Annotated in this window: 41 protein-coding genes and 3 pseudogenes (1 of these 44 cut by a window edge); 19 read left to right on the top strand and 25 right to left on the bottom strand. The window is 67.4% G+C overall.

Annotation, left to right across the window (positions count from 1 at the left end; translation table 11 throughout):
- Positions 1–218: 218 nt before the first annotated feature.
- Positions 219–1,181 (top strand): L-histidine N(alpha)-methyltransferase, encoded by a 963-nt coding sequence (egtD, locus tag OP497_RS10010; RefSeq protein WP_280548069.1) that lies wholly within the window; start codon positions 219–221, stop codon positions 1,179–1,181.
- A gap of 30 nt (positions 1,182–1,211) precedes the next feature.
- Here the strand turns inward: egtD and OP497_RS10005 are convergent, their stop codons facing one another.
- The 4 genes from OP497_RS10005 to OP497_RS09990 form a co-directional block, all read right to left on the bottom strand.
- Positions 1,212–4,313, bottom strand: coding sequence for a molybdopterin dinucleotide binding domain-containing protein (locus tag OP497_RS10005; RefSeq protein ID WP_280548068.1), 3,102 nt, complete (start codon positions 4,311–4,313; stop codon positions 1,212–1,214).
- Positions 4,306–5,499 carry an NrfD/PsrC family molybdoenzyme membrane anchor subunit gene (gene nrfD, locus OP497_RS10000; protein ID WP_280548067.1) on the bottom strand — a complete coding sequence of 398 codons (1,194 nt, stop codon included), beginning with the start codon at positions 5,497–5,499 and terminating at the stop codon, positions 4,306–4,308. The genes OP497_RS10005 and nrfD overlap by 8 nt, the downstream gene beginning before the upstream one ends.
- Complete coding sequence (dsrO, locus tag OP497_RS09995) at positions 5,483–6,259, bottom strand: sulfate reduction electron transfer complex DsrMKJOP subunit DsrO (protein ID WP_280548065.1); 777 nt, start codon at positions 6,257–6,259, stop codon at positions 5,483–5,485. Before dsrO ends, nrfD begins: the two co-directional genes overlap by 17 nt.
- A gap of 262 nt (positions 6,260–6,521) precedes the next feature.
- Complete coding sequence (locus OP497_RS09990; protein ID WP_280548064.1) at positions 6,522–6,800, bottom strand: XRE family transcriptional regulator; 279 nt, start codon at positions 6,798–6,800, stop codon at positions 6,522–6,524.
- 219 nt (positions 6,801–7,019) lie between these two features.
- On the opposite strand from OP497_RS09990, the gene lhgO reads away from it, so the two are divergent.
- From lhgO to OP497_RS09960, 6 genes are all read left to right on the top strand, one after another.
- Positions 7,020–8,216: an L-2-hydroxyglutarate oxidase gene (gene lhgO, locus OP497_RS09985; RefSeq protein ID WP_280548063.1), complete on the top strand. Its 1,197-nt coding sequence runs from the start codon at positions 7,020–7,022 to the stop codon at positions 8,214–8,216.
- Between the two features lie 162 nt (positions 8,217–8,378).
- Positions 8,379–9,338, top strand: a complete 960-nt coding sequence (locus OP497_RS09980; RefSeq protein WP_280548062.1) for a TAXI family TRAP transporter solute-binding subunit — start codon at positions 8,379–8,381, stop codon at positions 9,336–9,338.
- A 6-nt stretch (positions 9,339–9,344) separates the two neighbouring features.
- Positions 9,345–9,887 (top strand): DUF1850 domain-containing protein, encoded by a 543-nt coding sequence (locus tag OP497_RS09975; RefSeq protein WP_280548061.1) that lies wholly within the window; start codon positions 9,345–9,347, stop codon positions 9,885–9,887.
- Positions 9,888–9,909: 22 nt separating this feature from the next.
- Complete coding sequence (locus tag OP497_RS09970; RefSeq protein WP_280548060.1) at positions 9,910–11,925, top strand: TRAP transporter fused permease subunit; 2,016 nt, start codon at positions 9,910–9,912, stop codon at positions 11,923–11,925.
- A gap of 87 nt (positions 11,926–12,012) precedes the next feature.
- Positions 12,013–12,537 carry a 5-(carboxyamino)imidazole ribonucleotide mutase gene (purE, locus tag OP497_RS09965; RefSeq protein ID WP_280548059.1) on the top strand — a complete coding sequence of 175 codons (525 nt, stop codon included), beginning with the start codon at positions 12,013–12,015 and terminating at the stop codon, positions 12,535–12,537.
- Between the two features lie 11 nt (positions 12,538–12,548).
- Positions 12,549–13,676, top strand: a complete 1,128-nt coding sequence (locus OP497_RS09960; protein WP_280548058.1) for a 5-(carboxyamino)imidazole ribonucleotide synthase — start codon at positions 12,549–12,551, stop codon at positions 13,674–13,676.
- 98 nt (positions 13,677–13,774) lie between these two features.
- On the opposite strand, the gene OP497_RS09955 is transcribed toward OP497_RS09960, so the two are convergent.
- Entirely contained in the window at positions 13,775–14,326 is a 552-nt protein-coding gene (locus OP497_RS09955) for a hypothetical protein (RefSeq protein WP_280548057.1), read from the bottom strand.
- Positions 14,323–15,723, bottom strand: a complete 1,401-nt coding sequence (locus OP497_RS09950) for an ethylbenzene dehydrogenase-related protein (protein ID WP_280548056.1) — start codon at positions 15,721–15,723, stop codon at positions 14,323–14,325. Before OP497_RS09950 ends, OP497_RS09955 begins: the two co-directional genes overlap by 4 nt.
- Before the next feature lie 245 nt (positions 15,724–15,968).
- Between OP497_RS09950 and OP497_RS09945 the strand changes: the two genes are divergently transcribed.
- From OP497_RS09945 to OP497_RS09930, 4 genes and pseudogenes are all read left to right on the top strand, one after another.
- A complete protein-coding gene (locus OP497_RS09945) occupies positions 15,969–16,400 on the top strand; it encodes a cation:proton antiporter (protein ID WP_280548055.1) in 432 nt (143 codons plus the stop codon).
- A 7-nt stretch (positions 16,401–16,407) separates the two neighbouring features.
- Positions 16,408–17,251 (top strand): annotated as a pseudogene (locus tag OP497_RS09940) (IS5 family transposase).
- A gap of 52 nt (positions 17,252–17,303) precedes the next feature.
- Entirely contained in the window at positions 17,304–18,509 is a 1,206-nt protein-coding gene (locus OP497_RS09935; RefSeq protein ID WP_280548054.1) for a cation:proton antiporter, read from the top strand.
- Between the two features lie 121 nt (positions 18,510–18,630).
- Positions 18,631–19,071, top strand: coding sequence for a CBS domain-containing protein (locus OP497_RS09930; protein WP_280548053.1), 441 nt, complete (start codon positions 18,631–18,633; stop codon positions 19,069–19,071).
- A 3-nt stretch (positions 19,072–19,074) separates the two neighbouring features.
- Here the strand turns inward: OP497_RS09930 and OP497_RS09925 are convergent, their stop codons facing one another.
- The gene (locus OP497_RS09925) at positions 19,075–19,200 is read right to left on the bottom strand and encodes a RimK/LysX family protein (RefSeq protein WP_348533112.1); all 126 of its coding nucleotides are present in this window, start codon (positions 19,198–19,200) and stop codon (positions 19,075–19,077) included.
- 23 nt (positions 19,201–19,223) lie between these two features.
- Here OP497_RS09925 and OP497_RS09920 point away from each other — a divergent pair.
- The 3 genes and pseudogenes from OP497_RS09920 to OP497_RS09910 form a co-directional block, all read left to right on the top strand.
- Positions 19,224–19,511, top strand: a pseudogene (locus OP497_RS09920) (transposase); the annotation flags it as partial.
- Positions 19,512–19,545: 34 nt separating this feature from the next.
- Positions 19,546–20,028, top strand: a complete 483-nt coding sequence (locus tag OP497_RS09915) for a cation:proton antiporter (protein WP_280548052.1) — start codon at positions 19,546–19,548, stop codon at positions 20,026–20,028.
- 88 nt (positions 20,029–20,116) lie between these two features.
- Entirely contained in the window at positions 20,117–20,857 is a 741-nt protein-coding gene (locus OP497_RS09910; RefSeq protein WP_280548051.1) for a gamma-glutamyl-gamma-aminobutyrate hydrolase family protein, read from the top strand.
- 94 nt (positions 20,858–20,951) lie between these two features.
- Here the strand turns inward: OP497_RS09910 and OP497_RS09905 are convergent, their stop codons facing one another.
- The 6 genes from OP497_RS09905 to OP497_RS09880 all read right to left on the bottom strand — a co-directional run bounded on the left by OP497_RS09905 (position 20,952) and on the right by OP497_RS09880 (position 26,137).
- Entirely contained in the window at positions 20,952–21,719 is a 768-nt protein-coding gene (locus OP497_RS09905) for a transporter substrate-binding domain-containing protein (RefSeq protein WP_280548050.1), read from the bottom strand.
- A gap of 147 nt (positions 21,720–21,866) precedes the next feature.
- Complete coding sequence (locus OP497_RS09900; protein WP_280548049.1) at positions 21,867–22,598, bottom strand: ABC transporter permease; 732 nt, start codon at positions 22,596–22,598, stop codon at positions 21,867–21,869.
- Positions 22,598–23,302 (bottom strand): ABC transporter permease, encoded by a 705-nt coding sequence (locus OP497_RS09895; RefSeq protein WP_280548048.1) that lies wholly within the window; start codon positions 23,300–23,302, stop codon positions 22,598–22,600. Before OP497_RS09895 ends, OP497_RS09900 begins: the two co-directional genes overlap by 1 nt.
- Before the next feature lie 24 nt (positions 23,303–23,326).
- Positions 23,327–24,097 (bottom strand): ATP-binding cassette domain-containing protein, encoded by a 771-nt coding sequence (locus tag OP497_RS09890; protein ID WP_280548047.1) that lies wholly within the window; start codon positions 24,095–24,097, stop codon positions 23,327–23,329.
- A gap of 236 nt (positions 24,098–24,333) precedes the next feature.
- Positions 24,334–25,320 (bottom strand): succinylglutamate desuccinylase, encoded by a 987-nt coding sequence (locus OP497_RS09885; RefSeq protein WP_280548046.1) that lies wholly within the window; start codon positions 25,318–25,320, stop codon positions 24,334–24,336.
- Complete coding sequence (locus OP497_RS09880; protein ID WP_280548045.1) at positions 25,310–26,137, bottom strand: DUF1338 domain-containing protein; 828 nt, start codon at positions 26,135–26,137, stop codon at positions 25,310–25,312. Before OP497_RS09880 ends, OP497_RS09885 begins: the two co-directional genes overlap by 11 nt.
- Between OP497_RS09880 and OP497_RS09875 the strand changes: the two genes are divergently transcribed.
- Positions 26,124–26,372 (top strand): hypothetical protein, encoded by a 249-nt coding sequence (locus OP497_RS09875; RefSeq protein WP_280548044.1) that lies wholly within the window; start codon positions 26,124–26,126, stop codon positions 26,370–26,372. The genes OP497_RS09880 and OP497_RS09875 overlap by 14 nt on opposite strands.
- 109 nt (positions 26,373–26,481) lie before the next feature.
- A complete protein-coding gene (gene wrbA, locus OP497_RS09870; RefSeq protein ID WP_280548043.1) occupies positions 26,482–27,078 on the top strand; it encodes an NAD(P)H:quinone oxidoreductase in 597 nt (198 codons plus the stop codon).
- Positions 27,079–27,172: 94 nt separating this feature from the next.
- Here wrbA and OP497_RS09865 read toward each other — a convergent pair whose 3' ends face one another.
- Positions 27,173–28,246 carry a tartrate dehydrogenase gene (locus tag OP497_RS09865; protein ID WP_280548042.1) on the bottom strand — a complete coding sequence of 358 codons (1,074 nt, stop codon included), beginning with the start codon at positions 28,244–28,246 and terminating at the stop codon, positions 27,173–27,175.
- A 108-nt stretch (positions 28,247–28,354) separates the two neighbouring features.
- On the opposite strand from OP497_RS09865, the gene OP497_RS09860 reads away from it, so the two are divergent.
- Positions 28,355–29,305 (top strand): LysR family transcriptional regulator, encoded by a 951-nt coding sequence (locus tag OP497_RS09860; protein WP_280548041.1) that lies wholly within the window; start codon positions 28,355–28,357, stop codon positions 29,303–29,305.
- Positions 29,302–30,630, top strand: coding sequence for a glycosyltransferase (locus tag OP497_RS09855; protein ID WP_280548040.1), 1,329 nt, complete (start codon positions 29,302–29,304; stop codon positions 30,628–30,630). The genes OP497_RS09860 and OP497_RS09855 overlap by 4 nt, the downstream gene beginning before the upstream one ends.
- 6 nt (positions 30,631–30,636) lie before the next feature.
- Here the strand turns inward: OP497_RS09855 and OP497_RS09850 are convergent, their stop codons facing one another.
- Together OP497_RS09850 and OP497_RS09845 are read right to left on the bottom strand one after the other, a co-directional pair.
- Entirely contained in the window at positions 30,637–31,317 is a 681-nt protein-coding gene (locus OP497_RS09850) for a TVP38/TMEM64 family protein (RefSeq protein ID WP_280548039.1), read from the bottom strand.
- 83 nt (positions 31,318–31,400) lie between these two features.
- Complete coding sequence (locus OP497_RS09845; RefSeq protein ID WP_280548038.1) at positions 31,401–32,594, bottom strand: TauD/TfdA family dioxygenase; 1,194 nt, start codon at positions 32,592–32,594, stop codon at positions 31,401–31,403.
- Positions 32,595–32,709: 115 nt separating this feature from the next.
- On the opposite strand from OP497_RS09845, the gene OP497_RS09840 reads away from it, so the two are divergent.
- Positions 32,710–33,585, top strand: a complete 876-nt coding sequence (locus OP497_RS09840; RefSeq protein ID WP_280548037.1) for a LysR substrate-binding domain-containing protein — start codon at positions 32,710–32,712, stop codon at positions 33,583–33,585.
- 86 nt (positions 33,586–33,671) lie between these two features.
- Here OP497_RS09840 and OP497_RS09835 read toward each other — a convergent pair whose 3' ends face one another.
- From OP497_RS09835 to OP497_RS09795, 9 genes and pseudogenes are all read right to left on the bottom strand, one after another.
- On the bottom strand, positions 33,672–35,264 hold the full coding sequence (locus OP497_RS09835) for a glycosyltransferase family 39 protein (RefSeq protein WP_280548036.1): 1,593 nt from the start codon (positions 35,262–35,264) through the stop codon (positions 33,672–33,674).
- Positions 35,265–35,272: 8 nt separating this feature from the next.
- The gene (locus OP497_RS09830; protein WP_280548035.1) at positions 35,273–37,027 is read right to left on the bottom strand and encodes a glycosyltransferase family 39 protein; all 1,755 of its coding nucleotides are present in this window, start codon (positions 37,025–37,027) and stop codon (positions 35,273–35,275) included.
- Entirely contained in the window at positions 37,024–37,305 is a 282-nt protein-coding gene (locus tag OP497_RS09825; protein WP_280548033.1) for a lipid-A-disaccharide synthase N-terminal domain-containing protein, read from the bottom strand. Before OP497_RS09825 ends, OP497_RS09830 begins: the two co-directional genes overlap by 4 nt.
- On the bottom strand, positions 37,302–38,063 hold the full coding sequence (locus OP497_RS09820) for a glycosyltransferase family 2 protein (protein ID WP_280548032.1): 762 nt from the start codon (positions 38,061–38,063) through the stop codon (positions 37,302–37,304). Before OP497_RS09820 ends, OP497_RS09825 begins: the two co-directional genes overlap by 4 nt.
- Positions 38,064–38,259: 196 nt before the next feature.
- A complete protein-coding gene (locus OP497_RS09815; RefSeq protein ID WP_280548031.1) occupies positions 38,260–40,293 on the bottom strand; it encodes a bifunctional DedA family/phosphatase PAP2 family protein in 2,034 nt (677 codons plus the stop codon).
- Between the two features lie 50 nt (positions 40,294–40,343).
- On the bottom strand, positions 40,344–41,150 hold the full coding sequence (locus OP497_RS09810; protein WP_280548030.1) for a M90 family metallopeptidase: 807 nt from the start codon (positions 41,148–41,150) through the stop codon (positions 40,344–40,346).
- Positions 41,151–41,153: 3 nt separating this feature from the next.
- On the bottom strand, positions 41,154–42,740 hold the full coding sequence (locus OP497_RS09805; RefSeq protein WP_280548029.1) for a bifunctional GNAT family N-acetyltransferase/carbon-nitrogen hydrolase family protein: 1,587 nt from the start codon (positions 42,738–42,740) through the stop codon (positions 41,154–41,156).
- Positions 42,741–42,908: 168 nt separating this feature from the next.
- Positions 42,909–43,001: pseudogene (locus OP497_RS09800) on the bottom strand (EamA family transporter); the annotation flags it as partial.
- 70 nt (positions 43,002–43,071) lie between these two features.
- A protein-coding gene (locus OP497_RS09795; RefSeq protein WP_280548027.1) for a heme-binding protein crosses the window boundary here: on the bottom strand, positions 43,072–43,256 show its 3' end. Its footprint extends 217 nt past the window's final position; only the last 185 of its 402 coding nucleotides appear in the window; its start codon lies off the right edge, out of view — the gene reads right to left on this strand; it ends in the stop codon at positions 43,072–43,074.

Below are 43,256 nucleotides of genomic sequence, written 5' to 3'. Positions count from 1 at the left end.
GCGAGAACCGGTCTTTCGGCCAACTTCATTCGATCTGATTCGTTAAATAGCGGGCTATTCGCCTCATCAGATCGATAAACTTGTCTCGAAATCCGTCTCTCTCGCTACGATTGGTCAAACCCGACAGGCTCCTAGAGGCAAATCGGTGACGCGACGCCATCCCGGCGGTCGCCGTGGTGCCGGCTTCTGCCAGAACCGTTCGCCAGCGAGGGGCCTCGATGTCCACAGCCGTACACTTCCATGACCAGCATGTCGAGGGCGCGGGGGGCACCTTTCGCGACGACGTGATCCAGGGGCTCGGCGCCACGCCCAAGGCCCTCTCGCCCAAGTACTTCTACGACGAGCGGGGCTCGCGGCTCTTCGAGGCCATCTGCGAGCAGCCGGAGTACTACCTGACGCGCACCGAGGAGGGCATCCTGGCCGGCGCCGCCGCGGAGATCGCGGCGCTGGTGGGCCCGGGCGCGCTGATGGTCGAGCTCGGCAGCGGCGCCAGCCGCAAGGTCCGGCTGCTGCTGGAGGCGATGCGCCCCCGCCGCTACCTGGGCATGGACATCTCCCGCGACTTCCTGCTGAAGAGCACCCGTCGCCTGGCGGCGGACTATCCGTGGCTGGAGGTGCATGCCGCCTGGGGGGATTTCTCGCGTCGCCTGGCGCTGCCGTCGGGCGTCGAGGGGCGACGGATGGTGGCCTTCTTCCCCGGCTCGAGCATCGGCAACTTCACGCCGGCCGAGGCCGAGGCCTTCCTCTCCCGGCTGCGTCGGGCCCTGCCGCCGGGCAGCGGGGTGCTGGTCGGCGTCGACCTGGTCAAGGAGCGAGGCCTACTGGAGGCGGCCTACAACGACGCTGCCGGCGTCACGGCGGCCTTCAACCTCAACCTGCTCGAGCGCATGCGCCGCGATCTGGGGGCCGCGGTCGAAGTGGATGCCTTCCAGCACCGGGCCTTCTTCAATGCGCCGGCATCGCGCATCGAGATGCACCTGGTCAGCCGGCAGCGCCAGGCCATCATCCTCGAGGGGCAGCGCTTCGTCTTCGAGGAAGGCGAGGCGCTGCATACCGAGAATTCCTGCAAGTACAGCGTGGCGGGCTTCCAGGCCCTGGCGGCGCGTGCCGGTTACCGGTCAGGCGCCGTCTGGTGCGATGACCAGGCGCTGTTCAGCGTGCACTACCTGGCGAACGACTAGCCGCTCGACGGGGCCGGACAGCGCGACCCGTCAGGCCTCCAGCCGGGTCACGCGGATCGGCAGGCCCTGGCGCACGGCGGCGCCGCTGATGGGCTCGAGCCAGGTGCCGGCCACCCGGCGGGTCGGGTCCCTGAAGCCCAGGTCATTGAGGCGGACCCCGGCGCGCAGCCATTCGAGGTCCGGCTGGGACTCGCCGTCTATCACGTGGGGGGTGGCCCCCAGGTCACGGTGGCCGTAGCCGTGCTCGATGCCCAGGGCCCCCGGCATCACCCCCTCGCCGACCAGCGCCAGGGCGACCACGCTGCCGCCGGGGCTCTCGATGCGGATGGTATCGCCGTGCTGGATGCCGAAGCGCTCGGCGTCCTGGCGATGCATCATCACCGGGTTGTAGGGCTTGATCATGCGCAGCCGCTCGAGGCCGATGGCGTAGGAGTTCATCAGGTTCGACTTGAACGAGAACGCCAGCAGCGGCCACTCCTCCTCGGTGAACACCTCGCGCATGGCGCGGCCATCGGCCAGCGGCGGCAGGCCGTGGCAGGGCACGCCGCGGTTGTGCTGACCGCTCTGGGTGTTGATGCTGGTACCCACCTGCTCATTGTAGATACACAGGGTGCGCTTCCAGGCGCTGGTCAGCTTATCGCCCTTGAAGTGGTCCTTGAAATCCTCGAATCGGCCGCCGCGGGCATAGAGGTAGGCCACCGGCCCGCGCTCTTCGGGCTTGAGGGTGCGCGAAAGCTTTGGCAGCAGCGGCGCCAGGCCGGCGTGGGCGATATCGCTCTCGTCGACGTCGGGCAACGGCTCGCCCTGCATGGCCACGTTGGCGGCGGCGCGCAGGAAGAAGTCCTCGGCGCGGTTCAGCGGGTGCAGCTTGCCCTCGGCGTCGGGGATCGCTCCCTCGCCGAAGCCGGGCAGCCCCAGGCGCTTGGCCGTGGCGATGAAGAAGCTCTCCATGGAGACCGGCTCGCCTTCCTCGGTCTTCTGCTGGCGCGGCTCAACCACCGGCCAGCAGGCGGTGGTCATCTTGCCCAGGGTGCCCTTCCAGGCGCTGGTGAAGCCCCACACCTCGTACATCACCGAGTCCGGTACGATGTAGTCGGCGTAGCGGTTGGTCTCGTTGAGGAAGCCGTCGATGGCCACATACAACCCCAGGCGCTTGGGATCCTTGAGCTTGTCGGCGATCAGCGCCTCCAGACCAGCCTGGCCGTAGATGGGGTTGGCCATGCAGCCGATCACCGCCTTGATCGGGTAGGGGTAGCCGTCCAGTGCCGAGGGCAGGTGCTCGGTGAGGGTGGGCGGCGCCAGGGAGCGCCACGGTGCCCGCGCCGGGTAGGGGTTCTCGCCGGCGGCCACCTTGCGCTGGTACTCGGAGGATTTCTCGTAGGGGAAGCGCGAGCGGGAGAGGAAGATCCCCTGGGGGCCGCGCTTGCCGGGGAAGTTCGCCAGGTCGTAGCGGGGGCCTTCGCCCACGCCGTTGAACTGGCCGCCGCCGGGGGCGCTGCCGCCCTTGCGGTTGTGGTTGCCGGCCAGCACGTTGAGCATCTGCACCGCAAAGGCGGCGTAGAAGCCGTTGCCGGACATCATGCCGCCGTGGCAGTTGACCACGGCGCGGCGGCCGTGGCTGGCGTAGCGCCGGGCCAGCTCGACGATGGGCTTCTCGGGGATACCGCAGTGCTCGGCATAGTCGGCCAGGCTGTGCTCGTGGGCCGCCTCGCGCAGCAGTGTCATGCTGCTTTTGACGCGCACCGTGTCGCCATCGGCAAGCTCCACCTCGCGGTCGACGAACAACTCGGCGACCATTACCGTGTCGCTCGCCACCAGCTCGCCGTCGGCGACCACCATGGGCAGGTCATTCTCGCTGTCGGCTTCGGCCTGGTCCAAGTCGCTGGCGCGCAGGAAGCGGCCACGGCGCGGGTGGCCTTCGCTGTCGATCACCAGGTGGGTGGCATTGGTGTGGGTGGTCTCGTCGGCGGCGTCCGCGGCGGGCTGGCCGGGCAGCGCCAGGAAGTCCTTCGCGTAACCCTCGTTGTCGAGCAGCCACTGGATCACGGCCATGGCGAAGGCGCTGTCGGTGCCCGGGCGGATCGGCACCCAGCGGTTGCGGTCGGTGGCGTGGGAGACCGAGGCGTTGAGGCCCGGGTCCACCACCACGTACTCCAGGGTGCCGGCGGCACGTGCCTGGGCGATCAGCCGCCCCTGGCGCTTGAAGGGGTTGCCGGCCTGGCTGGGTGCACAGCCGATGTACATGATGAAGCGCGCGTTCTGGATGTCCGGCTTGACGTGGGCGAACTTCTTCATGTCGTTCATCACCGCGCCGGAGCCCATGCGGAAGGCCAGTCCGCAGTAGGAGCCGTGGTGGCCGTAGTTGCGGGTGCCGAAGGCGTTGAAGGTGAAACGCTTGAGCAGCGCCGAGCGGCCGTAGTCGGTGGCCTCCATCACCATCAGCTGGTTGGCCTTGGGGCCGTACTCGGGGTTCTCCGGGTCGATGGGGGTGTCGACATCGTGGATGGCACGCAGCCCGTCCACCTGGCCCTCGCCGAACAGGTCGCCGCCCTCACAGATCTCCTCGATGACCTGCTCGAAGGGCACTTTCTGCCATTCACGGCCGCCGCGCCCACCGACCCGCTTGAGGCAGTGGGTGACGCGGAAGGGGCTATCGATCTGCGCCATCATGGCGTTGCCCCGGGCGCAGGCGGTGGAGCGGTTCTGCTGACCCTGGTCGCCATAGGCGCTCAGCCCGCGCAGGGCATCGGCCACCGGGGTACGCATGGGCAGGTGCTCGTCGGCGGAAAGCGGGTTGTACGGGTTGCCGGCGACGCGCAGCACCTGGTCGGTGTCGTTGTCGATACGCACCCGCACGCCGCACTTGGTGGTGCAGCCGTAGCAGACGGTGAAGGCGAGGCGCTGGTCCGGGTTGAGGGTCAGCTCGCCGCTCTGCGGGTCGACGGTGTATTCCGGCGCCAGTGAGTTGCCGTGGATGCGGTGCTCGGGTTTTTCGCCGGCGCTGCCGGTGACCCCCTTGCCCATCTTGAGCAGCGGGTCGGCGTAGCCGGCGGCGAAGGTGGCGGCACCGCCGGCGGCGACGGCACCTTTCATGAAGCGACGGCGTGAGGTATCGACAGGGAACTTAGCCATGGCCGGGGGCTCCTTCAGTGGTTTCCGCAGCGCTCTGGGCGTCGGGTTGTGCGGGGGGAATGTCGGCGGCACTGCCGCCCTGGCGGGCCTGGCGCCACGGCACGAAGAGATCGATCAGCAGGATGGCGGCGAGCCACAGGCCGAAGGTGCCGACGATGCCCAGGATGCCGGAGGAGCCAGCGGGAATGCCGTAGTGGTGGAAGCCGGCACTGTTGCGGGCGATGGTCTGCACGTCCATCAACACCACCCAGCGGAACATCCAGCCCACGTGCAGGGCCACCAGGCCCAGCACCCAGGCCCAGGTATAGAGTGCCGGGCGACGCGCGGCGGGGCGGGTGAGCAGGTAGAGCACGGCGCCGAACAGGGCCACGCCGGTGAGGCCACCCCACAAGGCGGTGCTGCGCCACTCGGCGCTGTCGCGCACCGACTCCATGGCCGCGGCCACCGAGCCGACGTTGGCGTTGATGCCGTCGAGGAACCAGCTGCCGGCGGCGATGCCGGCCACCAGGCAGGCGCCCAGCATCACCTTGAGCATCTGCCTGTTGATCGCAGTGCTGCGCTCGCCGGCCACGCGGTTGAGCACCAGGATCAGGCCGGTGGCGGCGATAAAGCCGGTGGCCACGAACATCGGCGGTAGCCACAGGGTGTGCCACAGTGGGCGGGCCTTGACGATGGCCACCTCGGCGCCGGTGTAGAGCATGATGCCGGTGGAGAGGGCCAGGGTGCCCAGGCCCACCAGCACCAGCAGGGCGCGCGGGGTAGGGGAGTTGCCCAGCGACAGCCAGCGGGCAATGAAGCCGGCGATGCCGGGCGCCTGACGATGGGCCTGCAGCGCCGGGCGCCAGGCCAGCCAGGCCAGCACGATTACGCCTACCACGTATAGCGGCAGGATCAGGCTGCCGATGGACATCCATGAGTGGCTGTTGGCGTAGGCGTAGAAGTGCCAGAAGCGCAGCGGCTGGTGCAGGTCGGCGAGCAGCGCCACCGGGGCCACCAGGGTGGTGGTCAGGCAGGCGAGCAGGGCCAGGCGTGCGGTAGGCAACCAGGCCTTCTTGCCGAACACCAGCGCCGGGGCGGCCAGCCACAGGGTGGCGTAGGAGAGGGCGATCAGGAAAAAGTACTGCACTGCCCAGGGGTACCAGGCGATGTCGTAGCGCGGGGCGAGCAGCTCAATGGCGGAATTCATAGCCCATCTCCTTGCCGTGGGGGTCGAGGACGTCCAGGGCCACCGGCGCGGCGTCGGGGCGAGTGACGAAGCGCTCGTCCATGCCGAGGTAGAAGACCTGGGGCCGGGTGTTCTTCTCGGGCTGCAGCACCATCAGATTATTGCGGTGCTCGGCGATCATGCGGCTGATCTGGCTCTCGGGGTCGCGCATGTCGCCGATGATCCGCGCGCCGCCCACGCAGCTCTCCACGCAGGCTGGCAGTAGGCCCGCCTCCAGGCGGTGGGCGCAGAAGGTGCACTTGTCGGCGGTCTGGGTGCGCTCGTTGATGAAGCGGGCATCGTAGGGGCAGGCGTTGACGCAGTAGGCGCAGCCCACGCAGCGGTCGCTGTCGACCACCACGATGCCGTCCTGGCGCTGGTAGGTGGCCTCCACCGGACAGACCGGCACGCAGGGCGGGTTCTCGCAGTGGTTGCAGAGCCTCGGCAGCATGAAGGTGGCGACCTCACCGGTCTCCTGGTGCTCCACCTCGTACTGGGCAACGGTGGTGCGAAAGCTGCCCAGCGGGGCGGCGTTCTCGATATGGCACGACACGGTGCAGGCCTGGCAGCCGATGCACTGGCGTAGGTCGATGAGCATGCCGTAGCGCTTGCTGGGATCGCCTTCACGGCGGGGTGGCTGCTGGTTGATGCCGGCGCTGGCGACGCTCGAGAGCGGCACCATCGCGGCGCCCGCGCTGAGGCGGGCCAGCTGGCCGAGAAGGGAACGGCGAATGGGGTCCATGGCGCCTCCGGTGGCCTGGGTGGGGCGGGGTTGCCGCCTGACGGGTCAAGGTTGATACCGGAAGGCTACCTGCGACCAAGGTCTAGGCATTTGATGTCGATCAAGGGATTGTTAGTAATCTCTTAATCCTGGCGTAATGTTAGTGCAAGTCATTGAGTTTAAAAGGTTTTAAGGATGCCTGGCGGGCAAGAAAAAACGCCCCGCCTGCAGGGCGGAGCGTTCGCTGTTCGTCATCGTGCCGGCCTCCCGCGGGAGGGAGTGATCAGGGCGGTGAATTGCTCGGGTCGATGGTGCGGTAGACCAGGCGCAGCTCGTCGATGGAGAGGTGCTCCAGCTTCCCCGAGAGGAGGTCGCTGATCTTCTGCATCGGCAGACCGGCGCGGCGGGCGATTTCCTTGCTGCCCAGGTCCGACACGGCGATCAGCCGCGTGATGATGCGCATGAGGCGTGACCGTTTTTCCAGGTCCCTGACATCGAGGTCAGGGCAGCTTCGCGGGGGGTCGGTGAGTTCCGCGTGGGCGGTGTGACGTGCCGTGCTCATGATGCTCCAGTGGGCGGTTTCGACAGCCACACTATGGGGGCTATCCGGCGTTTTTGCCAGTATCGATTCGGTGATTCTTTGGTGTTATTCGAGGCCTCATGCCAAGACTCTGCGCAACCCGCGCCAGGTCTGACGCGTCGTGACTCGATCGACGGGTTAGACTGACGAGGCCACGCCGTGACGACGGCATGGCCGTCTCATTGGAGGAGCGAGGACGGCATGTACGATTTCATCATCATCGGTGGCGGCATCCTGGGCATGTCCACCGCCATGCAGCTCAAGCAGGCCTATCCGGATCGCCGCATGCTGGTGGTGGAGAAGGAGGGCGAGGCGGCGTGCCACCAGACTGGCCACAACAGCGGCGTGATCCACGCCGGTGTCTATTACACGCCGGGCAGCCTCAAAGCGCGCTTCTGCCTGGCGGGCAACCGGGCCACCAAGGCTTTCTGCGAGGCCCACGCCATCCCCTATGACAGCTGCGGCAAGCTGCTGGTGGCCACCAATGACCTGGAGATGCAGCGCATGCAGGCGCTGTGGGAGCGCACCGAGGCCAATGGCCTGGAGCGCGAGTGGCTGGGGCCCGAGGCGCTCGCCGAGCGAGAACCCAACATCACCGGGCTCGGCGGCATCTTCGTGCCCTCCAGCGGCATCGTCGACTACGCCGCGGTGACCCGGGCCATGGCCGCCGAGTTCGAGCGGATGGGCGGCGAGATCCGCTTCGGGGCGGAGGTCACCGCCCTGGAGGAGCGACGCCAGGAGGTGGTAGTGACCACCGGCGCCGGCGAGTTCGCCGGGCGCTATCTCGTGACCTGCTCGGGGCTGATGGCCGACCGGGTGGTGCGCATGCTGGGCCAGGATCCCGGCTTCACCATCTGCCCCTTCCGCGGCGAGTACTATCGGCTGCCCGAGCAGCACAACGACATCGTCAACCACCTCATCTATCCGATTCCGGATCCCTCCATGCCCTTCCTGGGCGTGCACCTGACGCGGATGATCGACGGCTCGGTCACCGTGGGCCCCAATGCGGTGCTGGCCTTCAAGCGCGAGGGCTACCGCCGGCGTGACGTGTCGCTCGGCGACATGGCGCGGATGTTCAGCGACCCGGGCATCCTCCGGGTGCTGGGTCGCAACCTGAAACCGGGCCTCACCGAGATGAAGAACTCGCTGCACAAGCGCGGCTACCTCGAGCTGGTGCGCAAGTACTGCCCGAGCCTGGACCTGGAGGACCTGGGCCCCTATCCGGCCGGCGTGCGCGCCCAGGCGGTGTCCCGCGATGGCAAGCTGGTGGATGACTTCCTGTTCGTCAACACGCCGCGCACCGTCAACGTGGGCAATGCCCCGTCGCCGGCGGCCACCTCGGCTATTCCCATCGGTGCCCATATCGTCGACAAGGTGAAGGCGCTGGTCGAGGAGTGAGTCCAGGATTCGACCTTGGGTGAATTGCCGAAAATCTCGGGGAACGTAGAAATAGTAGCATTGGGTTCTCACGCTGCGCCCGTGCTAGCGTGAGGTGAGGCGCCATGGATGCCGGCGCCGAGACAATTCACAACAAACCTGTTCCAGGACTGGAGGATTGCCATGCGATTCCTGAAGTACGCCGCTGCCGCCACGCTGATGGCCACGGCCCCCCTGGCTGCCGCGCAGCAGCTCTCCGTCGCCACCGGCGGTACCGGCGGCACCTACTATCCCTACGGGGGTGGCCTGGCCGAGATGATCGGCAAGCACATCGAGGGCTACGACGCCGTGGCCGAGGTGACCGGCGCCTCGGTGGAGAACATGGGGCTGGTGTGGCGGGGGGATTCCGACCTCGCCCTGGCACTGGCCGACACCGTCTATCAGGCCTACAACGGCACCGGCGACTTCGAGGGACGCCAGCTGGAGAACATCCGTGCGCTGGCCTCCATCTACCCCAACGCCGTGCAGATCGTCACCCTGGCCGATTCCGGCATCGAGTCGCTCTCCGACCTCGAGGGCAAGACGGTCTCCGTGGGCGCCCCGGGCAGTGGTACCGAGGTCAACGCCCAGACCCTGCTCGAGGCCAACGGCATCACCTATGACGACTTCGACCCGCGGCGCCTGAATTTCAACGAGACCGCCGATGCCATCCGCGACGGCGACATCGACGCCGGCTTCTGGAGCGTAGGCCCGCCCACCAGCTCGATCATGAACCTGGCCACCACCCGCGACATCCGCCTGGTCGGCCTGACCGACGAGGAGGTCGCCAAGGCCAAGCAGGCCGAGCCCGTGTTCGCTGCCTACACGCTGAAGGCGGGCCTCTACGAGGGCATGGACGAGGCGGTACAGAGCATCGGCATCCCCAACGTGCTGGCGGTGAGCAGCGAGATGGACGAGGAGCTGGCCTACCAGATTACCAAGGTGCTCTTCGAGTACACCGACGAGCTGATCGCCATCCACCCGGCGGCCAACGACACCACCGTGGAGTTCAGCGTGGAGTCGACTCCGATCGCCTTCCATCCGGGTGCGCTGCGCTACTACGAGGAAGTGGGTGCCGAGATCGCCGATCATCAGCGTCCCTGACGCGCCATGCGCACATCACGCCTGATCGCGGGGCGGGCCTGGCTGCCCGCCCTGCTGCTTTGTGTGGGACTTGCGGCCGGCGATCCGGCGGCCGGCGATCCGGCGGACGGCGATCCGGCGGCCGGCAGCCCGGCGGTCGCGGCCGACCAGGCCCGGCTGGAGGTGCTGGACGCCGATGGCGAGCGCCTGGTGAGCCTGCCGATGCCCGAGGGGGAGGGCTGGTGCCTGGAGTGGAACCACTCGGTGGAGGGGTTCGCGGTGCTGGACTGCTATCGCCATCGGCAGGGTCGCATGGTCCTGACGCGCAGCCACCTGCCCGACTTCGCCGCGGGGCTGGACCATATCCCCGGGCGCGGCCGCCAGGTCTCCGACGGCGAGGGCGGCTACTGGATCGAGGCGATCGACGAGCCGGTGCCGGGCAACGCCTACCGATTGCGGGTAGGCGCCATGCGCGTGAATCACCGCCTGGTAGTGGACGGCGAGCGCATCAGCTTGAGTCGCCTGGCCGAGAACCAGCCGGTAACCGTCCGCCTCACACCCCCTGAATGAACCACGACCCTGGGATAATCACATGAGCGATTCGGGCACCTCCCCCATCATTCCCGGCAGCCAGGCGAACCATTCCCGCCCGGTGCTGTGGCTGATCACCCTGGTGGCGGTGGGGCTATCGCTGTTCCAGCTCTACTCCGCGGGCATCCAGCCGCTGGGCCTCTTCTATCAGCGCAGCATCCACCTGATGCTGATCATGATGATGGCCTTCCTGATGTTCCCGTTGCTGGGGCCGAAGCATGGTCGCGGGCCTATCAGCGGACTGGTCGACGCAGTCTTCCTCGGCGGGGCGCTGATCACCGGCGGCTACCTGGTGCTCTTTCTCGACGAGATCATCAACCGTGCCGGCTTCTGGAGCCAGGCCGATATCGTGGTCGGCTGCATCGCCACCGTCACCGTGCTCGAGGCAGCGCGCCGGGCGGTGGGCCTGGGCATGACCATCATCGGGATGGTCGCCATCCTCTACGCCTTCGCCGGCCCGCGCGGCGAGCTGCCGTGGCTCGGCCAGTTCCTGCCCGGCATCCTCGAGCACCGCGGCTACAACCTGGACCGCCTGGTGGGCCAGCTCTACCTGGGCCAGGAGGGCATCTTCGGCCTTCCGCTGGGCGTGGCGGCCACCTACATCTTCATCTTCGTGCTGTTCGGCGCCTTCCTGGAGATCACCGGCGCGGGCAAGTTCTTCATCGACCTGGCCTATGCCGCCACCGGTCGCCAGCGCGGCGGCCCGGCCAAGGCGGCGGTCATCGCCTCGGCGGGCATGGGCTCGATCTCCGGCAGCGCCATGGCCAACGTGGTGACCACCGGGGCGTTCACCATCCCGCTGATGAAGCGCCTGGGCTACAAGCCGGCTCAGGCCGGCGGCATCGAAGCGGCGGCCTCCACCGGCGGGCAGATCATGCCGCCGCTGATGGGTGCCGGGGCCTTCCTGATCGCCGAGTACACCCGGATGCCCTACCTCGAGGTGGTCAAGGTCAGCATCCTGCCGGCCATCATGTACTTCGCCACCGTCTATCTCTTCGTCCACATCATCGCCCTCAAGCAGGGCATGCAGGGCATACCGCGCTCGGAGCTGCCCCAGATGCGCGACGTCATGGGGGCCGGTTGGCACTTCCTGCTGCCACTGCTGGTGCTGGTGTGGCTGCTGGTGATGAACATGTCACCCATGCGGGTGGGCTACTACGCCATCCTCACCATGCTGGCCGTGGCGGTGGCGCGCTTCGCGGTGTGGTTCCTGTTCATCGCGCCACGCGAGGGCCAGAGGGTGACCGCGGAGACCCTGCGCGAGGCGCTGAAGGCCGGGCTGGTCAAGCTGGTCGGCGGCCTGGAGCTGGGCGCGCGCAATGCTGTGGCCGTCTCCATGGCCTGCGCCGTGGCCGGCGTGATCGTCGGCGTGGTGGGTCTGACGGGTCTGGGGCTCAAGTTCTCCTCGATGATGATGGCCTTCTCCGGCGGCAACCTGCTGCTGGCGCTGGTGATGGTGCTGCTGGCCAGTCTGGTGCTGGGCATGGGCCTGCCGGTCACGGCCAGCTACATCGTGCTGATCGTGCTGGTGGGGCCGGCGCTGACCACCGAATTCGGCGTGCCGCTGCTGATCGCCCACCTGGTGGTGTTCTGGTACTCCCAGGACTCCAACGTCACGCCGCCCATTGCGCTGGCCGGTTTCGCCGGCGCGGCAATCGCCGGTGCCAAGCCCATGGAGACCGGCTTTCAGGCCTGGAAGTTCGCCAAGGGCCTCTACCTGATCCCGCTGTTCATGGTCTACAACCCGGAGATCATCATGGGGGGGTCGGTGCCGGTGCTGGTATGGACTGCCTTCATCGGCTTCCTGGCCCTGGGGGCCTTCGCCACTTCCCTGGAAGGCTTCCTCTTCACCTGGATGTCCTGGCCGGTGCGCCTGGTACTGCTGCCGGCAATCGTCGCAGCCTTCTACCCCGGCCTGATGGTGGAAGTGGCCGGGGTGATGGTGATGGTGCTGGCGCTGGCCGGAAACTGGCTGGCCAGCCGCCGTGAGGCGGGGCTGTCCGAGCGGTCAAGATGACGGTGCAGGTCCGCAGCTTTAGAATGTGTGGCTTTCCTTTCCGCACTCTTTACCTACCGTACTGAGGCAGTTGCCGAGGAGCAGGCCATGCAGTCCGATACACAGGCGCCGAGGGTTGGCGTGATCATGGGGTCGACGTCCGACTGGCCGGTGATGGAGCATGCGGTGGCGATGCTCGAGCGGCTGGGCGTGTCCTGCGAGAGCCGGGTGGTTTCCGCCCACCGCACCCCCGACCTGCTCTTCGACTACGCCAAGGGCGCGGCCGAGCGGGGCCTGTCGGTGATCATCGCCGGCGCCGGCGGGGCGGCCCACCTGCCGGGCATGGTGGCCTCGCAGACCGCGCTGCCGGTGCTTGGCGTGCCGGTGGAGTCCAAGGCGCTCAAGGGCCTGGACTCGCTGCTCTCCATTGTGCAGATGCCCGGCGGTATCGCCGTGGGCACGCTCGCCATCGGCAAGGCCGGCGCCACCAACGCCGGTCTGCTGGCCGCGCAGATCGTCGGCCTGCAGGATGCAACCGTGCGCGCCGCCGTGGAGGCCTTCCGCGCCGAGCAGACCCAGACGGTGCTCGACCATCCTGATCCCCGGCCCGACCCCCGGCCCGATAGCGAATGAAGGAGCCCACCATGAATATCGGCGTCCTGGGTGCCGGCCAGCTCGGCCGCATGCTGGCCCTCGCCGGCTACCCGCTGGCCAACCGCTTTACCTTCCTCGACACCACCGGCCACCCCAGCGCGGGCATCGGCGAGGTGATGATCCTGAATTTGAATGAAGAGGGGGACCGCAAGCATCTCGACGCCTTCCTCGAGAAGGTCGATCTCGTCACCTACGAGTTCGAGCACCTGCCGGTCTCGCTGGTCCAGGCGATCGAGGAGGTCAGGCCGGTCTATCCCGGAAGCCGAGCGATCCGCGTCTGTCAGAACCGCGCCGAGGAGAAGGCGCTGTTCGATCGCCTGGGCATTCCTACCCCTGCCTATCGCCTGGTGGAGCATGCCGATGAGCTCGAGGCCGCGGCCCGCGAGCTGGGCTGCCCGGTGGTGGCCAAGTCGGTCACCGAGGGCTATGACGGCAAGGGCCAGGCGGTGCTCAAGGACCCCGGTGAGGCCCATGACGCCTGGCGCGCGATCAACCACCCGCGGCTGGTCGTGGAGGCCTTCGTCGACTTCGTGCGCGAGGTATCGATCATCGCCGTGCGCGGTCGTGACGGCGAGGTGGCCTTCTATCCCATGGCCGAGAACCAGCACGTGGAGGGCATCCTGCGCTACTCCATCGCGCCCCTGCCGGACCTGGACGCGGGGGTCGAGCAGATCGCCGACGGCTACATCCGTGCCCTGCTCGACGCGCTCGACTACGTGGGCGTGCTGACCCTGGAGCTCTTCCAGTGCGCCGATGGCAGCCTGCTGGCCAACGAGATGGCCCCCCGGGTGCACAACTCCGGCCACTGGTCGATCGACGGTGCGGTGACCAGCCAGTTCGAGAACCACCTGCGTGCCATCCAGGGGCTGCCACTGGGCGATACCTCGGCGCGCATGCCGACCTGCATGGTCAACGTGATCGGCCGCGAGGGCGATCCGGCCGAGATCCTGGCCTTGCCGGACGCCCACCTGCATCGCTACGACAAGAGCGAGCGAGCCGGCCGCAAGCTGGCCCACATCAACCTGCTCGCGCCGACCCACGAGGCACTGCTGGAACGGGTGCGCGCCTGTGCGGCCCTGCTGCCGGACGCCTCCGCGCCGCGCTTCAGCTTCGAGTAGACCGGGCTTGCCCGCCGCCCATGAAGAAGACCCCGCCGATGCGGGGCCTTCTTCATGGTGCCTGCATGGGACAAGAGGGCAGGCCGGGGGTGGCGGGCTCAGCTGGCCGTGCGGCGCCCCATGAGCCCCAGCACGGCACAGGCGATACCGATGAGCACCATCACGACGATCACCCAGGTCGGGACGAAGAAGGTGTGATAGACGTCCCAGCCGAACAGCTTCAGCAGTTCGGAGAACTGTGTCGTGGCCCCCACCAGGTGGCCGCCGATGGTGCCGGTCGTGGCAAAGATGGAGATGCCGATCAGCGCGAGGATCACCAGTACCCAGCGACTGGCGCCATCGAAGGCCGAGCTGCCCGCCCGCCAGACGAGTACGGTCAGCATGGTGAAGACACCCAGCGACCAGAGCGCCGTGAGGATATGATTGCGCACCAGGGGGCTTGCGGTGCTGGCTTCAAGTGGCCAGACCATGAGGCCGGTGGTGATGGCCACCAGGGCGGCCAGCAGGCTCAGTATGAGCACCGGCAGCAGGGCGACGCGGCTGATTTCAGCCATGCGGCCGGGCAGCAGGGCGCCGATCAGGATCATCAGGGTAGCGAGTGTCCAGAAGCCCAACGGGAAGTGGACGAGCATATGGTGAATGCCGCTCATGATGCTTCTCCCTTGCGGTCGGTGGAGGTGTTGCGGAAGACAGGGAACAGCGCGATGGTAACGCCGAGCATGGCGATCAGGCCGGCGAGCAGGGTCAGGCCCCACTGGCGAATGATGGCGTCTTTGAACTCCATCTCCACGCCGTAGATCGCCAGCTGTCGCTCGCTGTGCCGGGCCTTTACCGGGGTGCCTTCGGCGATGTGCTCCGCGCCGGCATGGGCCCGGCTGACCAGCAGCGGCCAGTTCACCTGCCCGGGGTAGAAGAGGGTGACTTCCTTCCAGTCATCCGACCAGTCTGGCGTCCTGCCCTGGAAGGGGGTAGCCGTGAGGTCGGCATCCCGCCCCAGGCCCAGCGAGACGGGCAGCGATACGTTGTGCCAGCGTCCCCCGGTGGCATTGCGGTGTACCGAAAAAGCCGCCGCGTAGAGGCCTTGGTCGCGCAGGATCTTGTCGTCCAGCGGATTACCGGTATCCAGACGGCGGGAAAGGGTCACGTCCCAGTAGCCATCGGCCCAGCGCCCTTCACCCTGGACGGTGATGTCGCCCCGGGAGCCTTCCGTCTGGCGGAGGAAACGGCGTGGGATGACGTCGCCGTTCTGCCAGTCGTGGTCGGGATCGAAGTCGGTCGCGGTGGCCTCCGCCAGAAAGTAGGGGCTGTCGAAGTCCACCCGGCCGGCCTCGATGTCCTCCCAGCGCAGGGCGGTCTGGCCCGTTTTTTCCGGGTCAAACATCCATTGCGGTTGACCCGCATCGCCGTCCCAGTTGGTGGTATAGGGGCTGCGTCCCGCGTCCCCGGAACGTTCCGCGCCGACCCACTGGTCGTCGGAAAGGTTCAAGGGGTTAGAGCGATGGCCGCGCCAGTGCCAGAGATCAAGGAAGTAGCCCGCCTCGCGCTGGGCCTCGAGGGTCTCCGGCGCCTGGCGGCTGGCCCAGTCGGTCAGGTCGATGCGCGTACCGGGCATCGATTTGGAGACCTCTTCCGGGGCCTCGTCGGTGAGGCCGGCGGCCCCGGCCCCGATGGTCATGTAGCCACCGTAACGCGCGAAGTTCGGTACGCTGCCGTCATCGAGCATCATTGCGACGCGATCCTCGTGGAGGCCATCGGGGTTGGAGCCAGGCATTCCGCTGCCCTTTCTCACCCAGTCGCCATCCTCGTAGACCAGCACGTCGTGGAGGATATGCGGACGCTCTGCGGGCCATCGGTAGCGGAAGAAGATGTGTGAGTCGTTATAGGCGGCCTGGACCTGCAGCGGCATGGTCAGCTCATCGGGAATCGCGATATTGCGCTCCGGGTCGTCCTCGATCACCCCGCTGCCATGGGTGACCCAGGCGAGGCCCAGTGCGACGGGCAGCCCCAGGACCAGCCAAGGGGTGGCGCCCTTGTCTTGACGTGCCATATAAACTCCTGAATCAGAGAGTAAGGTGATGTAACGAATATTCAGTATGGACCCTGGAGGGAGTCCTTGTGTGACATGGATCAAGTCGGGTGCGACAAGGCGCCACGGCCGATGGTTTCCGGGTAAGGTGGCCGGTCGACCAGGCGTTCGTGATGGCTCCATGATTCGGGGTCACTGGCTCGCATCTCCATGCTAGGCTGGCGGCTTGCTACCTGACTGCCTCATGACCAACGAGGAACGACAAGGTGACTCTCCCCGAGACACTCTCCTGGCTGCCAGTCGACCCCAGCGTTACCGCAGCCAGCCTGTTGCTGCTGGGCGTAATCCTCTCCATCAGCATCCTGGCCGACGTGGTGGCCAGCCGAACCCGCCTGCCGCGTATCTCGCTGCTGGTGCTGGTGGGTGTCGGGGTGGCGGTGGGTGCCGGTCTGCTGGCATTGGGGTTCCCGATAGTGGTGGCGGTATCACTGGCGGCCATCTCGGTGGCGACTGATCCTGCGGCCGTGCAGGAGACGGTGCGGGCCAGTGGTGATACCCGGTTGCGGGCTCGCCTGCTGCTGGGGATCGTCGCCATCGATGACGGCTGGGGTATCGTGGTCTTCGAGCTTGCCATGGCCATGCGAGGTTTTGTCCGAAAAGTCGGATCTGCTAAGGCCACCTATGCTTTAACAGCATAGGTGGCCTATGGCAGGACGCTACGAGATCTCTGACAACGGCTGGGTCCTCATTGAGGATATCGTGTCACCGCCGCAGACTACGGCGCGCCCCCGTCGTGATGACCGTCAGGTGTTGAACGGGATCTTCTGGATCCTATGCTCAGGGGCCAAGTGGCGCGATCTGCCTGAGCGTTATGGTCCTTGGAAGACGGTCTATGACCGATTCCGGCAATGGCGCGACGATGGTACTTTCGAAGCCATCCTGGCTCGGCTCCAACTGTGACTCCGCGAGGATGGTCTGATGGATCTTGATACGTGGATGATCGACTCGACCTCAATCCGGGCAACGCGAGCCGCTCGGGAGGCGGCAAAAAAAAGGGGCAGCAAGAACCCGTAGACCATGCCCTGGGACACAGCCGGGCTGGATTGACGACCAAGATTCACATGGTGTGCGATCGACATGGTTGGCCGCTGACCTTCACCTTGTCGCCGGGTCAGGAATCGGATTAGCGGCTCCTCATCCCGATCATGGAGCACGCCCTCCTGCCTGGTCACGGAAGCAGACGCTCAAGCGCTGTTGCTTCATCGTGGCGGACAAGGGCTATGACAGCGATCCGCTTCGCCGCTACTGCGACTGACACCGGATGAAGCCCATCATTGCCAGACGCAAAATGAAGCGCAAGACACGCCCTGGTGCACCGAGGGGCTTTGACAAACCTCGGTGGAAAATCATCCAGCGCTGTTTCGGGTGGATCAAAGAACTACGCCGGATCTGCACGCGGTACGATAAGTTGGCCAGCAGTTTCAGGGCCATGGTATGCCTGGCGTGCATAGACCGTTGCCTGCGAGCAGACTTTTCTGACAAAGCCTAGGATAGTCGATCCGGGACCGGGTTCCCGATCGGGTGCGTAGAAAGGAGGAGGCGTGGAAATACTGCTGATTGGGGTGTTGTTGCTCTCTGGGCTTGCCTTTGGGGCGCTTGGGAGCCATCTGTTCGGTGTGCCGCGTGTGGTGGGTTACATCTTGGTGGGCATGCTCTTTGCCCCCGGCCTCCTGGGTGGCCAACTGGGCATGCACGACACTCAGTGGACCCAGCCGCTGGTGTCGGTGGCCCTCGGGGTCATTGCCTATGTGATCGGCGGGGCGATCAGCCCCAGCCAGTTGCATCGTCTCGGCTGGAGCATCGTCGGGGCGACTCTGGGCGAAGTCTCTGGCGCCTTTCTGGTGGTGGTGGGGGCGGTCCTGCTGTTGGGTATGACGGTGGTCGACCTGCCGTTGTGGTCGTTCGCGCTCGTCCTCGGTGCGCTCGCCCCTGCCACGGCTCCTGCCGCCATCGTGGCGGTGGTACATCAGTACCGAGCGTGCGGGCCATTGACCAACACGCTGCTCGGCATGGTGGCCATCGACGATGCCCTCGGCATCCTCATTTTTGCGCTGGTGATGGCGATTGTCGGTAGCGGGTCGCTAGGTGGGGCGCTGGGCACGGCCTTCTGGGAGATCGGTGCCGCGTTGCTGGTGGGTTGGGGCAGCGGCTTTCTGATCGAACGCCTGTCGCGCTGCTTTCACGAACAGAGCATGTTGCTCCCACTATTGTTGGGCGGGATCCTACTGACAGTGGGGCTGGCCGCTTGGGCCGAGTTCTCGGCGCTGCTGGCGGCGATGGTGCTGGGCTTTTCGGTGCGCTGGTTTTGTGGCCCGCATGCCGAGCGATTGTTCGAGCCGATCGAGGATCTCGAGGAAACCGTCTTCGTGTTGTTCTTCACCTTTGCTGGTCTGCATTTTGCTCCCTCGGCCGTGATCGACTACTGGCCACTGATGTTGACCTACTTCGTTGCACGTGCCATGGGCCTGTTCGTCGGGGGCGGAAGCGGCGCACGACTAGCCGGGGCGCCGCGAGCTATCTGGTCGAACATCGGTTTCGGCCTGTTCCCTCAGGGCGGCGTGGCCATCGGTCTGGCACTACTCCTGTTGAATTATCCGACGTTCTCGCAGGCCGGCGAAATTATTGTCAACCTGATTGCAACTACCACCTTGCTGACTGAGTCCGTCGGAGCGATCTCGGTGCGATACGGTCTGCGTCGGGCTGGTGAATTTTGCCAGAACACGCCGAAGGGGAAGACTGCCCAGTGACATCGTCATCAACCGGATCGCCATAACGATGTCGCTGACTGAAGTGGTCGATACGATCTCGGTGCGCGACGGCTCGCGTCGAGTCGGGGATTCCGCCTGCATAGGCCGAAGGAGAAGCTAAATGAAGATTGCCGATTGGTTGGAGGGGCACACCGTAACCGGGGTGACCGTCGAACGTGATGCTTCGCTTGAGGAAGCGGCGCGCGCAATGCTGGGCGAGCCTGAATGTCGCGATATCTATGTCACCGATGCCGAGCGGCGAGTCGTCGGTCACCTCGGCTTCCGCCGGCTGGCGGGCGTTTTGCTCTCTGCTCACCGGCCGACGCAAAGCCGCCGCCAGTTGCTTGAGCGTGTGGCGCGCGGACCGGTCCGTGAGTTCATGGATCAACGCTTTATCTCGGCCCGACTTGACGAGTACGTCCACGATGTCCTTCATAAATACATGGAGCGGCGGATCGAGGATATCCCGGTGCTCGACGGAGACAGTCGGCTGGTGGGAATCATACGGCTGGTCGATCTGGTCCGTGCGGCGATCGAACCATCTGACCAGAGCTTTGATTGAGTGTCAGCCGCGCGGGCTTCCGGCCAAGTAGGAACCGGCCGGGTCGACCAGAAACCGGTCTTCCAACGCCTTTCGCCCCAGCAGCATGCGAAAGCGCATGGTGTCACGGCCGGTCAGGGTCAGCTCCATGGTCTGTTCCCCGCCGCTACCGGGGTCGCAAGGTGTTTACGCTCCAGACCTTGCCGACCACAGATTTGGAGGAGGATTGGGCGGCCGACGATCCCGGCAACGTGGCCGGCTTTTCGTTACATGCCGGGGTGGCAGTCAAGGCTAGTCAGCGCGACAAGCTGGAACGTCTGTGCCGCTACATCTGCTGCCGTCCGCCCGTATTAGGAAAGCGGCTGTTCCTGACACCACGCGGCGACATCGGTTACTCGCCGAAAAACCCCTACCGCGACGGCACCACGCACGTTATCTTCGATCCGCAGGATTTCATCGCGCCTGGCGCCGGGCGAGCCGACCCAGGTGGAAGCCTTGGCCCTGATCCTGTTGCTGGCCGGTATCTCGTCCTGGCTCGGGGTCTCGTCCCTGCTGGCGGCGATGATCACCGGTGCTCTGGTGGCCAATCTCTCCCGCCACCACACGCGTTCGTTCAATGAGATCGAGCTGATCGAGTGGCCTTTCCTGGTATTCTTCTTCGTGCTCTCGGGCGCCAGCATGGATCTCTACCGATTCGGCGATGCCCTCGGCCTGACCCTGGCCTACATTCTGCTGCGCCTGGCGGGGCGCTACCTGGGCGGCTTGCTCGGCGTCCGCCTCGCTCGGGAGCGCCAGGCCGAGCTGCCGGGGAACCTCGGCCTGGCGCTGACCCCCCAGGCCGGTGTCGCGATGGGCATGGCACTGCTCGCGGCCGAACGATTTCCCGAACACGGCCCGATGCTGCTCGCGGCGGTGGTGGCCTCGACCGTGGTCTTCGAGATCCTCGGGCCGCTGCTGGTCAAGCGGGTACTGCGCTGATAGACCCTGCCAGGCTCTGACGTGGCGGTGGGCATGACATGACGGTGGGCATCAAGAGTAAGGCGAGATGACGCGGAGAGGAAAGAGCATGGTGATCGGACTGCTGCAGTGTGATGACGTGGCGCCGGAGCTGCGTGGGACCCACGGCAACTATCCTGAAATGTTCGAAGCACTGTTCCATCGCGTGGACCCGAGCCTGACGTTCAGGGTCTGGCGCTGCCTGGACGGCGAGATTCCCGACGATGTCGAGGCGGTGGACGCCTGGTTGACCACGGGATCGAAGTTCGGGGTCAATGACGACCTGCCCTGGATCGCCGCGCTCGAGGCCTTCGTGCGCGCCCTCTGGGTGGCGGGCAAGCCGCTGGTGGGTATCTGCTTTGGCCACCAGCTGATGGCCAGGGCGCTGGGCGGCGAGGTAGCGAAGAGCGGCAAGGGCTGGGGCGTGGGCATGTCGTTCAACCAGGTCACCGAGCGGGCCGACTGGATGGCGCCCTGGCAGCCGGGACTTGACCTGCTGGTGAGCCACCAGGACCAGGTGGCGCGGCTGCCGGAGGGCACCCGGGTGCTGGGCGGCAGCGACTTCTGCCCGGCCTACCTGATGCAGCTCGGTGAGCACTTCCTCGGCGTGCAGGGACATCCCGAGTTCACCCGCGCCTATTCCCGGGACCTGATGGCGCAGCGCGCCGACCTGGTCGGCCACCATCGGGTGCGCGAGGGGGAGGCGTCGCTCTCGGCGTCGGTGGATGACACCCTGATGGTGCGCTGGATCCTGGCCTTCATGCGCCGGGCCATCGAGATGCGCGAGAGCGCCCCTCAGGCCCCGCCCTGAAGGTCGGGACCGGGGCCCGGACAGCGGACCGGGGCCCCTGGGGGCCCCGGTCGTGTCGGCTGGCTGTCGCTCGGTTCAGTCCGTGCCGGAGTACTTATTCACCGAAGTACCTTTCGTGGATCTCGTCGTAGGTACCATTGTCCTTCAGCGTTGCCAGGGCCGCGTTGAAGGCCTCGGCCAGCTCCTGGTCACGGTGGCGGAAGGCGATGCCGAAGCCTTCGCCGAAGTACTCCTTGGGCTCGGTGATCTTCTTGCCGACCAGCTTGTAGTCGCCCGCCTCGCTGTCGAGCAGGGTGGACTTGCCGATCGGGAAGTCGAGGAACACCGCATCGAGGCGGCCCGAGTCCATGTCCAGCACCATGTCGTCGGCGGTGGCGTAACGGTTGACGTCGGCCACGTCGCCGTATAGGTCGGTCACGTAGTTGTCCTGCAGGGTACCGCGCTGCACGCCGAGGGTCAGGCCGTCGAGGGTTTCTTCGGACGGGGTGCCGATCTCGACGTCGCCGGGCGCGAACCAGGCCGACGGGGGAGTGATGTAGGGATCGGAGAACAGGACCTGCTCACGACGCTGCTCGTTGATGGTCATCGAGGACATGATGGCGTCGTACTTGCGCGCCTGGAGGCCGGGGATGATGCCGTCCCAGCCTTGCACGACCCACTCGCACTGGATGCCGATCTCGGCACACAGGGCGTTGCCCAGGTCGATGTCGAAGCCGGTCAGCTCGCCCTCGGGAGTGCGGAACTCCATGGGCTCGTAGGGCACGTCGACGCCGATGCGGATGTCGCGGACCTCGGCACTGGCGCTGCCAGCGACCAGGGCGGCGCCGAACACGCCGAGACTCAGGATCTTGTGTAGCTTCATGGGGTGTTTTCCCGTGTTGTTGGTGGTGTCACCTCGTGGGTGACGACGCGACCACGATAGCGGATGCCCGGGCCCGTCGGAAGGGGGAGCCGGTCGCTTTCAAACGCCGGTTCCCAACGCTTGTTTTACGCTCCCCGTCGTCGTCTGTCAGCCGCTGGCCGGCTTGAGGTGCGCCAGCAGGCGCCGTTCCAGATAGCGGAACAGGTAGAGGATGGCGAACGTCAGGCAGAGGTAGATGGCCGCCACGAACAGGAAGGCATCGAAGGGCGCGTAGTAGCGCGCATAGACGAAGCGGGCCGCCCCGGTCAGATCCATGATGGTGACCACGCTGGCGATGGCGCTGGCGTGGAGCATGAAGATCACCTCGTTGCCGTAGGCCGGCAGGGCGCGCCGGAAGGCGCTGGGCAGCACGATACGCCGCAGCATCAGCCCCCGGGACATGCCATAGGCGCGTGCCGCCTCGATCTCGCCCCGGGCCGTGGACTTGATGGCGCCGCGGAAGATCTCGGTGGTGTAGGCCGCGGTATTGAGGGTGAAGGCGATCAGTGCCGGCACGAAGGGCTTCTCGAGGATCACCCACAGCCAGGTCTCCTGGATCCCCTCGACGAACACCACGCCGTAGTAGATCAGGTAGAGCTGGACCAGCAGCGGCGTGCCGCGGAACACGTAGCAGTAGAGGAAGATCGGCAGGCTGATCCAGCGATGCTTCGAGCCGCGGCCGATGGCCAGCGGTACCGCCATCACCAGGCCGATGATCAGCGACAGGGCCACCAGCTGCACGGTGGTGACCAGGCCCTCGCCGTAGTAGCCGAGGGTCTGCAGGGTGAAGATGCTGTTGTCGGCGAGCTGGGCCTCCAGCCAGGTCATCAGGGCTTCCATCAGTCCGCCTCCCGGTAGCCGACGTCATAGCGTTTCTGCAGCCGCGCGAAGCCCCACTCCGAGACCGTGGCGATCAGCAGGTAGACGGCGGCGACGATGATCATGAAGGTGAAGGGCTCGCGGGTGGCCTTGGAGGCCTCGGCGGCCACGCGGACCATGTCAGTGAGGCCGATCACCGAGACCAGGGCGGTGGTCTTGAGCAGTACCATCCAGTTGTTGGAGAGCCCCGGAATGGCATGGCGCATCATCTGCGGGAAGCGGATGCGCTGGAACACCAGCCAGTGGTTCATGCCGTAGGCGCGCCCGGCCTCGATCTGGCCGCTGTCCACTGCCAGGAAGGCGCCGCGAAATGTCTCGCCCATGTAGGCGCCGAAGATCAGCCCGATGGTGATCACGCCGGCGACGAACTCGTTGACGTTGATGAAGAGGTCCCACCCGAAGCGCTCGTAGAGCTGGTCGGTGACCATGTTGATGCCGATCTGGCCGCCGAAGAACATCAGCATCATCAGCACCAGGTCGGGAACGCCGCGGATGACGGTGGTGTAGAGGGTGCCGATGCGGTGGGCCACCCAGTTGCGCGACATCTTGGCACTGGCGGTGAGCAGTCCCAGCACGATGGCAAGGATCAGCGAAAGCACCGCCAGCTCGATGGTGATCAGGGCGCCTTCGGCGAGGCGCGGGCCGTAGCCGTGCAGGTCGATCATGGGAGTCTCCTCGTCCGGGTCGCCTCAGTGCTTGGGCGCCAGGAACTGCTTGAGCCGCTCGGAGCGCGGGTTGCCCAGCACTTCCTCCGGCGGGCCGGCTTCCTCGACCCGCCCCTGGTGGAGATAGATCACCTGGGAGGAGACGTCGCGGGCGAAGGCCATCTCGTGGGTGACCACGATCATGGTGCGGCCCTCCTGGGCGAGGTCGCGCATCACCTTCAGCACGTCGCCGACCAGCTCCGGGTCCAGCGCCGAGGTGGGCTCGTCGAAGAGCATCACCTCCGGGTCCATGGCCAGTGCCCTGGCGATGGCCCCGCGCTGCTGCTGGCCGCCGGACATCTGCGCCGGGTAGTAGTCGGCGTGCTCGCCGAGGCCGACCCGCTCGAGCAGCTGCCGGGCATGGGCGATGGCCTCCTTCTTGGGCTTGCCGAGCACATGGACCGGGGCCTCGATGACGTTCTCGAGCAGCGTCATGTGGGCCCAGAGGTTGAAGCTCTGGAAGACCATGGAGAGCTTGGCGCGCATGCGCACGACCTGCTTCCAGTCGGCCGGTTCACGGCCGTGTCGGGTCTGCTTGAAGCGGATCTCCTCGCCGTGGACGATCAGGTCGCCCTCGTCGGGTTGCTCGAGCAGATTCATGCAGCGCAGGAAGGTGCTCTTGCCGGAGCCGGAGGCACCGATCAGCGTGATCACATCGCCCTTGTGGGCCTTCAGGGAGAGGCCCTTGAGGACCTCGGTGTCGCCGAAGCGCTTGGTGATGTCGCGCACTTCCAGCGGAATCGGGGTATCGGCCATGGAACGGGCTCCAGATCGTGGGCGGTCCGCCGCATCAGGGGTCGGCCGGTGCGGGCCGGGGATCAAAACCGGGCATCAAAACCGGGAGTCAAAAAAGAGGGCGATTCTAACAGGCCGGAGGATTTCCGGAAGGGCACCGCGACCAGCCGGATATATTACCTCGGTCCGGGGTGGGGATGGCATGGGTCATGGGGATTCTCCTGGCGGTTGTTGTTGTGGGGTGCCGGGGGACGGCGTCAGTCCGGTGGCGGGCTCGGTACCACCAGCAGCGCCGCCCGGGCGCCGATCTCGACGTCGGCATTGGGAAAGACCACCGACAGGGGGGTGTCGCCGACGCGGGTCTCGCCGGCGACGGCGTCTTCCGCCAGCCGGGTGCCCGGCGGGAACTCGCTGAAGTTGGGCGTATCGTCGGGGAAGCAGAGCCGGAACGCCTCGCCGTGGCGCAGCAGCTCGTGTTGGGCGCGGAAGAAGGTCATGGCCCCGGGGTCGCCCTCGGCGGGCGCGCGGCCCTCGACCAGCGCCTCGAGCAGCCGGCCCATGGGGGCCAGCGGCGCCAGGTCGTTGTGGCCGAACGGCAGGGCACGGCCCAGTTCCAGGGTGAAGGCCGCCGCACCATGGTAGTGCTTGGCGTAGTGCGAGAAGGTCCAGCTGTGGCGGTGCTGGTGGAGCACCGCCTGGATGCCGGCGGCGGCCAGCCAGCGCCACTGCTCGGGGGGCGTCGGCGTCTCGGCGAAGGGCTCGACCACGAAGCGCGGGAAGCGGCTGTCGCGGATCGCCGTGTGCAGGTCGTAGTGCAGGCGGGGCCGGTCGGGGTGGCGGGCGTAGAAGGCGTCTACCGCGGCCATCAGCGCTCGGGCCCGGTCGGGTTCGTCACCCGTCTCGTCGAGGTCGCGGCGGAACAACCGGTTGAGGTTGGTGGCGACATAGCGCTCGCCGCGCCGTATCGCCTCGGGGTTGCCCAGGATCACCAGCAGCGGCGCCCCCAGGCGCAGCAGCCCGGCCTCCAGGCGGGCGAGGCTCTCGCCCAGCAGCTCCATGGGGGCCGTCTCGTTGCCGTGGACGCCGACCGAGAGCACGCAGGCCCTCGCCCCTGTTGCGGGGGCGTCCGGCGCGAGTTCTAGCACCCCCGGGGCGGCCAGCCGGAAACGCCCCCCGGAGACTCGGCCCTCGGCGCGGGAGGGGGTGCGTCCTTCCAGGCCCTGGTCGAGCCACTCAGCCAGCATGATCGGGACGGGCGTCGGTGGACTCGAAGATCCGGTCGGCGCTGGCGGCGACGAAGCCCTGGTAGAGCCGACCCTCGGCATCCGGGTAGCGCCGGGCGAACTCGTAGTAGCAGGTGGGGATCTCCTCGACTCGGCCGCCGGAGAAAGTGAAGGGCATGCGGTCGGCGAGCGTCGAGGCCTGCTCCAGCAGTACCTCGGGGGAGCCCTTGATGCGTCCGCCGGACGCGTTGATAGACAGCCCCAGCGACTCGACCCTCGCCAGCAGCTTCTCCAGGCTGTCGTGGCGGCGCAGGTGGTTGACGCTGATCGTGAAGTGGTTGGCCCGCAGCCCGATGATCGACAGCCAGGCGGCGTACTCGCTCTCCTCCGCCAGGGTCCGGTATTCCCCCCAGGTCGGTGTCTCCCAGAGACGGCCGGCCCAGAGCACCTCGGGCGAGGCGATCCGGGCAGGGTCGATCTGGCCCACCAGCTCGTCGATGATCTCCTGGGCAGGCGCCGAGAGCTCGCGGCACTTCAGCTCCGAGAGGAAGACCCTGGGCTGGTCCGCCCGCGGCGGCAGGTAGCCCCAGGCACGCAGCTTCTTGGCCTCGAAGTCGTAGGGCTCCAGCCGGGTGTAGCCCAGCGCCAGCAGGTGGGGCTCCAGGTCGGCCAGGCGAAGGGGGCCGCGGTCGAAGGTGCGAAAGGCCACATGGTCGTTGACGATGGTCTCGCCATCGGCGACCAGGGCGTCATGGATGCGGCTCGCCTGGGGCGTCATGGCGGTGTAGTCGTCCCAGAGGCGGGCGAAGAACTGCTCGAGGCTCATGTCGGAAGGCATGGGGGCACCTGTTGTCGATGTTGTGGTGGCTGGCGACACCATCCCGTCCGTCGCCGTTGGACTCAAGGGCGAGGGTCGGTCGGATGAAAGTGACAGGGCCCAGGGTGAAAATCCGCGCCCGCCCGGGCCGGGGCTGATCTTCGGCGAAGCTTTCGCCGAGATGGGGCGAAACCTGCGCGACAACCTGGCCGCGGACCGGGTGCGGATCTTCGAGGGGGTGTGGCGCAGGGCCTGACGTTTCGATAATTTCGATCGATAGCGTCGAATTTCTTCGCTTCCTTTCGTTTCCGTCGATTCTACACTAGGAATCATCACACGACGGAACCGCAAGAGGAGGCGAGCGAATGACTCGAATACTGGTGGTCTATCACTCCATGTACGGCCATATCGATACCCTGGCCCGCACCGTGGCCGAAGGGGCAAGCGGCGTCGAGGGCGTCGAGGTCACCCTCAAGCGGGTGCCCGAGACCATGGACGCCGAGGCCTTCGCCAAGGCCGGAGGTCAGTCCTTCGATACGCCCGAAGCGAGCCCAGGGGAGCTAGCAGAATATGATGCCGTGATCTTCGGGACCCCGACTCGCTTCGGCAACATGTCCGCCCAGATGCGCACCTTCCTCGACCAGACCGGGGGCCTCTGGGCGGGTGGCAAGCTACGTGGCAAGGTGGCGAGCGTCTTCACCTCCACTGGCACTGGCGGTGGCCAGGAGACCACCATCACCTCCTTCTGGCACACCCTGGCCCATCAGGGCATGCTGATTGTGCCGCTGGGCTATGGCATCGGCGAGCAGTACATCTTCGACCAGGCTGGCGGCGGCAATCCCTATGGTGCCTCCACCATTGCCGGTGGCGATGGGTCCCGCCAGCCCGACGACCGAGAGCTCAAGATCGCCCGCTTCCAGGGTGAACACGTGGCACGCATCGCCGCGAAGCTGGCTGGCTGACGCCGGCCTCACCAAGCCCTGCCACGAATCAGGCCCCGCCCGGTTGCTCCGTGAAGGAGCGCCGGGTGGGGCCTTGTCGTTGGTGGCGGGCGGTTCAGCCGGCGATGCGTTCGGCGATGGCGCGGCCCAGGGCCTCGGTGGTGCCCTGGCCGCCGACATCCGGCGTCAGCACCGCCTTGTCACCCGCGGCGAGCACCGCCTCGAAGGCATCGACGATGGCCTGGCCGGCTTCCGGGTGGCCCAGGTGCTCGAGCATCATGGCGGCGGACCAGACCTGGCCGATGGGGTTGGCGATGCCCTTGCCGGCGATGTCCGGGGCGCTGCCGTGGACCGGCTCGAAGAGGCTCGGGAAGAGGCCGTCCGGGTTGATGTTGGCCGAGGGGGCCACGCCGATGGTGCCGGTGCAGGCCGGCCCCAGGTCGGAGAGGATGTCGCCGAACAGGTTGCTGGCCACCACCACATCGAACCAGTCGGGGTGCATCACGAAGTTGGCGGTGAGGATGTCGATATGGAACTGGTCCACCGACACCTCGGGGTAGTGCACGCCCATCGCCTTCACGCGCTCGTCCCACCAGGGCATGGTGATGGCGATGCCGTTGGACTTGGTGGCCGAGGTGAGCTTCTTTCGGGGGCGCGACTGGGCCAGCTCATAGGCGTACTTCAGCACCCGGTCGACCCCGGTGCGGGTCATCACGGTCTCCTGGATCACCACCTCGCGCTCGGTGCCCTCGAACATCTTGCCGCCGACGCTGGAATACTCGCCCTCGGTGTTCTCGCGCACCACGTAGAAATCGATGTCGCCGGGCGCGCGGCCCGCCAGCGGGCTCTTCACGCCGGGCAGCAGCTTGCAGGGACGCAGGTTGACGTACTGGTCGAAGCGGCGACGGAACTGCAGCAGCGAGCCCCACAGGGAGATGTGGTCGGGTACGGTCTCCGGCCAGCCCACGGCCCCGTAGAAGATGGCATCGGCGTCCTTGAGCTGCTCGAACCAGTCGTCGGGCAGCATCTGGCCGTGCTCGGCGTAGTAGTCGCAGCTGGCGAAGTCGAAGTGCTCGAGGCTCAGGTCGATGCCGAAGCGCGCGGCGGCGGCCTCGAGGGCGCGCAGCCCCTCGGGCATCACCTCCTTGCCGATGCCGTCGCCGGGAATGACGGCGATGCGATGGGACATGGAATTCCTCCTGGGAAGCATGGGTAGTGCCTGCCAGTCTAGTCCTGCACGCAGGAAAGATAATCGGGGTACCATTCAACTCATTGTTGAGAAAGAGTGGAGAATGGCATGACCCCCCTCGATGACCTGGCCTTCTTCCGCCGCCTGGCCCATGCCGGCAGCCTCACCGCCACCGCCCGCGAACTGGGCCTGTCGCTGTCGGCGGTGAGCAAGCGCCTCAAGCAACTCGAGGCCCGGCTGGGCGTCGAACTGGCCAGCCGCACCACGCGGCGCCTGGCGCTGACCGCCGAGGGCGAGCGCTACCTGGCGCGGGGCGGGATGATCCTCGAGGAGCTCAGCGAGCTCGAGGAGTCCCTCGGCGAGCATCGTGCCGAGCTCTCCGGCCCGCTGCGGGTCAACGCCACCTTCGGCTTCGGCCGTCGCCATGTGGCCCCGCTGCTCTCGGCCTTCTGCCGGGACCACCCCGGCATCGAGGTGAGCCTGGAGCTCTCCGGCTTCCCGCTGAGCCTGGGCGACCAGGCCTTCGACATCGGCATCCGCGTGGGCGAGCCACCGGACTCGCGGCTGGTGGCCCGCCGGATCCTCGCCAACCGTCGTGTGCTGTGTGCCGCCCCCGCCCGGGTGGCGACCCTGCCGACGCTGCGCTCGCCGGCGGACCTCTCGGGGCAGGCGTGCCTGCTGCTGCGTGAGAACGACAGCGACTTCGCCGTGTGGCGTTTCCAGCGCCGCGACGACCCCGCGGTGGAACAGGCGGTGAAGGTGGCCGGCCCGCTGGCCAGCAACGACGGCGAGGTGATCATGCAACTGGCACTGGAGGGGCACGGCATCGCGCTGCGCTCCTGGTGGGATGTGCACGAGCACTTGGCTCGCGGTCGCCTGGTCGAGCTGCTGCCCGACTGGCAGGGCGTGCGCGCCGACTTCCATGCCGTCTACCGCCAGCACCGACACGTGCCGGCGCGCATCCGGGCCTTCGTCGCCTATCTTGAACAGGAGATGGCCAGCCGGGTGCCTTCCCGGCAGAATGTCGCCACCGCCAGTCGAGGAGCCTTGTTCCCGTGAATGTGCTGATGTTCACCAATACCTACTTGCCCATCGTCGGCGGGGTCAGCGAGTCGGTGCAACGGCTCAAGCGCCAGCTGCAGGTCGCCGGCCACCGGGTACTGGTGGTGGCGCCGCGCCTGGAGGGGCAGCCGCGGGGGGAGCGCGACGTGGTGCGGGTGGTGGCGGTGCAGCACTTCAACGGTAGCGACTTCTCGCTGCCGGTGCCGATTCCCGGCCAGCTCCACGAGGCGATCGAGGCCTTCGATCCCGATATCGTGCATGCCCACCACCCTTTCCTGCTGGGCGATACGGCCGCCCGGGCGGCGGAGACCTACGGCCTGCCGCTGATCTTCACCCATCACACCCTCTATGAGCACTACACCCACTACGTGCCCGGCGACTCGCCGCGCATGCAGCGCTTCGCGGTGGCGCTCGCCACCCAGTACACCTGGCTGTGCGACGAGGTGATCGCACCCAGCGAGAGCATCCGTGACCTGCTGCGCCGGCGCGAGGCCAATCCCCACATCAGCGTGGTGCCGAGCGGCGTGGATACCGTGCGGTTTGCCAGCGGCGACGAGGGGCGCTGGCGCGACCGACTCGGCATTCCCACGGCCGCCTACGTGATCGGCCACCTGGGCCGCCTGGCGCTGGAGAAGAACCTGGCATTCCTGGCTGGGGCGGTGGCCGAGGCGCTGATGCGCGAGCCCGAGGCGCATTTCCTGGTGGTGGGAGACGGTGAGGCCGGTCATGTCATGCAGGAGGTGTTCGGCATCCAGGGCGTCAAGGATCGCGTCCACTTCACCGGTCGCCTGCAGGGCCAGGCGTTGATCGATGCCTACCACGCCATGGACGTCTTCGCCTTCGCCTCCCACAGCGAGACCCAGGGCATGGTGGTGGCCGAGGCCATGGCGGCAGGGCTGCCCGTGGTGGCCATCGATGCCGCCGGGGTGCGCGAGGTGGTGGTCGATGGCCACAACGGGCGGCTGCTCGCCGAGGACGACGTCGAGGCCATGGCCGAGGCGCTGGTCACCCTGGCGGACCCCCGCGTCCGCCGGCCGCTGGCCGTGGCCGCCCTCGAGACTGCCGCCGGCTATGACGAGGCACGTTGCGCCGAGCGTTGCCTGGCGGTATATCGCCGCGCTATCGCCCGGGGCGGCCCCTTCACCCATGCCGACGAGGGGGGCTGGGAGCGGGTGCGCTACCGGCTGGGGGCCGAGTGGCAGATGCTCTGCTATCGTGGTCGCCTGTTGCGCCACCTGGTGCAGGAGGAGTGGCAGCAGGAGCGGCCCGCCTGGTGGCCTGGCCACCGGGCGGAGGACGAGAGCGAGGTGCCGCGCAAGTAGCTCCCGTCAGCGGGCGCGGCGGCGCCGACCGGACCAGGCCTTGAGGCCCGCCAGCAGGGCGATCCCCACCAGCAGGCCAGCGGCGGCCCAGAGCAGCTCGCCGCGGCTCTCGGCGGTGGCCAGCTCGCCCAGCTGGCTACCCAGCAGGGTGACCCCGGCCAGCCCCGGTGCGATGCCCAGCAGAGAGCCGATCATGTAGTCGCGAAAGCGCAGGTGGAAGGCCCCGGCCATCATGTTGGTCAGCGTGAAGGGCGCCAGCGGCAGCAGGTTGACCAGGGTCATGGTGCGGATGCCGCGCCCCGAGAGGTAGCGCGAGAGGCCGCGCAGGCGCCGGCCACCGTGGCGCATCAGCGCCTCGCGGCCCACCCGGCGACCCACCCACCAGGTCAGCACCGAGGCCGCGAGGGTGCCTGCCAGGGCATGGGCGAAGCCCCACCAGGGGCCGAACAGCAGCCCGGTCAGCGCTACCAGCAGGCTGAGCGGGAACATCACCAGCGACGCCCCGGCGTAGACGGCCATCACCACCAGCACTGCCCAGGGCGCGTCGCGCCAGGCCAGGGACCCCTGGACCAGGCGCTGCAGCATGGCGACGGTGAGAAGGTCCTCACTGGCCAGCCACTGCCAGCCGACGGCCAGGCCGATGAGCACGGCGAGGGCGACCAGCGGAAGCAGGAGCGGACGAGGCATGTGTGGGGCCTTGGCAGCAGGGAGAGGCTACAGCATACGGGCCCGGCGCATGCCGGCCAATGGTCGGCCGTCGGCGAGCCGTGTCAGGCGCGGCGAGCCAGCACCCGCAGGCGCGACTCGAGCATGTCGCGGTCGAGATAGGTGCCCTGCAGATGGCGGGCGCCGGTATTCGGGTCGAAGGCGCCCCGGCCATGCAGCACGCGACGGTTATCGAAGGCGATCATCTGCCCCGGTGCCAGGTCGAACTCGAGCTGGTGACGCGGCTCATGGAGCAGTTGCCAGAAGCGATAGTAGGCGCGGTACCAGGCCTCGATGGTCTGCGCCGGCAGGCGCAAGGTGTCGCGAATCCAGTTGTTGAAGCGAATCTCCACCACCTTGCCGTCGTCATCGCATTCGATGATGGGCGCGCGCACGCCGATGTCCTGCGTCTCGTCCTGGAAGCGGAAGTCGATCGATGTCTCGCTGAGCAGGCGGAAGGCCTCGGGGGCCTCGCGGCGCAGCACCTCGGCGACCTGGAAGCCATCGGCAAACAGCGACCCACCGCCTTCGGCGCCATTCTCCAGGCAGTAGAGCAGCTGGATATCGGGTGGCTGGCGCCAGTTGGGCAGGTCGGTATGCAGCGCCAGGCCGATGGCGGTATAGGCGGCATTGTTGGGGTTGGGCTTGGAGCGCACATCGAAGCGCGCGCCGAAGTTGGTCGAACGCAGCGGGCCGATGCGCTTGGCCAGACGGCTCACCTCCTCGTCGGCGAGCGGCCCGTGCTCGAGTAGTACCAGGCCATCCCGCAGCAAGGCCGTCAGCCAGGCGCGCTCGCCATCGGCACCGGCAACGAAGTCGCCATGGGCGACGCGCTGGGGAAAGAAGCCGTCGCGCCAGGGGAGGCGCTCGGGGATCACGTCCCGATCGGGTTCGCCGGGACGGCGCTGGTGCAGCCAGCCGCCGTCGAAGCGGCTCGTGTGGCCATCGGCCCAGTTCACTACCAGGTGGCCGTCCTCGACCTGCACCTGGGGTGCGGTGTCGATTCCTTCGATGGGGAAGACCAGCCGCTCGAAGGTCTGGGCATGGCGGCAGGCCGGGCAGGCGCAGTGGTCGCGTAGCCAGATCGGCGGGAATTCGGCCTGTTGGCCGTCCTGCCATTCGAGCACGACCCGATGACTCTCCATCCTGGCCTCACGCAGCCGCGTTGCCGTCTCATAGGGGGAGAGTTCACGCATGTCCACCGGCGGTGCCGGGGCGATATCCGCGGGGGCGAAATCGGAAACGGTGTCCTGATTCATGCGCAACTCCTGATAGGCGATCGGTAAAGCGTCTTCAGGATGGCGATTGGCCAGATCAGTGACAAACGATTAATCTGACCCCTATGCCCAAGCTAAGCTTATCACAGGCTTTTTCATGTCACCGTTACCTCCCCTGCTATGGCTCCAGGCCTTCGAGGCCTCGGCGCGCACCCTGAGCTTTACCGCGGCGGGGCGCGAGCTCGGCGTGACCCAGGCGGCGATCAGTCAGCGTATTCGCCTGCTCGAGGATCGCCTGGGGCAGAAACTCTTCGTGCGCCACCCGCGCAGCCTATCCTTGACGCCGGCCGGGCAGGCCTGGCTGCCGAGCATCCTTGACGGCTTCGCGCGTATCGGGGAGGGCACGCAGGAGGTCTTCGGCAACGCGGCGGAGCGCACCGTGACACTGCGCGCGACCCCGGTGATGCAGCAGAACTGGCTGGCACCGCGCCTGATGGCGTTTCATCGCGCACACCCGTCTCTGGCCATGCGCCTGGTCAGCGCGATCTGGCCGGACGACTTCGGCCCCGAGGGCGCCGATATCGAGCTCCGCTATGGCCTGGGCAACTGGTCCGGCGTCGAGGGGGTCTGCCTGGGCGACGAGAGCCTGCTGCCGGTGTGCAGCCCCGCTGTGGCCTCGACGCTTCGCGAGCCGGCCGACCTCGCCGGCCATACGCTCCTGCACGCGGCGGGCTTCGCCGTGGGCTGGCCGACCTGGCTGGAACTGGCGGGTGTGGCGGGCCTGGACGAGCGCGGCCCTGCCCTGACCTGCGACAACCAGGTGATGACGCTGGCGCTCGCCAGCCAGGGCGGCGGTGTCGCGCTGACGCATCGGCGCCTCTTTGCGAGCCGCGCTGATCTGGTGGCGCCGTTCGCCCTGAGCGTACCCAGTGCGGAGCGTTTCTGGCTGGTGCGCCCCGCCCGGCGTCAGTCGCGGGAGGAGTCATCATTGCTCTGGGACTGGCTCGTCGACGGGTTGTCAGAAGACACCTGAAACGAGTGGCCCGAGCCGACTCGCTGAAGGAAATCTCGGCGCCGCGAGAGGCACCTGAGGTCCAAAGGGGCCGCCTTGTCTCGGGCTCAGCCGCTCCCGGCGGCGATGAAGGCCTGCCAGCGCTCGGCCGGCACGATCAGGTAGACCCGTCCCCGGTAGGGCTGGTGATAGCTGGCGATCTCGCCTTGCCGGGACGTCGGTCGTCGGAGCACCTCGATGATGCGTCCTCCGGGGTGGCGGGCGGCCCAGTCCGCCACCGCCCGGTCGTCGTCGATCACCGTCAGGTCCGTCTCGAGACGTCCCAGGAAACGGAACTGGTTGTGATACTCCCCGGCATACGCCAGGGGTGACTGCGCCTCTAGCATCGCCAGTCGCTCGGCCATGGGGCGCAGGTCGTAATAGCCCCGGATCGCCGGCGAGAGCAGCAGAAGAAGGGTGAACAGGGTCAGCGGCCAGGCGAGCACTAACGCCGCTCGGCAGGGACGGCTGAGCAGCCATAGCGTCAACGCTAGCGGGATCAGCGCACCGAGGCGGCTCCACGACGACAGCGGCGCCTGGGGAAAGATGCGCACCACAATGTCGGGCAGCAACGCCATCAGGCCGGTCATCCCCAGCAGCAGGAGGGCGACACCCCATTGCCTGCCTGGTGGCTGTGCCACTAGCTGGAGGGAGAGCCAGATGGCCAGGAACGGCAGAGTCGGCATCAGGTAGTGGGCCTGCTTGCCGCTGATCAGGCTGAGCAGGATCAACGGCGGAAGGCTTCCCCAGACGGCGAAGCGTTGTAGTGGCGTCGCCGCCCAGGGCCTGCGCCACAGGCTGCTCACCGACCAGGGCAGCAGGGCGATCAGCAGTGCCGGCAGGTACCAGTACCAGGGCCGGGCATGGTCGAAGGCGTGGGTGACCCGCCCGGCGGCCTGGTGCCAGAGGATGGCATTGGCATAGTCCGTGCCGCCGGCGATGGCCGCGGGGATCGCCCAGGCTAGGCCGATCAGGCCACCCAGCAGGCTCGCCGCCAGCAGCGCCGTCCAGGTCTTGGCCTGTCGCAGTGCCTTGTCTGGCCACCAGAAGCGAGTGGCGAGTGCCAGCGGTAGCCAGTAGATGAAGATCACCGGCCCCTTGGCCAGCACGCCCAGCCCGAGCCCCAGCCCGGCCAGGATGACCATGCGGCGATGCCCGGTGCGCAGATAGTGCAGCCAGCCGTCGACCGCCAGCAGCAGGCAGACGCTGAGCAGGATGTCGAACATGCTCAAGGGCAGGTAGAGGAACCACAGGGTGGTACCCAGCAGCACCAGGGGCGCCCACCAGGCCTCCCGTCGGGCACCGGGGTCGAGCTGGCGCACGAGGTCTGCCGAGAGCCAGAACCCGGCGAGCCCCACGGCGGGGATGACCAGCCGGGCCACCCAGTCGGAGGTGCCGAACAGCCACCAGCCCAGCTGGATCAGCCAGAACAGCAGCGGGGGCTTGTGGGAGTAGGCCTCGCCATTGAGGAGGGGCACCAGGAAGGCCTGGTGCTGCCACATCTCCCAGGCCACGGACAGGTAGCGGGTCTCGTCGATGGGCATCAGCGGCAGGGCCGCGACCCGGGCGAGGATGATCGCCATCGCCAGGAACGTGGCCAGGGTGGCGCCAGAAATGGCTACCTTGGTGATCCCCGGTATTCGTGTCTGCTGCCTGTCCATCCGCTTGCCTACTGGCCTTGTCTGCCGACGACGAGGGTCGTGGGGGCGGTGTAAAGCGGCGCCGCCGTGGCATCCCCGGCGCAGGCGTCGAAGGCGCTGCCCGGGATCAGCCACCAGGCCTCGCTGTTCTGTACGCCGAGATCCCGAGCACGTGTCAGGTCCGCGCAGGGGATGTCGTCGTCACGGTGCTGGGGCACCAGCATCCAGCGCTCGCCGGGGGCCTCGTGCAACCAGGCGAAGGCACGCTGGAATTGGGCCTCGTCCGGGCTGTGGTAGCCGAAATGCACCATGGGCTGGCGGGCCTGCAGCAGGAATTCCTCGTCGAAGGCCGGCATGGCCAGCCAGGCCGAGGGGCCGGTGTGGGCCACGATCTCCGCCATCAGGTCCCGGGGCGAGCGGGCCGGGTCCATGAGCTGATAGCCCCAGGTCGACCAGCTCAGCCAGAACACCGCCAGCCAGCCGGCCAGGGCCACCAGGCCGCGGCGTGGTCGCCCCCAGGCCAGCAGTCCCAGGGCAACGAGCCCCAGCAGGCTCCACCAGGCCCAGGGCGTGACCGCGTGGCGTTCGGCCAGACGGGCCAGGGCTGGAAGGCCCAGGGCGCCGAGTACGCCGGCGGCCAGGAACACGCCGCCGAACAGCGCCAGCACGCCGGCGCCCAGCCATTGCAGCCGCGGGCGGCTCAGCAGGCCCGCCAGCATCGGCGCCGAGGCCAGCACCAGCAGCGGCAGCGTCGGCAGCAGATAGACGCCCCGCTTGCCAGGGGACAGCGAGAAGAAGACGATCACCAGCACCAGGCCGCCGAGCGGCAACAGGACCCGCGCATCGAGCCGGCGGGCGCGATGCCACCAGGCGGGCACCAGCCAGGGCAGGGCCAGCACCAGCGGCAGCCAGGCCCAGGGAATCACCTCGAGCGGATAGTAGTACCAGGGCTTCACATGGTGCCAGGCGTCGGCGTAGCGCTCGCCGGTCTGCTTGAAGAGGATGTTGTCGCGATAGGCCAGCAGGGCGGGGTCGTCGGAGAAGGTGGTGTAGAGGGCCATGGGCACCACCCAGAGCGCGACGACGCCGAGGATCACAGCAATGCCGAGACCCAGGTCGCGCCACGCCAGGGGCACCGCCTGTCGCCGCCAGGCCAGCAGGGCCCAGATCGGCAGCATCAGCAGCGGCAGGAAGCCCACCCCCTTGGTGAGGATGCCCAGGCCCATGCCGGCGCAGCCGATGAACCACCAGCGACGGGCGGGGCCCAGCAGGGCATGGCGCAGCATGCCGTAGGCGCCCAGCATGATGAAGAAGGTGACCAGCATGTCGATCTGGGCGGTGCGCGCCTGCAGCCCGAACTGGAAGCTCGAGAGCAGGGTCAGTCCGGCCAGCAGCGCCACCCGGCGGCCGTGCAGCCGACGGGTCAGGTCCATGACCAGCGCCAGGGTGCCCAGCGCACCCGCCAGCGAGGGTAGCAGGAAGCCCAGCCGCACCGATCCCGTGAGCTGGATCGAGGCGGCCATGGCCCACATGAAGATCGGCGGTTTGTCGGGGTAGGGTTCGCCGGCCCGGTGGGGGATCCACCACTGTCCCGTCCTGAGCATTTCCAGGGCGTTGAGGGCGAAGCGAGGCTCGTCGGCTGGCCAGGGGTCGCGCAGGCCGATCCCGACGCCGAGAAACAGCGCGGCCAGCGCCAGCAGCCAGAGCCAGTGCAGCGACGGCAGGCGGTGCAGGTAGGCGGGGCGCGGCAGGGTGGCGGTTCGGCGTGGACGCAAGGCGATCATGTCTTGTCCCGCTGCTCTCGGACCTCACGACGGATCAGCATCAGGTTGCGAGCATAGATGAACAGCCCGGCGCCTTGGCCGGCGATGAACACCGGGTCGCGACGGTAGATCGCATAGGCCAGCAGGGTCGCTCCACCGGCCAGGCTGAAGAACCAGAAGGCGCGGGGCATGATGCTGCGCCGCGCTCGCTCGCTGGCCAGCCACTGGACCAGGAAGCGGGCGGAGAACAGCGCCTGGCCCAGGAAGCCGATGCCCAGCCAGAGCCACTCGGGTGTCATGACGTGCCCTCCGTCCCGGTCGTCCGGCTGTCCGGGGTGTGTGCCTCGAGCACGGCCGGCAGGCGTGAGCGACGGCGCAGCCATATCACGCCGACCATGTCGATGATGCCGGCCCAGAGCCGGTTGTTGAGGCCGTAGTGCGAGCGGCCGGCGCCGCGGGGGCGGTGGTTGACCGGCAACGAGACGCAGCGACCGCCCTGGGTCTGGATCAGCGCCGGCAGGAAGCGGTGCATGTGATCGAAGTAGGGCAGGCACAGGAAGGCGCTGCGCTCGATCACCTTCAGCCCGCAGCCGGTATCCGGTGTCTCGTCACGGAGCAGCCGGACCCGCACGCCATTGGCGATGCGCGAGGAGACCCGCTTGAGCCAGTCGTCGTGACGGGTGGTGCGGTGGCCGGCCACCAGGCTGACATCGCCCTGGCAGGCCCGCTCGATCAGGCTCGGCAGGTCGGCGGGGTCGTTCTGGCCATCGCCGTCGAGGGTCGCCAGCCAGGTCCCCCGGGCGGCACGGGCCGCCTGCCACACCGAGGTGCTCTGGCCGGCGCTCCGGTCATGGCGCAGCGGGCGCAGCCGCGGGTCCTGCGCGGCCCGCGCCACGAGCTGCGCCCAGGTCTCATCCCGGGAGGCGTCGTCCACGACCAGCACCTCGTGCTCGATGGCGGCCAGAGCAGCGGCGATCTCGTCCAGCAGGCCAGGGAGGTTGCCCGCTTCGTCCCGGGCGGGAATGATCACGGATACCAGTGGGGAGCTTGAGGTCACAGCGGGGACTTCTCCTTTGAAACGGTGCTTGCCGGGATGGAATCCTGCCACCCCAGTCTTACCATAGGCTTATGGGCGCAAAATAGCGGCTATTGTCGGATCATCGGATCCTGCCGAAAATAGCGCTATAGTAGCCCATGGAGGGCTGGGGCCGCGAGGCGCCTCAGCGCTTTGGGGCTGATAGGGCATTACCGCGTCATCCCGACGTCTCCCAGGCCAGGATGAGGCGACCATCCCACTCCCCCGGGGAATGCATGGGTCGTTCGATCATGACCCGTTCACCCAGGCTCTCCGCTAACCGATCCCTGGCGGCATTGGTGGTGGGCAGGGCCCGATCCAAGGGCACCAGCCCGAGAAGCTGGTAGCGGCGCCGGGTCACCACCGACCCGATCCACAGTGGCATCCCGGTGGCGGTCTCGTCGCGGGTCAGCTTGACGTTGGTCGCCCACACCTGAAGGACCATACGCATCGACGGTGAGCCGTCGATGGCATGGGTCAATTGCAGCGCCGGGGCGCGTCCGTCATGCAGCCGAGGCAGAACGGGCAGGCCCGCGGTGGTCGTTCCGGCGCCGAGCCATTGCACGGTGCTGCTCAGGTTCCACGGGATACGGGGCTGCCAGCCGTGACGGCCGAGTTCCCGCTCGAGCGCCGCCAGCTCACCGGCCCACTGCAGTGTCATCGGCTCCTCGCTTTCCCCTCCCAGGTCGATCCGCCGGTCGGGCAATTGACGGTAGGCATGGTCACGCCAGTCCCCCAGCGATAGTTGCTGCTGTTCCGGTGACGGCAGGTAGCGCGCCTGGTCGTCGGCGAATCGACCGAGGACGTGCCAGGGCCAGGCGATGGCCAGCGTCAGCAGGGCAACCCCCACCAGGCCTCTCGGGTCGAGCGAGCGGGGCCGGTGTCGTGTGTAACCGATGGCCAGCAGCGTGACCCAGGCCGTGGCGACGGCGATGCCGGCGATGACGTCGGCCAGCCAGTGTGCCCCCAGGTAGAGCCGCGAGAAGGCAATCAGCATGACCGGGACACTGACGCTGGAGATCACCCACACGCGCCGGCGCGGGCTCAGCTCACGGGCGATGAGGAAGCCCAGGAAGCCGTAGAGGACGGCATTGAGGGTGGCGTGACCACTGGGGAACGAAAACGCCTCCCAGCCGCTGTACAACGCCGTGGGGCGTGGCCAATGGACGGCCCACTTGATGAGCGGGGTGAAGAGGGCGGCGCCACCGATCGCGGCGATCCAGTAGCCCGCCGCCTGCCAGGCGCGACACCAGAGTAGCCAGCCCAGCATGACCCCCGTCAGTATCACGACGATGACACTGTCACCCAGCTCGGTGATGGCCAGCATCAGGTGGTCGCCCCAGGTGGTGCGAAGGCCCTGCAGGAAATGGAACACCGCCTGGTTGGCCTGGACGAGCGGGTCACCCGTGACGATATCCTCGAGAATCCCCAGGAACAGCCAGAGGGAGCCGGCGAGGATCGCGGCACCCACCAGGAGCGCGCGGGTCTCGGATCGCTCGGGCTGCAGGAGGCCCCGTACCAGGCGCTTTGTCCGGGTATCCCCCTCGGCACTCCAGAGAACCACCCGGTTTTGGAGCAGCACCAACCCGCGGAGACCTGAGCCGAGAAGAATATGGCGGGTCAGCCATACCACGATCCAGATGAGCAGGGCCAACAGCACCAGGAATAGCGTCAATCGTCCTGCTATCTGCGCGATGAGATGCAGCGAGGCCCCGAGTGCTACCCCGGCGATGACATGGCTCGTCGCCCAGACCAGCGCCGAGACGATGTTGAAGGCGTAAAAACGAGTCGGTGACATGCCGGACATGCCGGCGACCAGCGGGACGAAGGCTCTCGGCCCCTGAACGAACCGAGCCAGGAAGACCCCCTTGCCGCCATGGCGAGTGAAGAACCCCTCGGCCTGGGTGACGAGCCGGGGGTAACGGCGCAACGGCCACATCGCGATCAGCCGCTGCTCGTAGCGTCGGCCGAGCCAGAACGAGAGACCATCCCCGATCACGGCGCCTGCGATGGCGGCGATGATCAGTGGCCACACGCCGAGCGCACCAGAGGGAACCAAGGCACCGATACCCACGATCAACACCGAGCCGGGCACGATGATGCCGACCACCGGAATCGACTCGGCCATGGCGAAAAGCCCGACCAGCAGGTAAGCCAGTAACCAGTGTTGGGCCGAGGCGGCGGTGAGGTCCGCGACGAGGGTGTCGATCATGGCGATGTTCCCGTGCGGCGAGGAGAAGGGGCAGGGGGCCGGTGATCAGGCTAGCCGATGCCATGGGTCAGGCGGGCCAGCGGATCCTGGCGGAAATAGCGTGACAGCAGCCCGTAGAGCGCCGGATAGGCGCGGTGGAGCCGGCCGGGGTCGCTGAAGAAGTGCTCGCAGCAGACCGCGAAGCACTCGCCGGGGTGGCTCGCCGCATAGTCGTCGATGGGCGTCGGCTCGCGGTGTGCCAGGCGCGACTGGAGGTCCTCCCAGACCTCGCTGAAGACTCGGTGCCACTCCTGCGGATCGATCTCCCGGGGGAGTGGCGGGAAGCCATCCGCGTCCGGGGAATTGCCCAGGTCGAGCTTGTGGGCGAACTCATGGATCAGCACATTGAAGCCATCGAGCCCGCCGCTGGCCATGAGATCGGGAAAGGAGACCACCACCGGCCCCTGGTAGGAGGTCTCGCCGGCGCGCTCGTCGACATAGGCATGGACCACACCGGCCTCGTCCATCTCCTCCACCTGGCGCTGGAAGGCCTCGGGCAGGATCAGAATCTCGTGGACGTTGGCGAAGGCCTCGCGGTGCTCGTCCTCCTCCCAGCCCAGCGTCAGCAGGCAGACCTGGGCCGCCAGGGCCAGCCGCGCGGGCGGATCGAACTCGGTGGTTTCGGCGAGTTCGGGATGCAGGCTCAGGCGCTTGGCATGCACGAACCGCCAGGCGCGATGGCCGAGCCGCTCGGCCTGGTCGTCGGGCAGGGCGGCGAGCAGTGCCACTCGGCCACGGGCCTCGCGCCAGCTCTCCTCGGGAAAGGGGTGGCGTTGCTCGAAGCCACGCAGCCCCAGGCGCCATAGCTTGCCGAACATGGGTCAGCCGTCTTCCGGGTTGGCCCCGGCTGGCCGGCTACCGGACTTCCAGGACCAGTCTCTCCAGCGCAGGTCGAAGAGATCCTTGCGGCGATCCTTGAGGTTGGTCACCGAGCCTTCGGCGCGCACCACCGTCAGGCGGGTCAGGTCGAGGTCCGAGAACATGATCATCTCGGTGTTGGGCGTGGTCTCGGAGAGCACGGCATCGTGGGGGAAGGCGAAGTCCGAGGGCGAGAAGACCGACGACTGGGCGTACTGGATCTCCATGTTCTCGATGGAGGGCACGTTGCCCACGCTGCCGCACAGCACCACGTAGCATTCGTTCTCGATGGCCCGGGCCTGAGCGCAGTGGCGCACCCGCAGGTAGCCGTTCTTGGTATCGGTCCAGAAGGGCACGAAGAGGATGTCCATGTCCTGGTCGGCGAGCAGCCGCGAAAGCTCGGGAAATTCCACGTCGTAGCAGATCTGGATGCCCACCCGGCCGGCATCGGTCTGGAACACCAGCAGTTCGTCGCCGCCTTCGATCACCCAGTCGCGGCGCTCCTGGGGCGTGATGTGCAGCTTGGCCTGGCGCTCGATCTCGCCGTCGCGATGGCAGAGATAGGCGATGTTGTAGAGGCGCTCGTCCTCGCCCACCTCGATCATCGAGCCGGCGATGATATTGATGTTGTACGAGACCGCCATGCGCGACAGCTCGGTCTTGAACTGCTCGGTGAAGCCGGCCAGGAAACGGATGGCGGCCATCTGATCCTGCTGGGCGGCACGGTCCTGAAGGCCCATCAGCGGCGCGTTGAACAGCTCCGGGAAGACCGCGAAGTCGCTCTGGTAGTCGGCCAGCGCATCGACGAAGTACTCCACCTGCTGCAGCACCGCCTCCACCGAGTCGATCTCGCGCATCTGCCACTGCACGGCGCCGACGCGCACCTGGGTGGGGCGGTTTTCCAGTACCCGCTCCGCCGGCTCGAAGAGGATGTTGTTCCACTCCAGCAGGGTGGCGTAGCCCTGCGACTTCTGGTCCTCCGGCAGGTACTTGTGCAGCAGGCGCTTGACCTGGAAGTCGTTGGCCAGCTGGAAGGAGAGGATGGGATCGTGAATCTCCTTGCGGGCCACCTTGTCAAGGTACTCGGCCGGGGAGAGCTCGTGGGCATGCTCGTGGTACTGGGGGATGCGCCCGCCGGCCAGGATCGCCCTGAGGTTCATGGAGCGACACAATTCCTTGCGCGCCTCGTAGAGGCGCCGGCCCAGCCGGTAGCCGCGATAGTCCGGATGGATCAGCACGTCGAGCCCGTACATGGCATCGCCATCGGGCTCGTTGAGGATGGTCTCGCGCTTGCCGATCAGGTCGTCGTAGCGGTGGGGGTTGGAGAAGGTGTCGTAGTCGACCAGCGCCGTCAGCGCCACGCCGACGATGGTCTCGTCATCCTCGATGACGATCTGCCCGTCGGGGAACTCCTTGATCAGCTTGTTGATGGTCGTCTCTGGCCAGGCGCCGCCGATGTCGTCGTAGACCCGGTCCATCAGCGCCTGTAGCTGGGGATAATCGTCCGGGGTCAGGTTGCGCAGGTTGAGGTGCAGGTCGTCGAGCGACATGGCGCGTCCTTCCTTCGGGTCAGGGGGCAGTCTCGCCGCAGTCTACCATGCTCAGCCCGGGCCCCGGTCGAGGCGCGTCGTCCGTGCCGGCGGCCGTCCCAGTGGCCGGGTGAGGGTCTGGGTCATGATGACCCCCGCCAGCACCAGAGCGCCGCCCAGAACGTGGAAGGCGATGCTGCCCACGGTGAGCTGGTTGATGGTCATGTTGCCCGACCAGATCAGGACGGCGCCCAGCGGGGGAAGGAAGTAGAGCAATGGCATGGAAACCTCGTTACCAACGAAAAGCCCCTGCGCTTGGCAGGGGCCTCCCAGCTTACGTCACCAGCCTGGATCAGGTGATGGCGGCGACCGCGGCCTTGGCCACCTGCACGTCCTGGTCCGGCTTGACCCCGGAGATACCGACGCTGCCGGCCACCTGGCCCTCGACGATCACCGGGACGCCGCCGGCCAGCAGGGCCTCCATCGGCGCGGTGACGAAGGCGGTACGACCGTTGTTGATCATGTCCTCGAAGACCT

Source organism: Halomonas sp. 11-S5 (genome assembly GCF_029889825.1).
Classification (GTDB): domain Bacteria; phylum Pseudomonadota; class Gammaproteobacteria; order Pseudomonadales; family Halomonadaceae; genus Halomonas.
Note: the sequence above shows the minus strand (reverse complement) of the source record. Positions and strands in the feature narration are given on the sequence as shown.

Coding starts and splice junctions, on each gene's coding strand:
- OP497_RS10005 (WP_280548068.1), bottom strand. CDS start 4,313: ATGGCTAAGTTCCCTGTCGATACCTCACGCCGTCGCTTCATGAAAGGT.
- OP497_RS09900 (WP_280548049.1), bottom strand. CDS start 22,598: ATGGAAGCCCTGATGACCTGGCTGGAGGCCCAGCTCGCCGACAACAGC.
- nrfD (WP_280548067.1), bottom strand. CDS start 5,499: ATGAATTCCGCCATTGAGCTGCTCGCCCCGCGCTACGACATCGCCTGG.
- OP497_RS09835 (WP_280548036.1), bottom strand. CDS start 35,264: ATGGACAGGCAGCAGACACGAATACCGGGGATCACCAAGGTAGCCATT.
- purE (WP_280548059.1), top strand. CDS start 12,013: ATGCAGTCCGATACACAGGCGCCGAGGGTTGGCGTGATCATGGGGTCG.
- OP497_RS09895 (WP_280548048.1), bottom strand. CDS start 23,302: ATGATCGACCTGCACGGCTACGGCCCGCGCCTCGCCGAAGGCGCCCTG.
- OP497_RS09990 (WP_280548064.1), bottom strand. CDS start 6,800: ATGAGCACGGCACGTCACACCGCCCACGCGGAACTCACCGACCCCCCG.
- OP497_RS09860 (WP_280548041.1), top strand. CDS start 28,355: ATGACCCCCCTCGATGACCTGGCCTTCTTCCGCCGCCTGGCCCATGCC.
- OP497_RS09925 (WP_348533112.1), bottom strand. CDS start 19,200: ATGGAGCTGACCCTGACCGGCCGTGACACCATGCGCTTTCGCATGCTG.
- OP497_RS09980 (WP_280548062.1), top strand. CDS start 8,379: ATGCGATTCCTGAAGTACGCCGCTGCCGCCACGCTGATGGCCACGGCC.
- OP497_RS09810 (WP_280548030.1), bottom strand. CDS start 41,150: ATGTTCGGCAAGCTATGGCGCCTGGGGCTGCGTGGCTTCGAGCAACGC.
- OP497_RS09890 (WP_280548047.1), bottom strand. CDS start 24,097: ATGGCCGATACCCCGATTCCGCTGGAAGTGCGCGACATCACCAAGCGC.
- egtD (WP_280548069.1), top strand. CDS start 219: ATGTCCACAGCCGTACACTTCCATGACCAGCATGTCGAGGGCGCGGGG.
- OP497_RS09815 (WP_280548031.1), bottom strand. CDS start 40,293: ATGATCGACACCCTCGTCGCGGACCTCACCGCCGCCTCGGCCCAACAC.
- OP497_RS09905 (WP_280548050.1), bottom strand. CDS start 21,719: ATGAAGCTACACAAGATCCTGAGTCTCGGCGTGTTCGGCGCCGCCCTG.
- wrbA (WP_280548043.1), top strand. CDS start 26,482: ATGACTCGAATACTGGTGGTCTATCACTCCATGTACGGCCATATCGAT.
- OP497_RS09950 (WP_280548056.1), bottom strand. CDS start 15,723: ATGGCACGTCAAGACAAGGGCGCCACCCCTTGGCTGGTCCTGGGGCTG.
- OP497_RS09875 (WP_280548044.1), top strand. CDS start 26,124: ATGTCGGAAGGCATGGGGGCACCTGTTGTCGATGTTGTGGTGGCTGGC.
- OP497_RS09805 (WP_280548029.1), bottom strand. CDS start 42,740: ATGTCGCTCGACGACCTGCACCTCAACCTGCGCAACCTGACCCCGGAC.
- OP497_RS09975 (WP_280548061.1), top strand. CDS start 9,345: ATGCGCACATCACGCCTGATCGCGGGGCGGGCCTGGCTGCCCGCCCTG.
- OP497_RS09830 (WP_280548035.1), bottom strand. CDS start 37,027: ATGATCGCCTTGCGTCCACGCCGAACCGCCACCCTGCCGCGCCCCGCC.
- OP497_RS09865 (WP_280548042.1), bottom strand. CDS start 28,246: ATGTCCCATCGCATCGCCGTCATTCCCGGCGACGGCATCGGCAAGGAG.
- OP497_RS09970 (WP_280548060.1), top strand. CDS start 9,910: ATGAGCGATTCGGGCACCTCCCCCATCATTCCCGGCAGCCAGGCGAAC.
- OP497_RS09850 (WP_280548039.1), bottom strand. CDS start 31,317: ATGCCTCGTCCGCTCCTGCTTCCGCTGGTCGCCCTCGCCGTGCTCATC.
- OP497_RS09955 (WP_280548057.1), bottom strand. CDS start 14,326: ATGAGCGGCATTCACCATATGCTCGTCCACTTCCCGTTGGGCTTCTGG.
- OP497_RS09910 (WP_280548051.1), top strand. CDS start 20,117: ATGGTGATCGGACTGCTGCAGTGTGATGACGTGGCGCCGGAGCTGCGT.
- lhgO (WP_280548063.1), top strand. CDS start 7,020: ATGTACGATTTCATCATCATCGGTGGCGGCATCCTGGGCATGTCCACC.
- OP497_RS09930 (WP_280548053.1), top strand. CDS start 18,631: ATGAAGATTGCCGATTGGTTGGAGGGGCACACCGTAACCGGGGTGACC.
- OP497_RS09880 (WP_280548045.1), bottom strand. CDS start 26,137: ATGCCTTCCGACATGAGCCTCGAGCAGTTCTTCGCCCGCCTCTGGGAC.
- OP497_RS09825 (WP_280548033.1), bottom strand. CDS start 37,305: ATGACACCCGAGTGGCTCTGGCTGGGCATCGGCTTCCTGGGCCAGGCG.
- OP497_RS09960 (WP_280548058.1), top strand. CDS start 12,549: ATGAATATCGGCGTCCTGGGTGCCGGCCAGCTCGGCCGCATGCTGGCC.
- OP497_RS09885 (WP_280548046.1), bottom strand. CDS start 25,320: ATGCTGGCTGAGTGGCTCGACCAGGGCCTGGAAGGACGCACCCCCTCC.
- dsrO (WP_280548065.1), bottom strand. CDS start 6,259: ATGGACCCCATTCGCCGTTCCCTTCTCGGCCAGCTGGCCCGCCTCAGC.
- OP497_RS09840 (WP_280548037.1), top strand. CDS start 32,710: ATGTCACCGTTACCTCCCCTGCTATGGCTCCAGGCCTTCGAGGCCTCG.
- OP497_RS09845 (WP_280548038.1), bottom strand. CDS start 32,594: ATGAATCAGGACACCGTTTCCGATTTCGCCCCCGCGGATATCGCCCCG.